The organism is Nostoc foliaceum FACHB-393, assembly GCF_014698505.1.
Taxonomy (GTDB): domain Bacteria; phylum Cyanobacteriota; class Cyanobacteriia; order Cyanobacteriales; family Nostocaceae; genus Nostoc; species Nostoc foliaceum_A.
Genome location: NZ_JACJTD010000004.1, coordinates 57672 through 113850, shown reverse-complemented (window position 1 = coordinate 113850; position 56179 = coordinate 57672). Strand labels below are relative to the sequence as shown.

Below are 56179 nucleotides of genomic sequence, written 5' to 3'. Positions count from 1 at the left end.
GCGGCTGGGTCAGAAAACCAAATATTAGCCCAGATGGACGTTATGTTGTTTTTGAAACCGCCAGCCGTGGTCAGTGGGATATTGAAGTCCTAGATCGGGGGCCAAATATTGAGTTAGATATTCCCAACGGTGCAACTGTAAGTTCACCTCCGTAGAAGAGAGGGAGCAGGGGAGCAGGGAGCAGGGAGATGAGGGAGAATAATTAATGCCCGCGCCCCATGCCTAATGTCCAATGCCCAATGCCCAATGCCCCATGCCCAACGCTCAATATATGAAACGTGTTTTTTTTATACCTGCATTTTTATGCTTAAGTTTATTGACTGGATGTTTTGGCTACCCTCGCCTTTTGAGTTATCCCTTTGATCCGGGGGGTCGGAGTCTCAATAGTTTAGCGTCGGAATTAGACCCGGAAATTTCTGGGAGATACATTGTTTTTATTACTGACCGACGGGGTAGCCAAGATGTTTATATGTTTGATACGGTGACTCGTAATTTGGTTGATTTGCCAGGTCTAAATTCCCTTGATGCGATCGCAACTCATCCTAGCGTTTCACAAGATGGTCGTTATGTTGTGTATGGTTCTAGCCGTCAGGGGCGATCGGCTATTTTTCTCTACGACCGGGAAACACGCCAATCACGAAATTTAACTAATAACCTACAAGCTGAAGTCCGCAACCCTACAATTAGCGCTGATGGTAGTAGGATTGCTTTTGAGTCGAGTAACAACGGGCAGTGGGATGTTTTAGTATATGACGGTTATGGGCGACCGTTGAATATACCTCAAGAACCCCGTTGAACTAGAGTTATCAGTTATGAATTAGGAGTTAGGAGTTGAAATTCCCAACTCATAACTCATCACACCTAACTTTTATCCGCTTCTACTTGTTGCACAGATTCAATGAGCGAGCGCACTTGTTGCGTCCCTTCTGAAGGTTCAAATGATAGGGGAAACTTACCCCGGAGGATCATCCGCAAACCGAGGGGTGCAAGACTGAGTAATCCTTTTAAATCTTTAAAGTAGTTACCGACAACTTGTAAACCAAATTGACGTTCATCAATCCAACCACCTTCTTTAACTAAATCCACCAATACTTTTCGGTGACGAATTGAGCGACTATCGCTGGCTTGTTTGTGGGTGAGAATTTCTTGTTTAATTTTGGTAATTTGTTCTAATGGTGCAACCTCCATTGGACAAACTGAATCGCAGTACAAACAACGGGTGCAACCCCATACGCCTTTAGTACCTTCGTTGTAGCTTTCTAAACGATTTTGGGTGTCGCTATCGCGGGAGTCTGCTACCATCCGGTAAGCTTTGGCAAGGGCATGAGGGCCAACAAAGTTTGGATCAACTTCACGGGCGTTGCATTCAGAGTAACAAGCACCACACATAATACAATTACCAGTTTGATCGAGGCGCGATCGCTCTTGTGGTGTTTGCAAAAACTCTCTTTCTGGTACTTGTCGTGCTGCTGTACTCACATAAGGAGCAACTGCCTCTAAATTATTCCAGAAACTGCTCATATCTACAACCAAATCTTTAATCACGGGCATATTGCCGAGAGGGGCGATCGTGATTTCGGGAATGGCATTTACTTTACTTTGGGATGATGGTATTTGTTGTAATCTGGCAAGCTCACTGCCCACATTTTCCTTACAAGCTAAAGCCGAACGTCCATTAATTCGCATAGCACAGCTACCACAAATGGTATTGCGGCAATTCTTGCGAAATGCCAAGGTTCCATCTTGCTCCCACTTAATGTGATTAAGGCAATCCAAGATTGTATTACCTGGTTCTGCCTCTACAAGGTAGGTTTGCACCACGGGGGAGGAATTTTGTTGCTGTCGAATGACCTTAAAAATAACTTCCATGACCACTAACCAAAATTTTAAAATTACTTCACCAGCCTCAACAATCATCAGTCAAGGCAGGTAGTTATGAAAAGTGAGCTATACTTTTTTGGACTTAATTCAAACCCTGGTGTTAATAGACTGACGATGAAAGAGCGACTGATTCTAGTTTAAGGATAACCATTAAAACTTTACTTGTAGCAGCGGTGTAGCCAAGATTTGTGTCAAATTCTGAGATAAAACGCCAAAAATGTAATGACAGCTTTGCGTTGAATTTAGCTGTTTGGGAATGTAAAGGAAAGGGAGTTTGCTTAGAAAGAGACTTAGGTTCATCTTTGACCTAGCGATCATATCGAAATTAAATGCATGTCAGGTTAGCAACACATCTTGATGTCAACTTGAATTTAGCACTCCTGGCTGGAAAATTCTGTCAAGCGGTAGCGAAGGTTGAATTTTTTGATTATATAGAAGTGTAAAAGCGCATGTTGAATATTATAGTAGTGGCAATCAAGCGCTAGACATATGTTAAGAGATTTATTCTTCCCATAGACAGACGTACAAAATCCTTTAACCGCTTTTAAGCTTACGGTAATAAACCGAGGAAAAATTCTCACCACTTTTAAATAAAAGTCTCGTGCATCAGGAATCCCCGATGCGCGAGACTTTTAGATTTTCGCCTTCTCTCAATCAAGAAAATCTTGGATTTAACTCATTGGTCAAAACTGCTCGTCTAAATTAGATAAATTTTTATAAAAGCCATATGGCAATACTCACACTGGCAATAAAGGGTGAGGAAAATCGTCACTGCTTTTTCCAACCTTTAAGTCCAGGAATTTAAATAAAAATTTACCAGCAATTTTAATTCAAAATTAAACAACTATTTTGCTATTATTAGTCCATGCTAGTATTTAATATAAAATTACGAAGTCACAAAACAGAATCAATAGCCGTATCAGCGCGGCTACTACTGCTTTGTTGATTCGTAATGTAGAGACAAGAAAATTCGTGTCTCTACTGGCAGGACAAAAGGGCATATGCCCGTAGGACTCTATTGAAATACTATGTTGTCCTAAGCTTGAGAGGACGAGTAGAGAAAACTCTACCTGCTTATTGGCTAGAAGGGCAAGCACTGAAAGTGGAAAACCTCCAATTTATTGGGTCTACGACTTATTTGGAGTAGAACCAACCCAATTTGTAAAGGTGGCTGAAAGTTACACCGCTACAGTAGCGCCAAAAGAGAAAATAATTTAATTTCTGATGGCGAATAATGGTTAAAAGTGCCGTGAAATCAGCAAAATTAATTTCTATGGCAACTATAACCTCTAATTGGTTGTAGACAACCATAATAGAAGTGCTTTTGGCTCCTATCGGTAGGAATTCACCCGTTACACTAGAGTCCTAAGTAGCTCTATGCAAATGCTAAAAAGCCAAATGCTGGCATAAGACTACATCATTTATCAGTTTGGAGAGAGTAAGGAAAATTTGAGCATAATGACTGAAACTGCAACAGCACCATTAACCGGAAAAGCACTACTTGCTAAAGTAAAAGAACTTTCCACCTTACCACGCCGAGAAAGAGCTAAACAGTGCGGCTATTACACTGTTACTAAGAATAACCAGGTTCGTGTCAATCTCACCGATTTTTATGACGCTTTGCTATCGGCTAGAGGAATTCCTCTAAGTCCAGAAGCACCTAAAGATGGTCGTGGTCGTGAACCGACATATCGGGTTAGTGTCCATCAAAATGGTCAGATTGTGATTGGTGCCACATATACCAAGGCAATGGGCTTAAAGCCTGGAGATGAGTTTGAAATTAGGTTGGGATACAAGCATATTCACTTGATTCAACTCGGTGAAAGTGATAAAAAACTAACTTCACAAGATATAGACTCCGACGAATCAGACGAAGATTTGGAAGAGGAAGAGTAAATTTGCTGATGGTAGGGATAAGTTTCAGGTGATGATAACTTGTCCTTACCGCGGCAGCAAACTGGCATCTCTATTCAGAAAATTTTGTCTCAGGCAAAAAATACGATTAGACCCCTTGCAAAAGTCACCAAATTTAGTAGAGTCTTGATTAATCAGCAAGAAATCTATAGTGCAAGAAATCTATCGTGTTTTTTTTGTTTGTTTTGATAACTTTCTTTGAGTCTCCTGTCAACGCCTTACTGGCGTTTATGGAAAATGCACCAGCACTAGTTGTAGTGATGGCGTTTTTTATTTTCTGGATAGTTTGCTGGTTGCCAGTCGCAACAGTATCAGCAATATTGCTCAATTGGCAACCCTCTAAACCTTTGCAGCCAGAGCAAAAGATGCCATTATTGGTGTCACTTTACCTATTAGCTCCCCTGATTATGTGGGGAGTTAGTTGGTTGACCAATAAATCTTTTTCGGATTACGGCTTTGTTGGGAATCTTTCAACTCTTGGTTATTTAGCACTAGGTTTTGGCTTGGGAGTGGTGAGCCTAGCTATTGTATTTAGTGGGCAATTTGGGTTAGGTTGGTGTTCTTTTGAAAAGACGAATTTCAAGTTAATACTACCCATCTTGCTACCGATTTTCTTAATAGCGTTATTAGTCGGTGGGATAGAAGAGTTAATTTTTCGCGGTTTCCTGTTCACTGAATTAGCGCAGGATTATCCAGTTTGGGTAGCAGCAGCAATTTCTAGCTTGATATTTGCTTTGCTACATTTAGTTTGGGAGCAACGCGAAACCGCACCTCAACTTCCTGGATTGTGGCTGATGGGAATGGTGCTGGTGTTAGCACGCTTTGCTGCAAGCAACAATTTGGGTTTAGCTTGGGGGTTACACGCGGGATGGGTATGGGCGATCGCAACGATAGACACAGCAGAACTAATTATTTACACAGGTAAGGTCTCTGACTGGTTCACAGGTAAGAACAAAAAACCCCTAGCTGGTTTGGCGGGAATTATTTGTGTACTGGGAACTGGAGTAATTATCTGGTTTTTCTCTAGCTATTTTTAATTTCGCGTTAAGGTGCAATGGATTGGGGCAATGTGTAGCCAGCATGATTGCTGCTCAGATATTCAACCAAAGAGCAGGAATGATATTAAAGTCATATATGGATGATATACCACCATTAAATAAGACTTTATACACCTAAGTGTATAAAAAACCTGCCAATTTGGCTGTATGAGTTTGGTTGTCTTTGCTAAAGTATTAAAAGTTAAATAGTTGTGGGCTATATTTACCGAGGTTTACTATACTTTTAAGAAAATTTAGCTAAGTCTGCTCATTTTGCTTTGCTAGCGGAACAATAAAAATTGCTGGTGTATTCACTACAACAGCAACAAGCAGAATGATCAGTTTTGGTTTATTTACCTTGTCTATTTTCATATGGACGAGGTATTTTTTATTTGAAGCCATCTCTAATATCATATCCGCTTAAATACTTAAAGTTTTGGGCTAATACGGAGAGATGCTATTAACAAGTGATTAGCCGGATATGATTGAAGAGGAGTGCTATATTGCGTGTCTAAGCTTTGATTCTTGAATCCAAAGATACTTTTTTTGACTCATACTTTTTTATTTATTGACTTGCATTTATGCCAATTACCCCTATGATTATGAGGGAAATTGACAAAAGTTTGATAAACGTAGCAGATTCACGAAACCAAATAATACCAATTATCGCAATTAGGACAGTTCCTAATCCAGCCCAAACAGAATAAGCTACACTTACTTCAAGTTTTTTGAGAGCAAGGGTTAAAAAAGTAAAACAAAGTCCATAAAATACAACTATTAATATGGAAGGGACTATTTTAGTAAATCCTTGCGATAACTTCATGCAAGTTGTGCCTGAAACTTCAAAGAGGATTGCTGCAATAAGGTAAATCCAACTTGTTGACATATCTGTTATCAGCGGTTTGTGAGGAATCTCTTATTATCTTATCTCTGTGAAATTAAAAAATACAATAGGTCGAACTATTATCATTATTGGCGTGAATCTACTAAACATTTGTAGGATACGCTACTGGTTACAAGCTTTAAGAGCAGTGATGCGAGTGATACTTGTACCGAAATTTTAAATAGAACTGCTATATTTCAAGTCTGTTTTTATCGAACTTACCGAACACCAATAGTTCAGTTTACCGTAAATTTCTAGTAAAGAGATTTCTGGATCGGCAATCATCATCAGTCAGGTGATAAAAACCGAATTTACCTCACTTTTATTTTTCAATACTATGAGAACAAAGAAAGGAATCAAATCCTCCAATCCTTGGACAGAAAAAATACTGGTTATTAGAGGTAGAGATATGGCATTAGTACGTATGAACCCCTGGCAAGAATTTAACGCGATACAACGTCAAATCAATCGCTTATTTGATGAAGATACTTTGCCATCTGCATTTTTGGAGAAATGCTTCTCTAGAGTTCCTGCTGCTGAGTTAAAAGAAACTGAAGATGCAATTCTTCTAAAACTAGAACTTCCGGGAATTGCAGCTAAAGACCTGGATTTGCAAGTTACAGAAAATGCTGTATACCTCAGTGTTGAGCGGAAGTCTGAAGCTAAATCTGAAGAGAAAGGTGTAATCAAGAGCGAATTCCACTACGGTAAATTCCAACGTGTAATTCCTTTACCTGCTCGCATTCAAAATACTAACGTCACGGCAGATTATAAAGATGGCATCTTGAACCTGACGCTACCCAAAGCTGAAGAAGAAAAGAATAAAGTTGTCAAAGTTAATCTAGCAACATCTGGCTAATTTCTGCTTTATATCTGGCAGCTATCTATTAAACTAAGTAAAAAGCGCTCTCCTTTTGGAGAACGCTTTTTAGCGTGAATTACTCAGCCTATACAGACTTATTACGAAAGTGCAAAATTTTAAATCTTTTAGAGTGTGTTATCGCCGTGAGTACGGCACCACCTCAGATTTTTGGTGCGCTAGGACAAATATTTTAACGCACCCTACAAAACTTGCTCTTTATTAAATCCACATTTCTTAGTTAAGCATTAAGCGCTTCTTCTTGATGGGTTTCGATGACACAATCAGAAGTGGGCTTGGCAACGCATGTAAGAACCCATCCTTCGTCCATTTGATCGTTGTCTAAGAAATTCTGATCTGATTGGTCAATTGTACCTGAAATCAGCTTTCCGGTGCAGGTCGAGCAAGAGCCAGCGTTACAGGAATAGGGCAAGTCTAGATCATATTCCTCGTTAGCGATCTCTAGAATGTACTCATCCTCAGGAACGTCAATTATTTGTTCACCGTCTGGGGTCTTTAATGTGACCTTATAAGTTGCCATGTAACAATCCCTAACTCATATAAACTCCATATTCGATACTACGGGTTTATGTGCTGCTAGTCTAGAGTTGATTGTGGTTAACTGTTTTAGATTCGCAAGTGGTTAGTGGGGCTAGTTTACATGTACCAAAAGCTCTAGACCAAAATCACAGAGAAAAAAATGTTGCGATCGCTTCAGCAAATCCCTGAAATGAACTATAATCTCTGGACACGATAGAGACATTCACACCTAACTTTCGCGCATTAGCAGTTGTATAAGGGCCAAAACATGCAACAATACAACGTTCATAATCGCTTTGCGAGTTGACCATTGTCAAAAAGCTTTCTACTTCCGCCGTGCTACTAAAGGCAATTACATCGATCATTCCTTGACGTATCAGATTTAATTCCATACCGTAGATACTTTTGTCTAAACCCTGTGTAGTATACGTAGGTACGCAAGTTACTTTTATACCCAATTCCCGCAAATCCGTAATCAAATTGGGTACAATATCAGGCTCAGGCAAACCAATAACTTCTGGAGCAGGTATCAGCACTTTTTGATCGTGAATTTGCGGAAGTTTTGCCAATTCAGCTACAATTCCGGCTGGGCTAGATTCTGTTGGGATTAAATCTACCTTTCCACAAAAAGACAATAAGCTTTCTGCGTCTTTGCCTAAAGCACATAAGTGGCATTTTTGGATCGCAGATATGGGAATATCTAAATCATTCATACGGTGAAAAAATGCGGTAATCCCATTTCTACTTGTGAAGAGAATCCAATCAAATTCGCCTATATAGTTTAGAGCAATATCTAACTTAGTGTAGTTTGATAAATAGCAGGTTTCGATAGTAGGCATGAAAATCGGTGAACCACCTTGTTTGATGATTTGTTCAGATAACCTATAAGCATAGTTTCTCGGTGCTGTTACTAAAATTCTTTTGCCATATAGAGGTAATTCTCTAGATGAAGTGAGCAGGTTTATTTCTGTTGATTGGGTGTGCATTTATTTATCTCCCCTTTCAATGCTATTTCACCTTAGAGTGAATGGGTGTTGCTAAATTTATAGCGGTTTTTTACCTAGAAATGCGCCTCATTGGGCTGCTACCACGAGTAATACTATTTCACTTTAATAATGATACAAATACGCTGGTAAGGGCATGGCAATGCCATGCCCCTACGATAAATCTATATGTATCAGGATTTTTGTGAATTGGTATAAGGAAGGCGGCAGTCCCCCGTGAGGCTCTTAGGCAATCTCTCAAAGCTCTGTCTAGACTTGTTTTTAGGTTAAGTTTACCTAATTAGCATTGCTGTAGCCCTACCGGGTATTGTGGTATATCCAAAGGAGAAGCGCTACAAATAGCACAAGCAATGTGGAGATTTTCGCAGAGTAAGCCAGAGAATTAATGATTACTCTGGGTTATGGCGTAAAAAAACAGTACAAGCCCTGTACGCTGGAAATTCTACCCTCTCTAGTGCCAAAGTTAAGCTAGTGCGCGTCTAAATTGCACATTTTTTCGTTAAAACTGTCATTTGTCATTGATTATTCACAAAGGACAACTGATAAATGACTAATGACAAGGGACGAATTTCACGAATAAATAAGCAATTAAAGAGCGTAACAGCCTAGCAATAATTGCAGTTTGCTCCAGAAGCTTAGTATGACAAAGGCATTCCCAAGCATAGCAAGGCGCTTGAAAAGTACAGGAATCAAGTTGTTGAAGATGGGAACCTTCCTAATAACCCGTTTTATTGCAAACTGGAAACGCTACTTCCTGGGCGACACTGTTGATGTCCGCCCCTCCCCCTCTTTCGAGGTTCGTCCCTCCTTAGCGGGTCCAGTCCTTAGCTTAGGTGGGGGTGGCCCCGATGTCGATGATGCAATCCAGTGGATGATTAACCAAGTTAGAGGAAGTACTAACTCTGGCACTAAAGTTAATGTTGTAGTTCTCCGCACGAATGGTAATCACGATTACAATCGGCTAATTTATGCCATGAAGGGCGTAAACTCTGTGGAAACTCTTCTGATTCGCAATAGACAAGAAGCAAACAAAGCTGAGATTTATGAAAAAGTCAGAAACGCTGATGTGATTTTCTTTGCTGGCGGCGACCAATGTCAATACATCCGCAACTGGAAAGATACCAAGCTTGAGGCTGCCGTTAAGTCAGTTTACCTTAAGGGAGGTGGTGTTGGTGGCACTAGTGCGGGTGCGATGATCCAAAGTGATTGTGTCTATGATGCTTGTGCTTCTTCCGAAAAAGGCATTGAAACTAGGGATGCACTCGAAGATCCCTACCGGGACATTACTTTTACTTACAACTTTTTCAATTGGAGTAATTTGAAGGGAACCATCGTAGATACACACTTCGACAGGCGAGAAAGAATGGGTCGAATTATGGCTTTCATTGCTCGTCAAATTAAGGACGGTGTATCTAGCAGTGTTTTGGGCATAGCCGTTAGTGAGAGTACATCAGTTCTTGTGGATAAAAACGGTTTGGTGAAAGTTATGGGTAGGGGTGCGGCGTACTTTGTACTTGGCAATCATATGCCGGAAGTATGTGAACCCCGAACGCCTTTGACCTTTTCTAATTACAAAATTTGGAAAGTTCGCAGTGGCGACACCTTTAACTTGAGAAACAGACCAACCTCTGGTTACTATCTCAGGAGTGTCAAAAGGGGACGGATTGATTCAAATCCCTATTGAATGGGGAGTGGGGAGTGGAAGAGGACAAGGTGGATGAACGGAGTTCTGAGAGGATGTTTGAAAAGTTTTCTTCTCGGTAACAAAACGTTCTAGATCCCCCTAAATCCCCCTTAAAAAGGGGGACTTTGATTCCGGTTTCCCCCTTTTTAAGGGGGGTTAGGGGGGATCAGTGCCTAAAATCACAACCAACCACTTTTAAACAACCTCTAAGGTGGATTTATCCAGTGCAAAGACTCGTTAACGAAGATAAAAGGTGGATAAACCGAGTTTTCTAACTCCTACCCATTGCCCAATTGCCCCTTACTTTCTACCAGGGAACCACGCCATTTTCATCAAAAAATCCTCCGCTAGAACCATCATCAGGTAGAGTGGCAAGTCTCACTGGTGCGATCGCTCCTTGCTCAACAGTGCGATATCCTTGGTATTGATTAATGTCTGTTGCTGTGAAACCAGGGTCAGCAGCATTGATTTTAATTGGGGTATCTTTAAGTTCAGCAGCCAACAGAACTGTGATCGCATTTACTGCTGTCTTTGATGAGTTATATGCAAGAAGCTTAAAATCAGCGAACTCATAATTTGGGTCAGAGTTTAGAGTCAGAGAACCTAAACCACTTGATAAATTAACTATTCGCCCTGCTTTGGATTTCTTCAAGAGTGGCAACATCGCTTTTGTAACTGCAAACACTCCAAATACATTGGTTTCATAAGTGTGTCGCAGTGTTTCAATATCAACTTGACTAGGTGGCAGGCGTAGTTTACCGCCGTAGCCATCGCCATCACTTATTATCCCAGCATTGTTCACAAGGATGTCAAGTTTTCCAAACTCTGTCTCGATTTTTTTAGCCGCAGAATCGATTGTTTTTTGGTCGGTGACATCAAGTTGAATTGTTCGGGCATCTATTTCATTTAAACGAAGTTTATTCGCCGCTTCTTCACCACGTTTTATATCTCTGGCACCAACAAGAACAGTAGCACCTCTAGAACCTAGTTGGCGTGCAATCTCATACCCAATACCTTTGTTTGCACCTGTAATCAGCGCAACTTTGCCTTTTAAATCTTCTGACATATTACTTGTCTATTTTGATAAACACTGACAACTGTTAGTATCTTCGAGCAATTCTACGTAAGACTTGGGATTTAAGCGCTAAGTCTTGTTAATTGAGATAGTAGCTGGATTTGCACCGTGCTGTACTAATGTATAAGTAGTATGTATCAATACAATATACAGAATTTAGTAATCCTACATAAGTACTGATTCGTTGTTGTGTTTCCACCAGTAGTCATTCACACCTCAGATAGCGGTTGAGAAAATATTTGCAATCTAAACTAGCAATTGACTCAAAAATTCTTGGAGAAAATAGATATGCAAACCAAACAGCTTGGCAATTCGGAGCTTCACATTACCCCAATCGGCTTTGGAGCCTGGGCGATCGGTGGAGGTGGATGGGCTTTTGGTTGGGGAGCGCAGGATGACCAGGAATCGATTGAAGCGATCGCTCGCGCTCTCGATCTCGGCGTTAATTGGATTGACACCGCAGCTATCTATGGTCTGGGGCATTCTGAGGAGGTTGTTGCTAAGGCGCTCAAAGGTCGATCTAGTCGTCCCCACATTTTCACTAAATGTTCAATGATTTGGGATGAAAAGGGCGAAATCGGTCGCAGCCTGAAGGCAGATTCAGTGCGGCGTGAGGTTGAAGCTAGTTTGCGCCGACTCAATATTGAAACCATTGATCTCTACCAAATCCACTGGCCTAACCCAGAATCAGAAATTGAAGAAGGCTGGACGACTCTCGTCAAACTCAAGGATGAGGGTAAGGTTCGCTATATCGGGGTTTCAAACTTCAATGTCGAACAGTTGAAACGTATCCAGGAAATTGCGCCAGTTACCTCATTGCAACCGCCTTATTCACTGGTTAAGCGTGATGTCGAAAACGAAATTCTGCCTTTTTGTCAGGAAAATAACATAGGTGTGATTGTGTATTCACCGATGCAATCTGGCTTGCTTACAGGAAAGATGACATCTGAGCGGGTTGCCAATTTACCAGATGATGATTGGCGTAAGAATAGCAGTGAATTTCAGGAGCCACGTTTATCTCGTAACTTGAAGTTAGTCGAGGTGTTGCAGCACATTGGTAAGCAACATGATCGCTCTCCCGGTGAGGTAGCGATCGCTTGGACTTTAAACAATCCGGCGGTGACGGCTGCGATCGTTGGCGCACGCAATCCCAAGCAGGTGGAAGGAATCATCGCTGCTGGAGAATTTCGCCTCAATCAGCAGGAACTAGATCAGATTGGAGCTTTCCTGCGTGAGAATCCATAAAAGAGGTCTTACGTAAACTTTCAATTGTAGCGATCGCATGTTTCGCCACAATATCAATTTCCTCTTGGGTATTAAACCGCCCAATCCCAAACCGCACTGAGGCATAAGCTAGCTGTTGGGGGTATCCCAGTGCTGTCAGAACATGGGAGGGTGCTGTACTTGCCGATGAGCAAGCAGAACCAGAAGAAACCGCCATTACTGGCTGCAATCCTAGCAAAAGTGCGGCTCCATCCACTCCCTCAACACTGATATTCAAGTTTCCCGCCAATCGCTCTTGAGGGTGTCCGTTGAGATGAATTCCTTCAATTTGGGAAAGCTGTGACCACAAGCTTTGCCTTAACTGGGTGAGGCGTTGGTTTTCTGTCGCTTGTTCTGCCAAAGCGATTTCTACAGCTTTCCCAAAGCCGACAATTTGCGGTGTATACAATGTCCCAGAACGCATTCCCCGTTCATGTCCTCCACCGTGCTGCTGGGGAGCTAGTTGCACTCTGCGATCGCGCCTGCGGACGTACAGCGCCCCAATTCCCTTTGGGCCATATACTTTGTGTGCAGTTAGCGACATCAGGTCAATTTTCATCGCTTGCACATCTAAGGGAATTTTACCAATAGCTTGGGCTGCATCGGTGTGGAAAATGATGTTGTAAGCATGGCATAGTTCCCCAATTTCTGCTAAAGGCTGTAAAACACCAATTTCGTTATTTGCAGCCATCACCGAAACCAAAATCGTCTCAGGACGGAAAGCTTTGTGTAACTCAGTTAAATCAATCAGTCCATCTTGTTTAACGGGGAGAATAGTAATTTCAAAACCCAGAGTTTTTAAATAATTACAAGGATCAAGAACTGCATTATGTTCAGTGACAACAGTGATAATATGCTGACCTTTTTTAAAATAAGCTTCAGCAACACCTTTAATCGCCAAATTATTAGCTTCTGTTGCACCACTGGTAAAAACAATTTCTTCAGGAGTAGCGTTAATTGCTGCTGCTAAAATCTCTCGCGTTTGCTTAACAGCAGCTTCTGCTTCCCAACCATAAACATGACCGATACTAGATGGATTACCAAACTTTTCTGTGAAGTAAGGGATCATTGCTGCTAATACCCGTTCATCTACGGGTGTGGTAGCGTGGCAATCAAGGTATATAGGACGAATAGACATAATTATTAACTCAAAACTTGGCCTAATTTTTTTAATATATTCAAAACTTTATATAATTTATTTTCGCGTCTATATAAAGTGAATCTATCAGATAAAGCATACATTAGTTTATCTTGTTTTATCAATTTCATAAATTGAAAATCTTCTCCATTTATTACCAAGGAATATGCAGGATGATCGGGTTGAATATTTGCCAACATATAAGTCAGTGCTTGAGGAATCGCCTTTGCTAAAGAAAAGCTAAACCTTTTAGATTCAATTATCAGTAACCATAGCTGATCTTGGATAACGAAGACATCAATTTTACTTTTTATAATTTCTCAGGACTTACGCAAAAACCCTCTACAACTCTTATTACTTGGCGCACTTGGCGTACTTGGCGGTTCGTTTTTTTATGATTTTGCGTAAGTCCTATTTCTTTAGTATCTTCGGCAACTACTTCATTTTTAATGATAAATTATTCACTAATTTCTCCACTTTCTTCAGTAGAAATATAAAAAGGAGGACGATAAAAACCAGCTAAATCTAGCAACGGAGATAATACTACCGATTTTACTGCTTCTTCTAAAAGAAGAGCATTTTTAAGCACATTGAGATAGTTGTTTATACTTGCATTCAGTCGCGTTATGTGGTTGCTAATTCCCGTAATTTACTTAAAACTGCCAGAGCATGACCTTTGGTTTTTACATTCGGCCAAGTATATGAAATAATTTTATCAGGTGAAATTAGAAAGGTTGAGCGAGCAACACCCATATATTCTTTGCCCATAAACTTCTTTAAGCGCCAAGCGCCGTAGGCTTCAGTCAAAATATGTTCTGGGTCACTCAAGAGGGTGATTGATAAGTTATGTTTGCTGATAAATTTGCAATGTGACTTACCCAAATCTGGACTCACGCCTAAGATTTTTGCTCCCAGTTCGCTGAAGTCTTGATACAACTCGGTGAAATCTTTCGCTTCGGTGGTACAACCGGGTGTGTCATCTTTGGGGTAGAAGTAGAGGACAATCCACTGACTGCTGAGGTCGTCGAGAGTAACTGAATTGCCATTTTGGTCAGGAGTGGAGAAATCTGGCGCTGGTTGTCCGACTTGGGGAATGTTGCTCATGATAGGGGTGTGAAAGATTGCAATCGTTTTAGAATTGTACATATATTGAGCGATGCCTGTGGCGGGCTACGCCTACGCACCCATTCATATTTGCTTACGATGCCTAAAGATATGCAACGCGAATTTACCAACCGCGATGAGTTGGTAGCCTACCTCCGCGAACAATTCCCAGATGCGGCGCAACGCGATGACCACATCAGCGAAACTCTGGGAGGACGCAAAGCGGCACAAAAAGCGCTGCAAAAAATCGATCCAGTACGCTACGCGCAAACACGTAATTTTTTCGCAGGTGCAGTCACGCGACTTTCGCCTTACATCCGCTATGGCGTTTTGAGTTTGCGAGAAATTCGAGATTATGTCCTTGAACGGGTACAGCAGCAAGACGATGCTACTAAACTAATTAACGAGCTAGGCTGGCGCGACTACTGGCAACGCTTGTATATCAAGTTAGGGGAAGGAATCTGGAAAGACCAGGAAGAGTACAAAACTGGTTACACCGTGGCTGAATATGCACCCGAATTGCCACAAGATATCAGACAAGGAACCACAAGTAGAGTTTGTATCGACAGTTTTAGCCGTGATTTGAGAGAAACTGGCTATCTACATAATCACGCACGAATGTGGCTAGCGGCTTATATTGTCCATTGGCGGCGTATTCGTTGGCAAGCAGGAGCCAAGTGGTTTCTCGAACACCTTTTAGATGGAGATCCTGCTAGCAATAATATGTCGTGGCAGTGGGTTGCCAGCACCTTTAGTCAGAAACCGTATTTTTTCAATCGTGAGAACTTAGAACGCTACACCAAAGGCATTTATTGCCAAAAATGTCCGCTTTACGGTCATTGTGATTTTGAAGGCAGCTATGAAGAATTAGAACAGCGACTTTTTCCCAAAGGGGAATTTAGCAGACAAGGCAACAGCCAAAGTTGGCAGCATGGAAAGAAAGGTAAAAAGTGATAAAAACATCAAACTCTGCTTTTGCGATCGCAACGCAACAAGTTAACCATTCTTCACTCCCGCCCATTCCTATTTTTTAGGCTATCTGAATGCAGAAGGTTAATCAACACAGACGATCTGCTTATCTGGGAATACCTAAAATAAACGATTTTGTAATTGCTTCTAAAGATTCTGATTGTTAGCGTAGGCTGAAAATACGGCATAACAATGCGATCGCACGCACTGAGAGCATTATTATTCTAAATATCATGCCGAATTAGGCAGTTACGCCGTTGGAGAATAAATATAGGTACTTTATTCTTCTCAACAACTTCTTGGGGTCACATGGCAGAGGACGCAGTTAGAGTTTTTATTTCCTACTCCCACAAAGACGAACACTTGCGAGATAGTCTTGCAACTCATTTGAGTAACCTGCAATGGCAAGGCATTATCTCTAGCTGGTACGATCGCCAACTTACAGCCGGAACAGAATGGGATGACAAGATTAAGACTGAGCTTGAGTCTGCTGATATTATCCTATTACTGATTAGCCCAGACTTTATTGCCTCCAAATACTGCCGTGACATTGAAATTCCGATGGCGTTACAACGGCATGAGTCAAAACAGGCGTATGTCGTTCCAGTCATTCTGCGCCCATTTGACTGGTTTGATGCACCTTTTGCCAAGCTACAAGCCTTTCCTAAAGATGCCAAAGCCGTAACAAGCTGGGAAAACCGGGATGAAGCCTTTGTGACTGTGACACAAGGCATCAGAACAGCAGCCAAGCAAATGCTGGACTACCGTAAGCAGCTAGCAGAGCAGAAACAGGTAATTCAAGCACAGTATCTGCAAAAGGTTGAAGAGGTTCTTTCTGACGGCGTAATTTCCATTGTGGAACGAGACACGTTAGACGAACTTCGAGAATCGCTGGGTTTAACGCCAGAAGAGGCAAAGGAAATCGAAACTCGTGCGTATGAGCCTTACAGCAGAGTTGTAGAAAACCTGAATAAATATAAGCAAACACTCAACAAGTTAATTGAGAAGGGTTATTATCCTTTCAGCGAAGAGATTGAGAAGGATCTGGAAAATCGTCAAAGAGATTTGGGGCTAAAGCCTGAAGATGTCGCTCGAATTTCAAAGCCAATTCTTGACCAAGCTGAGTTAGATTATCAAGGTAAAAGAAACCAGCTTGAAGTCGAGCAACTAAAGTCGCTAGAGCAGCGTCGGCAGCAAGAGGAGTATGAAGCTAAGTTACAGCGTTATAGAGAAGAATTTTCCAGAGCCGTTCAAGTAGAATATCCACTCAGTCAGCCTGTTGTAGAAGGGTTGAAAAACTTTCGGCAGCAATTGGGACTTAAGAATGGAGATTTTGCCCAAATTGAGCGGTCGATTCGTGAACCAGCAGAGGCAAGGTATCAGGAAAAACTGAAGGAGTACGAAGCCAAATTACAGCGTTATAGGCAGGAATTTTCTAGAGTCGTTGAAGTAGAATATCCACTCAGTCAGCCTGTTGTAGAGGGGTTGAGAAACTTTCAGCAGCAATTGGGACTTAAGAATGAAGATTTTGCCCAAATTGAGCGGTCGATTCGTGAACCAGCAGAGGCAAGGTATCAGGAAAAACTGAAGCAGCAAGCAGAAGCAGAGCGGCAACGACAAATAGAATTGGAGCAACGTAAGCAAGCAGAAGCAAAGCATAAAGCTCAAGAAAAAGCATCAAGTAGTCAAGCCTCCAGCCCTCAAAACAGCGCAGATACTAAATTGCAGCGTTTTCAGTTTGATGTCATTACTTTTGACAAACAAGGTAACGAAAACAGCCGCACTAGGAAGGCAGCAGAGTTTTTCTCTGAAAACTTGGGTAAAGGGGTGTTGCTAGAGATGGTTAAAATTCCATCGGGAGCCTTTCAGATGGGTTCACCGGAGGGTAAAGGAGACAATAATGAGAAGCCTCAACATACTGTTAGAGTGCTAGCTTTCTTGATTGGGAAATATCCTGTTACTCAAGCACAATGGCGGGCGGTTGCGGCTCTACCCCAAGTTAAGATCGCGCTCAATGCCCAACCTTCACGTTTCAAGGGAGATAGCCGCCCCGTGGAAAAAGTCTCTTGGGATGAAGCTGTGGAATTTTGTCAGCGCTTGTCTGTTGTGACGGGGCATTCATACCGCTTGCCCAGCGAAGCCGAATGGGAATATGCCTGTCGAGCCGGAACAACGACTGAATTCTATTTTGGAGAGACTTTGACACCAAAACTGGCTCCGTGTAAAGCTAATTTAGGTATGGCTTTACTCACTATGTTTGGTGGAGAAACGGCTTCTGTGGGCAGCTACTTGCCTAATGCTTTCGGTTTGTACGATATGCACGGCAATGTTTGGGAGTGGTGTGCCGATCACTGGCATGACAATTATGTAAGTGCGCCCACTGATGGCACAGCTTGGACAGTGAATGGAAATAGTGAAAAACGGATAGTTCGGGGCGGTTCCTGGATCGATAATCCGGCGTACTGTGGCGCTGCCACCCGCTTCTATGTCTCTCCCGCCGTCCGCGACGACAATGTCGGTTTTCGGGTTGTGTGTTAGGTTTTCCCAGGACTCTTGTAGCCCTTTACTCTCTTGCTCTTTTGCCCTCTACTCTTTATTTTTTACCCTTCTTTCGCGCGAAGCGCGTTCAAAAATTTTTTCTATATTTTCATTCGCCATCAATAAATATTGCGCGATTCCTCCCAAAGGTAACTAACTCCTACAATAGTTTTTTGGGACAGGCATCGGTAAACGGGGCGGTTCCTGGAACAATAATCCGGCGAACTGTCGCGCTGCCAACCGCAACTATAACTCTCCCGCCTACCGCAACAACAATATCGGTTTTCGGGTTGTGTGTTCGGTTTTTCCAGCACTCTTCTACTGTCAGAACTGGACAATGGGAATTGTTCGGGCGTACCCAGAAGAGTCCAGACCTGTTCCGGCGACAGAGATAACTTTGTCCGAAAATAAAACCAGGTCGGATAGCTTGGTAGGCGCAAGTCGAACAGTTGTCCGACCTATCTCGTTACAGATGAGATTTAAATCCTGGCGAATAGAATTCGCGGCTATACAAACAAAGTCCGCCTCCGCGGACTAAGATCGCATTATGAGTGCCCGTTTAGCCACTCGAAGGGAGCGTGAAGATTATGAACAAAACGCCTTTTGAGGAGTCACACAATTCTGATGACGAGCTTCTAGCTGAGTACCACTTTGATTATAAAAAGGCGAAGCCCAACCGCTTTGCTGCTCAAAGTAGAAGAAAGCAACTGCTAAAAGTTGTGGTTCTAGATGAAGATGTAGCTCAAGTTTTTAAAACACCAGAATCGGTCAATAAGGTGCTAAGGGCACTAATTGAGTCAATGCCACAAGTCACAGACGGCGACACAGCCTAACATTATTTTGACTTTTAAATTTACAAAATGTCCCGTTCTGGATACACACTCCCCGTCTTTGCCTGTGCTGCTGCTGTTGCAGCTTTACACTGGTTACGCGATCGCCAAACCCTAACTTTAGCATCTGTAGATTTGATTGAACCGGCTCAAATCGCCGAAATCCCCATTGAACAGGTAGCAGGATTATCTGAAAACACGGCTTTGGCAATCACTCGCAGCGATCCTGGTGATAATCTTGACCTGACTAAAGATACACCGATTTGGGCGCTGGTGGAGTGGGGAGGAGGAGCAGGGGGAGATGAGGGAGCAGGGGGAGCAGGGGGAGAGGGGGAGGTAATAACTATTAAAGGTGGGGAAGGAATTGGCAGACAGATGAATGCTGATGACAAGCCGGCTATTTATGCTTATGCTCAAAGGCTCTTAAAAGAAAACTTGCAACGAATGCTAGCGCCTGGGGAAAAAATCACAGTGACGATTATTCTACCCGAAGGGCGATCGCTTGCTGTTAGAACTTCAAATTCTGCTTTTGGTGTGGTTGAAGGACTTTCCCTTTTAGGCACAACCGGTATTTCTCAACCCTTAAGTACACCCGATCAGCTTGCAGTTTTTCGAGCGGAATTACAAGATAAAGCCAGTCGTTTTGAGAGTTTAGTATTCTGTATTGGTGAGAATGGCCTAGATTTGGCGCGTAAACTAGGGATTAATCCCGAACAATTGGTCAAAACTGCTAACTGGCTTGGCCCAATGTTAGTAGAAGCTGATGTGCTGGGCGTGAAAGAAATCTTATTATTTGGCTATCACGGTAAGCTGATGAAACTAGCCGGAGGGATTTTTCACACCCATCACTACTTGGCTGATGGACGGCGAGAAATTTTGTCAGCGCATTGTGCGATCGCAGGTTTAAAATCACCAGATATCCAAGCTGTGTTTAACAGTGCAACCGCCGAAGCAGCACTAACATACTTACGAGCGCTAGATGCTTCAAGTAGTACTGATTGGGTAAATCAAGTTTACAGTGCGATCGCCGCAACTATCGATGTTCGTTCCCAAGAATACATCCAAAGCCATAGCGAAAGGGGCACAGGAAGTACAGTCTGTGGCTCTATCCTCTTTGATCGCGATCGCAAAATTATCGTGAAGAGTAAAACTGCTGGTCTGTTGATGGGAAAATTATGTTAATTTATTATGAATAATCGTAAACAATTCAACTAAATAATTTTTTAAGTAACCACTCTAGGGTAAGTTTATCGTTTTAATACCATCTCCGACTCCGGGACTAAGCAAATGCACATAACCTCGCGTTTGTAAAGGCTCTCTATACCATTATCAGCCTACCCAGGCTGAATAATAGCATCACCATAGACCACAAAGCATCTACCCTTAACAGACATAACACTCCCGTCATGAACACAGCGGTGATACCAACAGAACAAGCGCCCCAAACATTGGAAAATTTTGGGCGGCTTGATCGCCAATTGATTGTAATTCTGGACTTCGGCTCTCAATATTCTGAGTTGATTGCCCGTCGCATCCGCGAGACTCAAGTATACTCTGAAGTTTTGTCTTATCGTACTACTTCTGAACATTTGCGCCAACTCAATCCTAAGGGAATCATTCTCTCTGGTGGGCCGAGTTCGGTTTATGGTGATAACGCTCCCCATTGTGACCCAGAAATCTGGAATTTGGGAATACCCGTCTTGGGTGTTTGCTATGGGATGCAGCTGATGGTGAACCAACTCGGTGGGGAAGTAGCAAAGGCTGACCGAGGTGAGTATGGCAAAGCATCATTATATATTGATGATCCCACAGATTTGCTCACTAACGTCGAAGATGGTACTACGATGTGGATGAGTCACGGAGACTCAGTTATCCAAATGCCATCAGGGTTTGAATTGCTGGCACATACAGAAAATACTCCCTGTGCTGCCATTGCCGACCACGAAAAGAAACTTTACGGCGTTCAATTCCATCCAGAGGTGGTGCATTCTATTGGTGGAATAGCATTAATCCGTAATTTTGTCTACCACATTTGCGATTGCGAACCTACTTGGACAACAGCGGCTTTTGTCGAAGAGGCAATTCGGGAAATTCGTGCCAGAGTTGGTGAGAAGCGAGTGCTGTTAGCGCTGTCTGGTGGGGTGGATTCTTCTACCCTGGCCTTCTTGCTGTATAAAGCCATTGGTGAGCAACTGACTTGCGTGTTTATCGATCAAGGCTTTATGCGAAAGTATGAGCCAGAGAGATTAGTAAAGCTTTTCCAAGAGCAGTTTCATATTCCTGTAGAGTATGTGAATGCCCGCGATCGCTTTTTAGCTAAAGTTGCTGATATCACAGATCCTGAAGAAAAACGCCGCCGCATCGGACACGAATTTATTGCTGTATTTGAAGAAACATCCAAACGCCTCGGTCACTTTGATTATCTAGCTCAAGGGACTCTTTATCCAGATGTCATCGAATCTGCTGATACCAACGTTGATCCCCAAACTGGTGAGCGGGTAGCGGTGAAAATTAAGAGTCATCATAATGTTGGCGGTTTGCCCAAAGACCTCAGATTTAAATTGGTAGAACCACTGCGGAAACTATTTAAAGATGAAGTCCGCAAAGTTGGTCGTTCCATTGGTTTACCAGAAGAAATTGTCCAACGGCAACCTTTTCCTGGGCCTGGTTTGGCAATTCGTATTTTGGGGGAAGTCACATCTGAGCGGTTAAACATTTTGCGCGATGCCGATTTGATTGTGCGACAAGAAATTAACCAACGCGGCATGTATCATGATTTCTGGCAAGCATTTGCTGTATTGCTGCCAATTCGTAGTGTTGGCGTTATGGGTGATCAACGTACCTACGCTTACCCCATTGTTTTGCGGATTGTTACCAGTGAAGATGGCATGACTGCTGATTGGGCGAGAGTGCCTTACGATGTCCTGGAAGTGATTTCCACTCGGATTGTGAATGAGGTGAAAGGTGTGAATCGGGTGGTTTATGACATTACCTCTAAGCCGCCTGGAACCATTGAATGGGAGTAATTAAGTTTTGAGTTGACTTAATTCAAAGCTCATCACTCTTTCCAATAATTTAGATTATTTGTAGTAATTTAGATTCACATATTTCAAAAGGGCAATGCCGACCTGACTCACTTTGAGCTTTGGCATTGTCTATTTTTTTGACTCTCGGTTTAGTAGGGGCACGGCAGTGCCGTGCCCCTACACCTAATATAATGTTGTACCGCATCTGAGTGGGAACCGCTATATAGCTGGCTTTGACACTTAGTTTGTGTACTTCAACTTCCTTGAAATCTACTGTAAATAGCTAGGGCGGATAAGACTTCGGTCTGACACTTAGGCAAGCTCAATGCAAAGATGCTCAGTCGAACGCTGCTCACCTTTATAAGAGTTTGATTTAATTTGATTATGCAATTTAGATGTTTTTTAGCTGAGGAGCAAAATCTCATATTTGCAAAACTTTCAGTAATTTTAATACTTTCGATTTTGAACAAAATGGAAACTAAAAATTCATCAAACTGCGATTTATTTAATAAAAAAGCAGGCAGCAACTAGCAAAATAATTTTGCAATTCTGACTATTTTTTAAAGTGAATTTTCCAAATGTAAAGTAATTTAAATATAACGTAATTTTATCCAGTCAATAATTATAAATACCAGCTAACAGTTAACAATAAATTGGATGGTGGGTGGAAAAATTGAATTATTGTCTAGAAAAGTAGGCGTGATCGCAGTAAAATTACCAATGGTGTGGTCATTGATAAAAAACCAGCAGCTCATTAGAAACAACTTTGATTTGATAAACATTAATGGAGATGTTATGGAACCTCCTCTCCCCCTTGCTGGCTTAAACATCCTCGTAGTTGATGATGATGACGATAGCCGCTTTTACATTACTACCGTATTGGAAGCTGATGGAGCCACCGTCATGGCAGTTGCATCGGCAGCGGTAGCATTGAAAGTACTACCTGAGTTGCAACCAGATGTCTTGATTTGTGATATTGCTATGCCTGGTGAAGATGGCTACACCCTCATCCGCAAGATCAGGGCGCTGAAGCCTGATATTTGGGAAAAACTTCCTGCGATCGCCTTAACTGCCTATGGTGATAGCGAGTATCGTAGCCGTGCCCTGGAAGCGGGTTTTCAGACTCATGTGCCTAAACCAGTTGATCCAGGGGAACTAGTTGCAATTGTGGCAAATTTGATTGCTTCTTATAAGAGTTAACACAAAGATGCAGTCATTTGTCGGTCATTAAAATGCGCTTATTTACATTTAAACTGGGTGTGATTTTAAATTACTGAGACTACTTTGCTCCAGTATCAAAGCTAATTTGCTCAGACTTATATGCTGGAGGCTCCACGTGAATTAAAATCCTCATTGGACGGAACCGTTCTTCTAATCGACTTTCTACTTCTTCGGTGATGTGATGGGCGGTTTCTACGTCTGGTGCATCTACTATTAAATGCATTTCAATAAACACTTGACGACCAAGAACACCGCGAGAAGCAATATCATGACAGTTAATTACACCTGGAACAGAAGTAGCGATCGCATGAATTGCTTCTGGTGCGATCGCCATTTGATCCACAAGCCAAGGCAAATTCTCTTTTAAAACTGACCAGCCACTCCAAAATACCAACAAAGCTACAGGAAAAGCTAACACTAAATCCATCCATTGATAACCTAGCCAAACTCCTATCAATCCGCCAATTACAGAGATTGTCACCCAAATATCGCTCATGGTATGTGTCGCGTCAGCTATGAGAATTGAGCTACCTACGCGCCTACCCACACTACGTTCGTAAAACGCCACAAAAATATTCACACCCAGCACAATTAGTAATAACCACAACTCTGGTGGCGATATTCTCACAGGTTCACCACCACCTTTGAGAATCCGCTCAATTGCTCCTTGAAGAATTTCAAAACAGGCTATTCCTAAAAACGAGGCTATTCCTAACGCTCCCACAGCTTCAAACTTGCTGTGTCCATAGGGATGCTCGCGATCGGGTTGTGGAGAAGAAAATTTACTTGCAATTAATCCTAAAACGTTGTTAGCACTATCTGTCACACTATGCAATGCATCAGCTAGCAAACTTAAAGAACCTGTCCAGTAGCCCACAAGTGCTTTCAATCCCATTACAAACAGATTGAGCAGTAGGGTAATAATTAAAACCTTTCGCACTTCGGCGCGGTTATCGTAAGTCATGGATAATTTATCACATCAAGTTCTATGACTTCTAATGTAGAACTCAAAATACAAATAAACACAAATAAACTGTATCAAAGTCTTACACAGTAATAATGAAATCTCTCTATAGCCTCTATTTTTATAGCAACTTGTTGAGATTATTTTTAACTAATAGCAGCTACAAAGTAGATAAGCATTAGTAATAGCTTTACAGATCAAAGCAGATATTTAGCATTAATTAGAGAAATATTTTAATTTGTTATTCATACATCCAGTCAGTCCATACTGATTTGTATTCAAACATATTATGATGACTATCAATGGTCTCTACTTACTACGGATACAGCGCTTCCGGCTATTATGCAATACAGTTTTTCTCCTTGCCCTCTCCTATCAAAGCTTTCAGATTTGGGGATGTACCTCATAGCTGCCGTAAGTGCTGTAACTAACGAGCTTAATGAGTTCTATTTACTAGAACACCAATTCAGTAATCCTGGAAGAACCTCTCCCCCAAACCCTCTCCGACGCAAAGAGGGGAGTTTGGCTCTCCCTTCCCTAGCAGGGAAGGGGGCTGGGGGGTTAGTTTTTTACTGAATTCGTATTGGACTTTTAAGGAGCAGGAGAGTTGCCAAGTAGTTGAAATCTTGTTGACCTTTATGCTTAAAATTGCACAAGAGGTTTATTTAGCATCTACTAAAAGCTAAAGTCAACCCTTTGCAGGACTCTGATAAGCAATGCTCACTGAAATTTTGCCTTTCCGCTTTGAGTTAAACACGATCGCGATCGCAGGAGCGAGTTTGTGGTCATTGGCGCTATATCTAGGTTTTTCCCCAGTCAATGAATGGGTAATCGAGCAACTCAACCGCTGGTTTAACTTTGCGGAGCGATCGCTTTACACCAGCCAGACAGAATTTGAAAAGACTCGTAAAGCCAGAGAATCCCAAAACGCTTTCTATGCATCATTATTCAGCATCTTGCCTTTTTTGGTAGTTGGTGCTTTATGTAACTGGGGTCTGGAAATTAGTTTAGGTGAGAGCTGGGGAATTAGTACAGGTATATTAGCTTGTATGGGTGCTGGCATTTATGAACTTGGGCGCAGGGATGGAGAATCTTCGGATTAATGAAGATCAGGGGGATGAGGGAGAAATTTATGACTTCTTTATCCTCTCTCTATTAAGCAACACTATGTAGGCGCAATAATACGTCCCTAATCCGAAAGATTAGATTTTTTTATTAGAATTATGGAGCATAGAAATTTATTAAAAATAAAATTATGAAAAAACTTTTAGTGAGCTTGGCATTAGTGTCAGCAAGTATTTGTACAGTACTATCTGTATCTGCTTTGTCAAATGCTTTGTCAGATCGTTGCTCAATTCAGAATCAACTTAGCACCCTTCCGCCCGAAATATTCCAAAAAATCTTTCCTGAAGAAACTAATCGGTTAACTATATTTCAAAAACGTCCGCTGACATCAGCTTCGGAAAAGGAGATTAGGCAAGCGGCTGTAAACTATACCCTTGCGAACTCTTGCCAATTTAAGATACTCAGTGGCACACCGGAAGCAATCTTTGCCCGTTCAATCAAAGCTGCTGAAATTCCTTCTACTGGTTTTGGTGAGTTTGAGTTTATGGGTAAAGAACCACCATTGATGTTAGTAGTAGTCAAAGGAAACTTTGACATTAGCGGCTTTCAAAGTTCAAATCCTCGTCGTTCAACAAAGTACACGGCTTATATTTTTGACCTACAGGCTGGTACACCAATTTTTTCAGCGACTGGATTGGCAGGAAAATACTTCCGTAATGCCCTTAATGACTCAACTTTGCCAGATGATTTAGAATCTGTTGATCTTTAATTGTTACTAAATTTCCTCACCAACAATCTGTGCTATTTTCTGGGCTGCACCGCTTTCGCCACGAATCTTGCGGAGTTTAGCGCGGATATCAGCCAATTTTTCTGGATGGGTTAAAAAGTCTACAACCATTTCCCCAATTTCTTGCGGTTGAAGTTTTCCCATAAGTTCTGGCACTATCTCTTCCTGTGCCCAGATATTTGGCCATGCTAATAAACCTTTGTGTCTCACAAATCTCAGGAATAACCAATTAATCACGTTGGCAAAGGATGTACCTACCCCTGGCAGATTTGCCAACAACCCAGGTAAACCATCCCAAGCACGCATGGCATCAAGTTGCTGTGTTGGCAGTAAAACAATCATTGGCATCCCTAAAGCACCGAGTTCGGCAGTGTTTGCCCCTACTGTAGTCAAGCAGATACAGCATTGGGATAATAAGTGATATGCAGGGTTTTCTTGCCACAGTTCCACAGTTAAGCCTGTTGTTGTTTTGAGCAATGCCTTGCTTGTAGCGTCCTTTGGGAAAATTAAGGAAGCACCGCCAAAGCCAAAGGTTTCAGCAATAGGGTTCTTTTGGGGATCGGCAAAACTAGCTAAAGTTTGTAAATCCAAAGTTGGGGCTACAGGAATCACAAATTTGGTTTGGGGCCTTTTTGCATGCACATATTCGGCAATGCCTAGACTTAATGGTACTCCTTGGGCTAATTTTGCCGCTTTTGATCCAGGCAGTAAACCAATCAATTCAGTTTTGAGTGATGGAGTGATAGGCAAAGGGGAATTTGAATCTAGGCTCTCCCCTGCTTCCCCTGCTGCTTCTACCATCAAATCACCAACAACAGTGAATTTGTGAGCATATTTCTGGGGGACACCAGCAGCAACTTCGGGTTTCATAACGCCAAAGCGATCAATCCAGTTATACCACCTAGCTGACCATTCGGCGTAAACTACTGTGCGATATCCGAGCTTTTTACCTATAACTACAGGGAAAATTTGATCGCCACCGAGGAAAACAACTACGCCCCGACTTCTCCAATCCCAATTCTCAAAGGTTTTACCCCAGAGCAAAAATTGCCAAAAATGCTCTGCTCCCTGAACTCTATCTACTTCTGGGTAAGAAAGAGCGATCGCACCTTCTTTACCACTAGCATTTGAGCAAGGTGATAATACCACAGAAATCCTTACTACAGAAGGGTCAGTCCCTAGTTCTTGCCGCAACGCTTTCACTACTGGACGCACCCAAGTTGTTACTTCACCTGGGCCATTTGAAAGGATGAGAATATCTACTTGAGTCATTAGTTAATCGTACATTCGGCAATTTGAAATAATTAAATAGCCATTTAGCTATTTAACTACTAAAAATAAATATTACAAAAACTTTACATAATAGTGAGCCATTACTTTTATGCAAAGTCAACAATTACAAAGAAATATTTCGTTTTTTATATCGATTTGTGTCATATAGGCGATAAAATGCCTACTGGGCAAGCGTTTTCTGATAAAAAACAGATATTGCCTAAAAGATCACAAGTTACCTGTGGCTGATGATGCCGCTAGGAACTTCCAGAGAGAACACGCATCAAAGGAGCCGAAGAAGCATGTTCACACACGTCAAGTCCACCATTAGACACATTGCGCCTGATAACTTACGCGGACGTAGTTTAATCAAGGTGGTCTATGTCGTGCTTGAGTCCCAGTACCAGAGTGCATTGTCGCAAGCGGTTCGCACGATTAACGCGAACAATCCCAACTTGGCGATTGAAATCAGCGGGTACTTGATTGAGGAACTCCGCGACCCAGAGAACTACGAAGAGTTCAAACGAGAAATTGAGAATGCGAATATCTTCATCGCTTCCCTTATTTTCATCGAAGACTTAGCACAGAAAGTAGTAGCAGCAGTAGAACCACACCGCGATCATCTGGACGTTTCTGTTGTATTTCCCTCCATGCCAGAAGTAATGCGCCTGAATAAAATGGGCAGCTTTTCCTTGGCACAGTTGGGTCAGTCAAAGAGTGTAATCGCCCAATTCATGCGGAAACGCAAAGAAAAATCCGGTGCGGGATTCCAAGATGGGATGCTGAAGCTTTTGCGAACGCTGCCGCAAGTGCTGAAGTTCCTACCAATGGATAAAGCACAAGACGCGCGAAATTTCATGCTCAGTTTTCAGTATTGGCTAGGTGGTTCACCAGAAAACCTGGAAAACTTCTTGCTGATGCTAGCTGATAAATATGTATTTAAAGGTTTAGAAAAACAAAATTTTGCACCTTCTACATACGAACAGCCGGTGGTTTATCCCGATTTAGGGATTTGGCATCCTTTGGCTCCCAGTATGTTTGAAGATGTCAGAGAGTACCTTAATTGGTACACAGCTCGTAAGGATATTTCTAGTGATCTTAAAGATCCCCTAGCTCCTTGTGTCGGGTTAGTATTGCAACGCACTCACCTTGTTACAGGCGATGATGCCCATTATGTAGCAATGGTGCAGGAGTTAGAAGCACTAGGCGCACGGGTACTACCTGTGTTTGCTGGTGGTTTGGATTTCTCCAAGCCTGTGGATGCTTACTTCTATGAACCAACTACCAATACACAATTGGTAGATGCAGTGATATCGCTGACTGGTTTTGCTTTAGTAGGTGGCCCAGCTAGACAAGATCATCCCAAGGCAATTGAATCACTCAAACGCTTAAACCGTCCTTATATGGTGGCGTTACCCTTAGTATTCCAAACCACAGAAGAGTGGATGGATAGCGATTTAGGGTTACATCCAATTCAAGTCGCTTTGCAAATTGCGATTCCTGAATTGGATGGGGCAATTGAGCCGATTATCTTATCGGGTAGAGATGGAACTACAGGAAAAGCGATCGCACTGCGCGATCGGGTTGAAGCGGTAGCCGAACGCGCCTTAAAATGGGCAAATCTGCGCCGCAAGCCGAAGCTGGATAAAAAAGTCGCCATCACCGTTTTCAGCTTCCCGCCAGATAAAGGCAACGTCGGAACCGCCGCTTACTTGGATGTATTCGGCTCCATCTACGAGGTGATGAAAGCTCTGAAAAATAACGGCTACGACTTGCCGGAATTGCCAGAATCCGCCGAAGCGTTGATGCAGGAAGTCATCCATGATGCCCAAGCGCAGTACAACAGCCCAGAACTGAACATTGCTTACAAAATGTCTGTTCCTGAGTATGAGGCGCTGACACCCTACTCTCAACGCCTTGAGGAAAACTGGGGCCCACCTCCCGGACATCTTAACAGCGACGGGCAAAACCTGTTGATTTATGGTAAGCAATTTGGTAACGTCTTCATCGGTGTACAACCTACATTTGGTTACGAAGGCGACCCGATGCGGTTGTTATTCTCCCGTTCAGCTAGTCCTCACCACGGTTTTGCTGCCTACTACACTTATTTAGAGCAAGTTTGGAAAGCTGATGCTGTACTGCACTTTGGTACACACGGTTCCTTGGAATTCATGCCAGGTAAACAGATGGGAATGTCTGGTGATTGTTATCCAGATAACTTGATTGGCTCAATTCCTAACTTGTATTACTACGCAGCCAATAATCCGAGTGAGGCGACAATAGCCAAACGCCGGAGTTACGCCGAAACAATTTCTTACTTGACACCGCCGGCAGAAAATGCTGGTTTGTATAAAGGTTTGAAGGAACTCAGCGAATTAATTGCTTCCTACCAAACCTTAAAAGATAGTGGACGCGGTGTTTCCATTGTTAACAGCATCATGGATAAATGCCGGATCGTGAATCTGGATAAGGATATTCACCTGCCAGAAACCGATGCCAGAGACATGAGTACCGACGATCGCGATAATATTGTTGGCAACGTCTACCGCAAGTTGATGGAAATCGAGTCGCGGTTGTTGCCTTGTGGGTTGCACGTCATTGGTAAACCGCCAAGTGCAGAAGAAGCGATCGCAACTCTCGTCAACATTGCTAGTCTAGAACGTCAAGAAGAAGGACTTCAAGGCTTACCGGGAATTATCGCCAACAGCATTGGGCGTAACATTGATGATATTTACCAAAATAATGACAGAGGCATTTTAGAAGATGTCCAGTTATTGCAAGATATCACTTTGGCAACCCGTGCAGCAGTTACCGCCCTTGTCCAAGAGCAAATCGACGCCGAAGGACGAGTTTCTTTGGTTTCCCGGTTGAATTTCTTCAACATGGGTAAAAAAGAACCTTGGGTAGAAGCATTGCATAAACTCGGCTATCCCAAAGTGGATGGCGCAGCCCTAAAACCATTATTTGAGTATTTGGAATTCTGCCTGCAACAAGTTTGTGCCGACAACGAACTGGGAGCATTACTCAAAGGCTTAGAAGGTGAGTACGTTCTACCTGGCCCAGGTGGCGATCCCATCCGCAACCCGGATGTATTGCCCACGGGTAAGAATATCCATGCACTCGATCCGCAATCTATCCCAACAACAGCAGCAGTACAATCAGCCAAAATCGTTGTAGACAGGCTTTTAGCACGTAATAAGGCAGAAAACGAAGGAAAATGGCCAGAAACTATCGCCTGCGTCCTTTGGGGAACCGATAACATCAAAACTTACGGTGAATCCCTAGCGCAAATTATGTGGATGGTAGGCGTGCGCCCAGTTCCAGATGCCTTGGGACGGGTGAACAAGTTGGAATTGATATCTCTAGAAGAGTTGGGACGCCCCAGAATAGATGTAGTAATCAACTGTTCTGGAGTATTCCGCGACTTGTTCATCAACCAAATGAACCTGCTAGACCAAGGGGTGAAGATGGCCGCTGAGGCGGATGAACCCTTAGAAATGAACTTTGTTCGCAAACACGCTTTGCAACAAGCCGAAGATATGGGGATTAATCTGCGTCAAGCAGCGACGCGCGTTTTCTCCAACGCTTCTGGTTCCTACTCGTCAAATATCAACTTGGCGGTAGAAAACAGCACTTGGGATAGCGAAGCCGAGTTGCAGGAAATGTATCTCAACCGGAAATCTTTCTCCTTCAATTCCGATAACCCCGGAATCATGGACGAATCCCGGCAGATTTTTGAAAGTACATTGAAAACTGCTGATGCAACTTTCCAAAATTTAGATTCTTCCGAGATTAGCTTAACGGACGTTTCTCATTACTTCGATTCAGATCCCACTAAGCTAGTGGCAAGTCTGCGGGGTGATGGTAAAAAACCAGCATCTTACATTGCAGATACAACCACAGCTAACGCCCAAGTGCGGACATTATCAGAAACCGTGCGCTTGGATGCGCGTACCAAATTATTAAATCCCAAATGGTACGAGGGGATGCTGTCTCACGGTTACGAAGGTGTGCGCGAACTCTCCAAGCGGTTGGTAAATACAACAGGTTGGAGTGCGACAGCCGGCGCTGTGGATAACTGGATTTATGAGGATACTAACGAAACCTTCATCAAAGATGAAGAAATGCAGAAACGGTTGTTAAACCTTAATCCCCATTCTTTCCGCAAGATTGTATCAACTTTGTTGGAAGTGAATGGACGCGGTTATTGGGAGACTAGCGAGGATAATTTAGATCGTCTACGCGAGTTGTACCAAGAAGTTGAAGACCGAATTGAAGGGATAGACTAGGTTTATACATAACCAATAAGACAGAAGGCACGGTAATACCGTGCCTTTCACATCTATATAATTTTTCACGAGATGCTGAAAAAAAATAGATTAGCGAAAGCTATTCGCAAACTGTTGACTTGGTTTTGAAGATACCGCTTATTATGAAAGACGAACTTAAAAAGAAAGTCCAGGCCTGGTTAGAAGAGCAAGGTTATCCTCTTGAAATGAAAGTAGCTAAAGCTTTTGCTGAATCAGATTTTGAAGTTAGGCAATCCTCTTTCTACATCGATCCTGAAAGCAATGAAGTTAGGGAAATTGATATTGTTGTTTGCAACTCTACTTATGTTATAGATGTCTTTGATGTGTACTTTGTGATTGAGTGCAAATCGGTATCAAGACCTTGGGTTTTATTCACATCTGAAAATACCTTCGCAAATTACAATAAATACTTTGCATACTGCCTATACTCTGAAGTTGGAAAGAAACTATTTATTAATAAAACTCTAGAAATTCTAGCGCGAGGAGATGTGCTTACTTGGTTTAATAAGAAAGGCCGTAATGGTTATTCTATGACTGAAGCATTCACATCCAGCATTGACAATACATACAAAGCTGCTATGAGTGCTTTAAAAGCCGCAGTTGCTTTAAAGATTTTGGCAGATGAAAATAAACGTCTAACATTTATTTTTCCAGTAATCGTAGTGGATGGCTCTCTGTTCGAGAGTTACTTGGATGTTGATGGTAAATTAGTTGTTGATGCAATTAAGAAAGGCTTTCTACATTTTCCTCGGCAAACTAAAGAAGTGACGGGAACAACTATTTACGTTGTTACTCTGGATTATGTGCCTGAGTTTATTGTGGAAGCTAAGAGAATAACAACAGAGTTAAAAGAACTACTTACAGATGTTACTTGGAATAATTATTCTTCATATGAGTAGTATACTGCTGTAGTCTAAGCTTTGAGTGCAATGGACAGTTTATTCAAGCTTAATCTGTGTATTCTTAAAGCTGTTTGAAAATGTGGAAAGTTATAGCTTCATTAAAAATTGAATGCCTACATAAAGCTATCGCTAACTCTTCCACAACAAGCGATCGCAACATACAAAAAAGACTCAAACTATGAGTGTATCCAACACTAACACTGTTAACGCTGGTAAAGACGGCAACCGCGCATCATTTGTCAAGAAAAATGATGCACCTCCACGAATAGCAGTAGCCATTTGAATAGCATCTGGGGTTCTTAAGTTATAATTTGCCCTTAATTGTGCTGCATTTTCAGCAATTTCAGGGAAAACTTCTATAGTAGTCAAACCTTGGGAATTAAATAGAATTTCACGATATTGTTGAGCTAATGCTGTGTTTCCTTGTCGCAAGGGATAGACTAACACTTCCGTGATAGTCAAAACTGATGTTACAACCCTAAAATCACCACGAAACATCGCTTCAAAAAAAGCATCTATAACATCTAAATAATTAGGATTTTCTTCAATAAAGTAAATTAGTGGAGCAGTATCCAAACCTACAATTTGCCCCTGTAGTTGGACTAGCCATTCCATGAATCACGTTCCTGATTAATGTATTCTTGAGCATCAATGCCATTCCAGATTTCTTTACCTAATCCACGTAATTCGAGGATGCTATGCTTTTGCTTAGGTATCATCGTCACCTGTTGACGAATTAAGCTTGACAATTCTTCAATTAAGCGTACTTGCTCTTCAGGAGTTAGGCTTTGAGCTTGCAATAGTACTTCTTGATAATTAGACATAAAATATTCACTGCCACTTCTCTGGACTTTAAGTCAAATATACACAGAAGACTGCGTTTCTTTATTTTATAAATAAACCTAGACAGGCTCGATATCTGCTTGTTTATCAGAATAACCATTGCGATCGCACTCACTCTTCCACAACAGCGATCGCCTTATTTTTGAGGTTTTCTGCAAGGCGATCGCTCCTCATAAACTATCGAAGCATAAAATTAAAGCATGACTATTCATAAAACACATATGCTAAAAACGCTTTGGGCTACTGTTCGGGAAGGAAAAATCGAATTGCTGGAATCAGAGGAATTACCAGAAGGGACAAGAGTGTTAGTGACGCTGCTTCCTGATGATGAAACTGAATTTTGGCTTCAAACCAGTCAAACATCACTCTCGTCAGTTTGGGATAACGCTGAGGATGATGTTTATGCCCAACTACTCTAAAAATGACATCATTTTGGTTCAGTATCCCTTTTCAGATTTGTCCAGTTCAAAGGTTAGACCTGCTGTTGTTGTAAGTGCGCCACACGTTTCTCAAGACATTTTAATCACGCCCTTGACGAGCAAAACTGGAGCATTGCTAGAAGGTGAGTTTGTCTTGTCTGAATGGGCAGCAGCAGGGCTAAACGTGGCTACAGCAGTCAAGAGAGGTTTATACACAGTTCATAAAAGCTTAGTTGTCAAAGTGATTGGTAAGTTAGCTGATGCTGATGCAGAACTTTTAGAGCAATCTTTGCGGTATTGGTTGGGGTTGTGATAGGAGTCAGCAATAGTATTGGCAACTTCACAAAATTGATAATTGATATCATGTTCGGTTGAAGACTTATCATTAGGACTGATGCGGGGACGTAAAGAGATTTTAATAATAAGTAATTACCCGAACTTGATATGAATGCCTAAACAAGGCGATCGCATATTCTTCCACAATAGGCGATCACTTGATTTTGAGGTTTTCTGAAAGGCGTAGGCGTAGCCCGTCGTAGACATCGCTCTTTATAATTATCAATTATCTTCACCAATGGCTTCCGTCCTCTACATTGATGCATTAGGTAGCTGGCAACTACAATAAATTTACTCTGAGGCTAATGATTTAGGGCTGATCTCAAACTGTAAATGGGAACGGTAGAAACAAACATCAAACTCCATAAAGAAGTTAACTTGCCCCAAAATCAGAGGTACGTTTGTAGCCTGTGTCCATGCAAATACAAGTTGTACAGCTTCAAATTGCCCAACTACTGCTTCAAGAACCACGACACGCGCCTCGTATTGAGCTAAATTACCTGTCAAACTCAATACAGTTGTCTGCTGTTCCCACACATACCCAAGCTCAACTCCTACTGAGTAAGGAAGCACATTCACGCTTGCTCCAGTATCCAACAGACCGGATGCGATCGCAGAACTTTGCTGGTAGATCAAAGTAAGGGGTAGATAGGGGCGGAAACTGGCTTCGCCCAATGCAACATCAATCGGGATAAAGGAATACCGTTGTGCGTTACGCATGGTCTTGAGTTTTAGCAGCTTGTAGCACTTTTAACATAGTATCTGCTGCTTCAACTGCATCATAAGGCGACCACACAGGATAGGACTGATCGGGCTTAATCAGCTCGGTTTCCTGTTGGGCTAACTCTGAGATTAAAACCTGCATAATATAAAACTTATCTGCTCGACTAAGTTCTCGCAAAGTGGAGATTAATTCTGCTGAAACCATGCAAAGCACTCTAGTAAATCAAGTCTGCTTCTTGATCATAGTTTATTCGTTGGGTTTAACTGCGTTTACCCCAAGCTACAACTAGAATAATCACGTCTGCAACTTACAGATGAGACAATTCAAGCAGCTAATAATGCGATCGCCTAAAATGGCATCATACAATCAGCGATCGCAACGGCAAAAAGACTCAAACTATCAGTTGATCCAACATTAACAAAGTATATGCAACGTTCAATTTGAGCGATCGCATTTGCTTGTTTGGCGATCGCATTTGCTTGTTTGGCGACAGCATTTGCTTGTTTGGCGATCGCATTTGCTTGTTGAGCGATCGCATTTGCTTGTTGAGCGATCGCATTTGCTTGTTGAGCGATCGCATTTGCTTGTTGGGCGACAGCATTTGCTTGTTGAGCGATCGCATTTGCTTGTTTGGCGACAACATTTGCTTGTTCGGCGATCGCATTTGCTTGTTGAGCGATCGCATTTGCTAATTGCGTTTATCCCCAAACAAGAGACAGATACAAATTAATAAGTAAAAACACATAGTAAATTTTGAATCCTAGGTCTAAATTAAATCCATAAAATTACTCTTATCACGCAGAAGAAAACGCCAGTATCTTGAAATAGAAGTATTCCAGGAATATCTCCCATGTCTTTAAAAACTCGCGGTTCTGCTGCTGTAGACAAAGCTCAACGCCGTCTCGCCCTGCTTAAATCCATCAATGGAAATCTAGATTTAGGTCATGGACTAAGCATTGAGGCTTACACCCACCTTATCGATAATACCCGTGCCACGCTAGAAGCTCATAATACGCTTTTGTCTAATCTTGAGGAATCCCGTAAGACGATAACTCAGATGGAGCAAACACTCTCGGAACTGTCTGAAAGGATGCTTACTGGAGTTGCGACTGTCTACGGTAGAAACAGCATGGAGTATTCAAAGGCAGGCGGCTCTACCCGAAAGCGGAGTACTAGTCAAAAATCTATTTCACAAGTTCCTTCAGTTGTTGCGGTTCCCACAACTCAACCCACCCAAACTGCAACTAACGGCAAAGGCCGCTTAAGCAATGTCTAAGTTTATTTTACTTAATAGGGCAACTATTATTCGTTAAGTTAATGTGGTAGCACAGCTAGTTGTGCTACCTTACTCCAAAATCCACGCAGCCTGAAAAAAGTCGCGTTCGCAAAACATCGCATAACGATAGGTTGAATGCACAACAGAATTGGTAGCGGCATAATTATCAACCAAATTTTCTAATTGTTGCGTTAGTGGTTGAAAATCTGCGCTGCTATAAGTACGAATCCAGTCTGCATATAGATGATTAGGAATGCCGTTAGCAGCTAACTTTTCTCCCAAAAAGGCATACAAACGCATACAGGGAGACATCGCCGCAGCAGTTAAACCCACATCTCCACCCCAAGCAGTTGCTAACAAAAAGTCAGTATAGCGGCGGGTGGCAGATGCGGGTTCCACGGAATGCAAATTGACTCCCCACTGGGAAGCATAGCCACTATGTAACCGTAGTTCTTCTAAAACTCCACTAACTAGGTTATGAAATGTGGTGAAACCTAACCAGTCTGGTGCTTTAGCTGCGGCAATACTGTACGCACGGGCAAAAGCTTCTAAAAAAAAAGCATCTTGCCCTACGTAGTAAGCAAATTTAGCTTGCTCAAGAGTACCATCGCCAATGCCTTGAACGAAAGGATGCTCTAGGCAAGCTTGGGCTAAGTCTTGATTTGCAGCCCATAATTCTTGAGATAAAGTCATTTGTTATTTGTCATTTGTCATTTGTTATTATCCCTCTGTTGTTTCAATCACTCTTAAAAAGGGAAGAACTGGAGCAATACTGAGCCTAGACTTCCTAAAAAGTCAACAAAACTGGGGCTGCCAGCGCTTACCTTCTCATTTACGGGCGTTTGCAGTTCTTTAATAAAAGCTTGGGCTGTTTGTGTTCCAAGGCTGTTGTTTTGGGATGTAAACAATTTTTCAGCAACTTGGGCATCTTGGAATGCACCTTGTCTATCTAATACTTGGTAACGAGCAACACCACGAGCTAAATAAGCACCCGCATATTCTGGTTTAATAGCGATCGCTTGATTAAAATAATTAATTGCTTGCTGTTGGTTGCCTTTTTGTGCTTCTGCTACACCCAAAGTATAAAATTCTTCTGGTGAAGCAATTTGTGATGGTATACCAACTGCACCTTGGAAGTTAGTCCCATTCAAGTAAGCACCAGTCAGTTCTGCATTTGCTAAATAGGCATTTCTCAAATCAGCACCCGCCAAATTTGCCCCACTAAATTTAGCTTGGCTCAGGTTAACACCAAATAAACTAGCACCACTCAAGTTTGCACCCCGCAAATCTGCGCCGCTCAAGTTTGCCCGGCTGAGGTTAGCACCTGTGAGATTAGCACCGCTCAAATTGGCTCCAGATAAGTCAGCCATCACTAAACCTGCACTAGTCAAATCACAGTTTTGACATTGTTTGGTAGCCAATAACTGTCTAACGTGTTCAGAATTTGCTGCTTGTACGCTTGTTGTCAAACTAATCGTGGTTAAAAAGGCAGCTATGGCTAAAATTTGGTTCTTCATATTCGTGTAATATTTATTACTCAATATTCAACGTTAACTGAGATGGATTTATACCTCAGCCTATGATATGAGCAATCTAAACAGTTTGCCCTCTGTAGTTGCCTATATCACTTGTAAATTTGAGTAAACACTCATTGGTTGTGCAAGTTTACTATCTTCTAATTTTTTGTTCCTCAGGAGTCATGCTTTAGCCTTGCTGTAGTACTTTTTGATAATTAGACATATAGCAGTTACCGCACAGATCAAGTACAAAAAAAATCATTAACCACAGATGAACATATATTCTCCTAGGGGTGCACAGCTGTGCTTTAAGTCAAATATACACAGATGCATTTTTTGATTTTACAAAGAAGCGATGTCTAACGACAAGCCGCTATGCGTCTACGTTTGATGCTTTGACTCAGGAACACATCTCTCTTTTTGCTCCTGTATACCCTGATTTTAAATAAATATGAGACTATAGAAGCATTAAGACAGCCATAAAAACGTGAGTCAGCAAGACAAACTCTTAGAAAAGATCCTCTCTGGGACTTCTGATACAGACATCCCTTTCGCCCAACTGTGGCAACTCTTATATACACTAGGCTTTGATGAACGGATTCGTGGCGATCATCGTATTTTTATCAAAGCCGATGTTGAGGAAATATTGAATCTGCAACATAAGAAGGGAAAAGCCAAAAGCTATCAAATTAAACAAATTCGTGCAGTAATTCTCAAGTATAAGCTAGGAAGTAAAAATGATGTTTCGCTATGAAATTATTCTCTACTGGAGTGAATTAGATCAAGCCTTTATTGCTGAAGTACCAGAATTACCCGGCTGCGCTGCTGACGGTGATACTTATCAAGAAGCTCTGCATAATGTAGAATTAGTTATGCAGGAATGGATAGAAACTGCTAAGGATTTAGGGCGTTCAATTCCTCAGCCTAGACCGCGTTTGATGTACATTTAATTGATACACAAGCTCAGTCAAACTGATTTTTAAGCATCATCAGAAATATTTGACACCATTTGAGATTCGGACGAGAAAAGTTTTCGCTAAAAGACCTAGAAAATTCTATTGGCTGCCATCATTGTATGTAATACCAATTCTGTATGAAGACGCACATAAAAAGACCCCCTGTAGTCCCCCCAAGGCATCGGCTACGGTGTACACACATCTTTGTATAAAATCAAAATCGTTGAAGATCCCCCTAAATCTCCCTTTTTAAGGGGGACTTTGAAGGGCTTTTGCCCCCCAATTTATCGGGGGGTTGGGAGGATCAAAAGCTTGTGGGGCAATGTTAAAAGACTTGTGTGTACACCATAGCCGGGGGGTAAATATATCCAGCTTCACCAAGAAACGGTATAAGTTATAACCCAATACAGTTCAGATAAGACCAAAAAAATTGTAGAGACGGCGATTTATCGGGTCTCGAAAACCCAAAATTCTATACCAGTAGCGCTTAACTGAACCGTATTGAGTTATAACCAATGTGCTTTAGGTTTACTGATTTGCAGATGACAGAGAAAGTCTAATTAAAAAGGTTAGTTACTGGCAACCTTACAAATCACCATAATATGTGATTTGTATTTGTCAATACTATAGTGGACAAGTTGCAGTCCAGAACGTTCTAGTTCTTGCAAAAGTTTAGGGATTTCATACTTATGATGTCGCCAAATAGTAATTTCTTCACCTTCAAAGATTTCAATCTTTTTATCTATCCCCATCCGACTGAAGTTTATAGTGTAATTATGAAGAAGTTTCATATTAGCAACTATACTATCTGTTTTTAAATCATACTTTCTTACCAATTCACAATCTTCAGACTTAATCCCAATCTTGCTTTTAACCCATCCATATATTTCTTCTACGTGATACTTGCAGCCACCTCTGACGTTTCCATCCCATTTAGAGTTAGAACCAGTTTCATTGGTGAATACCAAAAAGTCATTTTTTCCCATGCTATCTCTAAAGTTTTTTAGTACCTCATCTCTATTTTGATGATTACCGATGGTAACACCTAAGTGGAAAAAGATTTTTGCTGCGTCGTCAATTTCAATACCAGTTTCATTTTGGAATAATTCTTTGGGTACACAACTATTTTCTATATCAATTGTGGAACTGATGAACTCGATAAGAGGAAACCACTTTGTAAAATTATTTCTAGATAAATGAAGCAATTCTTCGCTAATATCTAAAGCAAGATATTTATTAACCTTTCCCAATTTATTAAGTTTTTGAATAAAATTTTTAACTGGATATGAATTTCCTGCACCAACGTCTACAATATTTATTTTTTTACCACTTTGAATATTGTCATTCAAGTATTTAAAGTTGTCCTTTAAAAGATCAATTTCTACATTCGATCTTCGATACCATGTAGGAATAATGTATCTTAGATAAAAATCGTCCCAGATTTTTGCACCTCTACCTTTATAAGAATACTTTAGAGGGATTTCTCGCCTGACTTCTAATGCATGAATTATCCCTAAAACTTCTTCTTCAGAAAAAATAGAGTAGAACTCAGAACTTGGCTTTGCTGTGCAATTGATAGCAGTTGACATATCCGAGGGAAGTTGGGAATTGCTATGAAAATTTTGAGCCATTATTCTTGTTCTTTGGTTTTCTTCAATATTTAAATGGATTAGCCGCAATGCTTGCCAAAGAGGTATTTTCCCATACTGTTGTCCCAGAATTCGGAGTTTTCACCAAGGCGGCGGGAAGCCCACTTGCTTTTTGGGGTGTTCGGGATAGCCGCCCCGCCGCCGTTAACTGATGACGGTTGACGGTTAACAGTCACAGTTAACGTGAAATTCCATCCCCTTTTAGGTGTGGGATGAGCTTAACAGAGATATAGAGCACTCTCAACTGGCCAATTGGTTTTTTACAATCAAAGTGCGAGATAATTTTCCAAAGATACAGGGGTAAATTCCAGTGGTTCAGCAACCAGAACTCCAGGAAACTTCGTCGATACAGTCAATCCAGCGCGTGCTTAAGAGTTTAAGCACTTACCGATGGACTTCGCTGGGAGCATTAGTCAGCCTGTTGTTGTTGACGATCGCAAACGCAGTTACCCCACAACTATTTCGGTGGGGAATTGATCAGGGCATCATCAAACAAAACTTACAAATTGTGCTATATAGCGCCGCCTGGATGGTACTCGCCGCGATCGCTCGTGGTGTATTTAACTTTGGACAAAGCTATTTAGCAGAAGCAGTGTCTCAAGGTGTAGCCTATGACTTGCGAAACAAAATTTTCAGCAAAATTCAAAATCTCAGTTTCAGTTATCATGACCAAGCGCAGACTTCCCAACTGTTAACCCGTGTCACTAGCGATATTGAGCAGATCCGTACCTTTGTGGGCACTAGCTTAATTCAGGTTATTGGTTCACTTGTAACATTGGTGAGTATTTCGGTAATTTTGCTGGTGATGAACTGGGAACTAGCACTGATTACGCTAACATCAGTGCCTATCGCTGCATGGTTGATGGCACAATTTGTCACTCGGAATAACAAACTTTTTCGGCAAGTACAAGAGCAACTAAGCGACCTCAATGCTGTATTGCAAGAGAACTTACTAGGAATACGGGTGGTGAAAGCGTTTGTACGGGAATCAACCGAAAGGTCGCGTTACACGACCCTAAATGATGGTCTAGTCAGGGCAAACATGAAGACCATTAGCGCCATCCATAATACCTTCCCGTTTATCTTTTTGGTGAGTAACTTGGTAACACTGGCAGTTTTCGGCTACGGGGGAGCGCAAGTGATTGGAAATCGGTTCTCCATTGGCGAACTGGTGGCGTTTAACTCCTACCTAGCCTTGATTCTCCAACCAATTTTGTTGATTGGATTTGCTGCACCTGCGATCGCTCAATCAGCTGCTTCCGCCGAACGTGTCTACGAAGTTGTAGATGCGGAGGTAGAAATTCGTGATTGCCCTGGTGCTGTCCTATTTGAAACCTGTGTTGGTAGAATCACCTTTGAAAATGTTTCCTTTCGCTATCCAGGAGCCAGCACCGAAACTCTCAAAGAAGTTTCCTTTGAAACAAAGCCCAAAGAGCTAATCGCCGTTTTAGGGATGACTGGTTCCGGGAAAAGCACAATTATGAACTTGCTTGCCCGCTTTTACGATGTCACAGGGGGAGCAGTTCGCATTGACGGACGAGATGTCAAAGGTTTCACCCTCAAAAGCCTCAGATCGCGGATTGGTATTGTATTTCAGGAAACCACCCTCTTCTCTGGCACAATCCGCGAAAATATTGCCTACGCCAAACCCGATGCAACTCTAGATGAGGTGATTCAGGTTGCAAAAACTGCCCAAATGCACGATTTTATTATCGGTTTACCCAATGGCTACGAGACGATTGTAGGTGAACGGGGCGTGGGCTTATCTGGTGGGCAAAAACAAAGAATTGCGATCGCTCGTACCTTACTGACCGATTACAGTATTCTAATTTTGGACGATAGTACCTCGGCTGTAGATGCCCAAACAGCTGCCCAGATTCAAGCCGAACTAGATGGCTTAATGCGCCAAAAAGCTTGTACAACTTTTGTAGTAGCTCAACGCATTAGCACTGTAAAGAATGCCGATCGCATTTTTCTCATGGATAAAGGACGATTGGTGGCACAAGGCACCCACGAGGAATTGATGCAAACCAGCCCGCTCTACGGTGTGATTTTGGAATCTCAAGTAAAGCCGAAGGAGAAAAAATGAGAAGCACAGTTCCCATTGTTGCATCTGAGCAGGCGAGTCAGCAAATTTCCACCCTGCGACGCTTTTTGCAATATCTGCTACTCTATCGCAAAGAAATTCCCATCGCCCTGACATTAGTATTTATTGGTGCTGTCACCCAGGCAATTGGGCCGTTTTTCCTCGGTTGGTCGATTGATCGTCTGATTGCACAAGGAAATTTGCAAGGACTGCTACTGTTATTAGGGCTACTAGCACTAAACTACGGACTTGGCGTTTTAGCAATCCGGGGTCAAATTATTCGAGTCGGCTGGATTATGCAGCGATTGCTGGCTCAACTGAGACAAGACATTTTCATTAAAATCCAAAGTTTGCCCCTCAGCTTTTTTGATCGCAGTGAAGCGGGCGATTTAATGAGCCGCCTGCTGAATGATGTCAATACTGTAAATCAGGCATTTGGTCTGACGATCGCGCAAATGCTGGGCAACACTTTCAGTTTGATCGGCATCATCATTGCGATGCTCTCAATCAACCTGCAACTCGGTTTGTTGAGCAATCTGGTTGTACCACTGATGATTTTTACCACAAGCTTGTTTGCACGTTGGGCAAGAGCCAGATTTCGTGTCACCCGACAAACCATTGGGGAGCTTTCCGCCAAGTTGGAAGAAGATATTGGCAGCGTCCGAGAAGCACAGGCATTTAATCGTGTACAGATGAATATTGAAGAATTTGACACTCTCAACGCTGCTAATCGTGATGCCAACGTCGAGGCTGTGGCAATTACTTCTGCCTTTTTACCCTCCATCGATTTTCTCAACACACTCGCAACAGCAGGCGTGCTGGCCTATGGTGGCTATCTTGCGGTCACCGGAGCTGCAACAGTGGGTGTGGTGACATCCTTTTTACTTTACGTACAGCAGTTCTTCCGGCCGATTCAAATTCTCAGCCAGTTTTACACCCAAGCTCAATCTGCCTTTGCCGGATTAGAGCGAATCTTTCTATTGCTAGATGAACCGTCACAACTCCAAGACGCACCCGATGCGACAGAAATGCCGCCCATTCAGGGGGAGGTGACATTTGAGAATGTTAAGTTTGGCTACAACCCAGATCAATTGGTTCTCAAAGGAGTGAATTTGCACGCCTATCCAGGGCAGATGGTTGCATTAGTAGGGCCGACCGGTTCGGGAAAAAGTACAATTATTAACTTGATTTTGCGCTTCTATGATGTATCTGGCGGTGCAGTGAAAATTGATGATATTGATGTGCGTAGCGTTACTCAAGCAAGTCTGCGGCGACAAATTGGCATCGTCCTGCAAGACAATATTCTGTTCACTGGCACCGTCGCCGAAAACATAGCCTTTGGCGCTGCCCATGCTACCCAAGCTGATATCGAAGAGGCTGCACAGTTGGCAAATGTGCATGAGTTCATTACCTCACTTCCACAGGGTTATACAACTCAATTGGGTGAACGAGGAGCGCCCTTGAGCCAGGGACAGCGACAACTAATCAGTATTGCCCGTGCGGTGTTGATTAACCCCCGAATTCTGATTCTCGATGAAGCCACCAGCAGCATTGACACGCGTACAGAAGCGCTAGTACAAACTGCGATCGCTCGCTTGCTGCAAGGTCGTACCAGCTTCGTGATTGCCCACCGTCTCAGTACAGTTACTCAGGCAGATCAGGTATTAGTAATTCAGCAGGGAGAAATTGTCGAGCAGGGTACTCACGCCGAACTGATCAATCAGCAAGGTGTCTATGCGAACCTCTATGCCCTGCAACTGGGTGCACCAGACACAATGGTTCTTCAAAATGATAAGTAGAATATATATAGCTCTAATTTATCAATTGCCAGCAAAGAAATGAAGCTACCTGACCTCGATTCACAAACCGTCGATCGCATCATTGAAATGGCATGGGAAGATAGAACATCTTTTGATGCCATTGAGGCTCAGTTTGGGTTGCTGGAAAAACAGGTAATTGCCTTAATGAGGCGCGAAATGAAAGAATCTAGTTTCCAGATGTGGCGAGAGCGAGTTACCAAACGCAGTACAAAGCATTTATCTAAGCGCGAATTTATTGCAGGTCGCTTTAAATCGCAGAATCAAAAAACGTGATTGATGTGTTCAATCAAAATATGGTTCAGAACCATCAGAAGCTAAAATGCTCTAGAAGGAATAAGCCTGCGATCGCGCTTTGCATTGCCGCAGGCATCGCTTATACCAATTGAGTGAAAACTACCACATTCAGCAACATCATGACGAAAGTTACACTCTACATTGCAGCTAGTTTGGATGGCTACATTGCTCGCAGCGATGGAGGAATTGATTGGCTATCAATCTTTGACATAGAAGGGGAAGACTACGGTTACACTGCTTTCTACGAATCGATTGATGCTATCGTCTTGGGCAGCAATACTTATGAAGTAGGGCTTGGTTTTGATGAATGGCCTTATCCGGGAAAGAAATCCTTCGTTTTCACCCAACGCCATTTCCAATCTGACCGCGAGGACGTTGTGTTTGTTTCTGACACAGTGAAGCAGGTCTTAGCAAATATAGAGGCTCAAGGTTTTGCAAACATCTGGCTCGTTGGTGGCGGAGCATTAATCAATTCGTTTCTTCAGCACAGCTTGATTGACGAATATATTATTTCAACTATTCCAATTATCTTAGGTAGCGGTATACAACTTTTCCCACCGTCTAGCCCTGAACAAAAGTTAGACCTGATTAACTCAAAACAATATTCCAGTGGCTTACTCCAAGCACACTATAGGCGAAAATAGAAGGGTTAAAAAATTCATAATTCATAATAACGCGACTGCCATCATTGAGCCAGGGGAATCATATCATGTTCAGTTGAACACTTATCATTATGATTGACTCCAGAAAATTTTAATGATAGATGATTAACCGGACTTGATATCAAACCCTTTTTAATTACGAATTACGAATTACGAATTACGAATTACGAATTAGCTAAAGAAGCTTCTGAACAGCGTTGCTGAAGTCTTCATAAGGAGAAACACCCACGATAGTTTCTTCTAAATTACCATCTTTGAAAATTAAAACCGCTGGAATACTGCGAAGACCAAATTTTTTGAAAATTGGCTTGTTGCTGTCAACATCTACCTTAACGACTTTGGCGCGGCCTTTGTATTCCTCGGCAAGTTGATCCATTAACGGACTGACCAAGCGGCAAGGTCCACACCAAGTAGCAGTAAAATCGACAACAACGACTTTCTCTTCACTTTCAGTTAAAACAGTATCAAATTCACTTTCTTGAACGTAAGCAACTATTTGAGTCTCTGTAGACATTATTTTAATCCCTTGGTGTCAAACCAAAATTTCAGCAAAAAGCTAACTATACAAACTATACTCCCTTCTGGCTGTCCGATTCACCAAGGCGGCGGGAAGCCCACTTGCTTTTTGGGGTGGCCGGGATAGCCGCCTCGTCGCCGTTAACTGTTGACTGATGACTGTTAACCGTCAACCTTTATCAGTCATCAGTATGCACGTGTTATGCCAGTTACGCAAGGTGCGTTAAGCACCCTACCAAGCTACCTAATCAAAAAATCTCATACCTTCAAGGCCTGGAAACTTCAATAATCATTCTCTCGCTCAAATAGTTCTAATAACCCAATTGTGCCTACAAAAAAAGTATAAGTAGCATATTTTATTGGCATCTTTTTTCTTGAAGGTGCATAAAAAGCTGCTATAATGCCTTCGATAAAATGGCTCGCCATAGCAAAACGCTCAATCCAAAAAATGGGATTCAGGCTGCTTGGTAAATCAGTATTATTTATTACTGCATAAATATTCCACGATTCCAATCCAATTGCACTTGTTATAAGCACTGTAGATATAATTTTTACAAAGGTAAAAATGTCTTTTTTTATTGACTTTAAGTTCATACTATCCACAAAAAATTGTTTAAAATATCTACAAGGCTCGTGAAGTAACAGACAAGTTAATGTGTGAGGACTTACGCAAAAACTCAAACTTTTATTTCACCGTGTTCTCTATGTCTCAGTGGTAGCCTGCGGAAAGCCCTGCGGGTGACGTTCGATAGCGCAGCGTAAAGCCTTCTCTACGAGAGGCTGCGCCAACGGCATGGCTTCTCTACGAGACGCTACCGCGAACGCTTAGAGCGACGCAGGAGCATCTGATTCCCTAAAGCTACACTAACAGCGATCGCTCATGGGGAAAATCCCCTTATCTACGAGACGCTTTGCGAAGGCGCTAGCCTCTCCCTTTGAGTACTTTACCGCTTTGAGTCTAAGTTTTTGCGGTAATCATGCTTAAACCCTATGTATATTATCTAAAAATTACCCTAAATGAAGATTAAATCATCAGATATTTAAAAAATGCTAAAAGTGTGAAATACTACATAGGTAGTAAATTTAATTGCATTCCATAGATTGATAATAAATATAAAGCTATGATTGCTCAACATTACAATTCAAATCATGTTGAAAACAACTTGCTTAAACAAATCAAAATTAAAGAAAATCAGCTAAAAATTGCACAAGAATCTAACATGCTCCATGTAGCGGAAGCATTACAGAAAGAATTATTAAAGTTACAGTCTCAATTATCAGAGCCGCAAGACGTTGAAATCCAAGCGTTGATGAGTTTGCTAGACGATTAAGATTGTAAATTTGTGTTGCAAAGTTTATTGAAAGCACAAAAACTCTGTTGATAGGAACCAGAGTATAGTGGTTCTGATGCCTGAGAGTGTAGCTTAGGTGCTATAGCTCAAGAATTAGCGATCTAAGGTGTCATAAAAGTATGGTGATTCTTACTTAGAGTAAGATGTTAGGGTTTCTGTTGGGTATATGGTCTTTTTTTCTGCGGTACTGAATCAATCTTAAGAACAGGTTTAATTGGGCGCACTTGCCTTTGCCTAAGAATTTGAATTTCTCTCTCAATCGAACTTTTGCCTTGCCTAAAAAAGTCTTGAGAATTATATGGAATTAAGTCACGGGATAAATGTTGAGCTTGTGCTGGAGTCAAACTAGGAAGGGGTTGTTCAGCATTGACAGCAGTCTGTACAGCCAGGAAAAAAGCTGTTGAAACCACCAAGGGTTTTATTTTGATACAACCGCTGAATATCAGGTTTAACATGATTGATACATCTATTCCTCAATTTATCTGTTACTTTTTCGTAGAAGCTAACTAAAGAGTTGCTTCAGCTTAAATTTCTTACCCTTCAGGTGGGTTTAGTTTGTGTAGCCCCATAATTCTATTCTCAGGGCTTCAACTCTCTGGTAAACTAGCAAACGCCTGCTCAACTAACTCCTTTGCCTTAGCATCCAAATGCAGCCAATCCACTTCACCCACTTCATCAATTAAACTAGTATCAATAACAGCAACTTCCCTCTCTGGGGTGTATTCAAGAAAACACACTTGATAACACAATTCCCATAAATCGATACTAGCTTCTTGCTGTTGACGCTGCAAACGTAGATGATATCCTGGATGGGGCATTGGCAAACGAGCAAGAGTTTCTCTGATTTTATCTGCTTCTTGGGGTGTTGCAGTTTCCATTCCTTGCAACAACTCAGTCACCAATGCTTTGATTTCATCAGTGGTGCTAGGCGGCCAAATCAGAACATCGTGGTAAGTTCCCGTCCAGGAAGATTCATCAAGGGACTTGCGGATATTGTCGATAACGCGAATGAAAGCAGGTTGCATGAGGATTTCAGCCTGCTGCCATGCAACTGAGTTTGTTATTTTAGGTGGCATTGGTAGTAAACAGGGGCACTAAAAGAAAAATAAACAGTCTGCGTTTATTAAAAAGCTGCGTTTTTAATCTAAATCTTTTCTCAAGATAGCGGATTTCATTGAAGAAAATTTGGAGATATTTATTACCAGCTGGAAAATTAGGTAATAACTCTGGGGAGTGAACATGATAGGCAAGCTACTAGACCATCGTTACCAAGTAATTCGAGTCCTCGCAATGGGAGGATTTGGTCAAACCTACATTGCCCAAGATACTAGGCGGCCCGGTAATCCCATTTGCGTTGTCAAGCACCTTAAACCCGGAACTGACCCCAGAGTTTTTGATACTGCTAAACGCCTGTTCAACAGCGAAGCCGAAACTTTAGAAAAATTGGGCAACCATGACCAAGTACCTAGGCTGCTAGCGTACTTTGACGAAAACCAAGAATTTTATTTAGTACAAGAATATATTGAAGGACATACCCTAGCTGAGGAACTTATACCTGGTAAGCGCTGGAGTGAAAGGCAAGTAATTCAACTGTTACAGCAAGTTCTGGAAATTCTCGAATTTGTCCACCGCCAAGGCGTGATTCACCGCGACATCAAACCGGATAATATCATCCGTCGCGCCTCAGATAATAAGTTAGTTTTAGTAGACTTTGGGGCAGTAAAGCAGTTACGTACACAACTGGTAACAGTGGGCGCACAACCCTCTGCCACAGTAGTTATTGGCACTCCTGGCTACATGCCTACAGAACAAGGGCAAGGTAAACCCCGCCCCAACAGTGATATCTATTCCCTCGGCATCATTGCCATTCAAGCATTAACAGGATTATCGCCAACAGAATTGCAAGAAGACCCGGACACGGGCGAAATCATCTGGCAGCAATCAGTAACCGTGAACTATCGACTGGCAGCAGTGTTGTCCAAGATGGTACGTTATCACTTCAAAGACCGCTACCAAAATGCCACGGAAGCACTGCAAGCATGTAAAGACGCGATTAATCCTGTACCTGCACTTTCCACGCCTCAAGAATCTGCCAAATCCCGACCTCAAGTATCTGGGCTGCAAACTGTTGCAGTTGCACCAGCAAATCCTGTCCCCGCTAAACCTGCGCGTAAAGACTCTAGTAAATCCGACCCATGGCCGATATTAATTGGCATCTTATTGGCGGGTGGTGCAGCTGCCTTGGTAGCAAATATATATCCAAATGTGAAAAATTTAGCCTTTAATCTTACAGGTAACGATCGCACCTTAGCAAATAAATGCTCGGCTGTTGTCGTCGGAAATTCTAATATTCGTTCTGAACCTAGTTCGATAAATTCTGATAATATTGTGCGAACAGTTGGTGATAATACCAGTTTCGAGGTGACTGGTAAACGGACAAAACGGGGTTGGATAGAAGTTAAACTTAACTCTGGGCGTTTGGCTTGGGCGCACTCGGATGTGATAACCAATAATGGAGAATGGGCTTCTTGCCTGCGCGAAAAAGGTATTGCAATTAAGACAGTAAATGATAGTACCCTGATTGCTACTCGACCAACTCCCAAGGCAAAACCAAAATCTAGGGATGTAGTAACTCCATTACCAGAAAAGCCAAATGGTTCAACTTCCGACGCTGGGAAAACAGAACGATCGCAGCCTAGTGATAACAGTGCCAATGTTATAGAACAAGCAAGACAGAAGTATGAATCAGGAGATATAGTTGGAGCGATCGCACTTTTAAGATCGATTCCGGCAAATGCTGCTTCTGGTATTCAAGAGACAGGTAAAATGATTGCCCAGTGGCAGGAAGATTGGGCTAAGGCAGAGGCGTTATCTAATGAGATCAATAAAGCAATAGATGATGGTAAATGGGATAAAGTTTTAGATTATAGAAACCATCCAGAAAAATTGCCTAATACTAAATACTGGCGAAACAAAATAGAACCATTATTTAAACAAGCAGCCGAAAATCTGGCAAAACAGGCACTACCTAAACCAGAAAATCAAGGTAATCAAAAGGCTACCCAAGAAGAACTTCCTAATACTAACCAACCTGCTACTACAGAGAGTCCTAATGCTACAGAAACTCCAGAAAGTGGCTTTTAAACACTGTTTACCTCGTTACCAGCCAGAGGCTGGTAATGCCTACAATGAGGGCTGCCGCCTCTTAAATTCACAGCAGCAGCCCAACAAAAAATTTCCAGGTTCTACCTGGAAACAAGATTTTAAATAGGTTTTTATCTGTGGTTTGATTTTCCCTATTAGTGCATTTCGTCGTACTCGTGGGCTTCAACTCGTCTTGCTTCCATCCGCGAAGCAGGCAAAAACTCAGCACGACGGACTGGAACCAAGGGCGGCGTATTTCCTTGGTAGGGGTGAATTACTTGTACAGTACGCGCTGGACGCTGCCGTGGTGAGAATAAAGCCAATACACCAGCGACTACAACACCACCACCAATAGTAAGAGTTGCGCCTCCCACAGCCCAAAGCATGGGTGAAGACCACCAAGAAGGATTTTGCGGCTGGAGTGCTGCTGATTTTTGTTGGTTATACTGCTGGGCTTGTTGCCATTGCTGCTGAGTATTGAAATTTTGAACTTGGCCTTGGAGTTGTTGATTTTGCAACTTCAGCTGTTCATTGTCGTTTTTTAAACGCTCCAACTGCATCTGCGTGTTCAGCTTCTCCATTTCCAGACGCTGGTCAGTATTGGGAGCAACTGCCGGCTGATTAGGATTGGGATACATTGGTTGCCCATAAGGGCCATAGGGATACATTTGTGGCTGCATTCCCGGCGCTACTACAGTCCCTGGCATTTGCGGAGCAACAGCAAAGTTAGGCTGTAAAGGGGTATTTGTTCCTTTGAGCAATACGAGAGCCGCCAGCCCAGCTACGGCAACCCCGCCGATAAACGCCATACTCTCACTCATCGCCTGTGCTCCTCAATTGCGACGTAACTATAATCATTTGTGACTGACTCACTCTCACACTCACACTCATAAATTATGCCTACTTGATTTCACATAATACTCAAACTATAAGCGACTATATCAGCTAGTTTTTTTACATCTTGATATCTGATGTTAATATTCAAGACTATAAAGGTCAAATTGTCTACCAAGCAAGGATAGAAAAACTACACTGTTATACTTTTTTAATCTACTTTACCCCTCTAATCAAGAGGAGTATTTGTGCTGGTGTTGTTGGTCTTGATGGCAGCCTTGAGACTTTGGCAAAATTCAGCGATCGCATTTAGTCCCTGCTCTGGGGTACCTTCTGCTAACCGTTTCACAAAAGCACTGCCCACGATCGCAGCGTCTGCGCCCCATTCCTTTACCTGACGCGCTTGTGCCGCTTCGGAGATGCCAAAGCCTACACCGATGGGTTTCTCAGTAACACCACGAATTTGTTTGAGTAAATCGGACACGCGGTTTTCCAGTTTCGATCGCACCCCTGTAACCCCTGTGACGCTGACTAAATAAATAAATCCTTGAGAAGAATGAGCGATCGCTTCTATTCGTTTAGCATCGCTGGTGGGAGCTACCAATAAGATTACATCAATTCCCATCTCCTTAGCTGGTTCGAGCAAGCCTGCTGCTTCTTCCAAGGGCAAATCTGGTACTACCAATCCCGCCACCCCCGCCGCAGCTATTTCCTGGAGAAATTTGTCAATTCCCCGATGCAAAATTGGGTTGTAATAAGCAAATAGAATAATTGGCGATCGCAATTTGGGAGTAATCCCTTGCAACATTTCCAGCACCTGCTCTAATTTCGTACCTCTTTGCAAGGCGCGGGTAGCAGCAGCTTGAATTACTGGCCCATCAGCCAGAGGATCAGAATAAGGTATGCCCAGTTCTATAATGTCGGCTCCACTACGATCTAGAACCTGTAAGGCTTTTGCTGTTGTTTCTAAATCTGGATCGCCAGCAGTGATAAACGGAATCAGAGCGCACTCACGATTGTGCCCAAGGGTTTCAAAGCAATCAGAAATCGCAGTCATTAGTCATTAGTCATTAGTCATTGGTCATTGGTCATTAGTCGTTGGTCATTTGTAACAAACACAGGACAAACGACAACTGACCAATGATAACTTTACACCTGAGATTGCTCTTCTTGTTCTATTTGGGCTTGAATTCGTGCTAGTTCTTCGGGAGTAAGCTCATCTAACCGCTTTTGCAGAAAGTCTTGCTCATACTGTTCCCGCTGTTGGTGGTAGGTCATTTTTTGTCCCACCGCGCGGAAAAAGTAGGTGGCTAACCAGCCAACTAACCCACTGATTAGTAAGACTTGGCTCCATATACCAGCTTGCTGATTATCCAAACCGACTAGCTGCAATCCTACATATGCCAAGCCGCCAGCAATAAAAACGCCTAAGCCAATTCCAATAGCATCAATCCGTCGCATGAGAGTTATGACCTACCAATCTAGTTAAACTTCAATTTGCCGCCGTTGCGGTCGAAAATTTAGAAACGGCGATAGAACCAATAAACCCGGAAAGAAGAAGAACACCAAAAAGTACATAAAGGTACGCTCGATGGAGGTAGCTACATACCAACGCTGCTTCAGGTACAGTAAGACAGCAATCGGGATTACCAGAAGGTAAGCTCCAGCCAAAATCAGATACAGCAGGGCGACAATCATAAACTTTCAAGTCTTAAGCATCTGTTTTCCATCATAGGCTGAAGAGCCAGACTCAGGAAAGTATAGGCATGACGCTTTTAACATAACTTTCTCGTCTATATCCAGATTGACTGGTAAAAGGTGGTATTATGCTATAATCATGAACTCACTAGCAACTCGTGCTCTAGTCACACAAGATCGAAAGCTCATTCAGATTGATTACGAGGAAACAAGGAAAACTTGCAACTCTGGAAAACAATTCCACAATCTGGAAAAAATATTTTCAATCTAGTTGGACAAAAGACACAATTGATGGTGGAATAGATGAGGAGGTATTTGCTGCCTCCAAAAAATAACTAGTTATACTAGTTGCAAAAGACCTACGGGGGTGTGGCGGAATGGTAGACGCTACGGACTTAGATAACTGAGCCTTGAAGGAGAAATCCCTCAAGTGGAAGCTCTCAAACTCAGGGAAACCTAAATCTGGTGACAGACATGGCAATCCTGAGCCAAGCCCAAAAATTTTAGATTTGTGATTTTAGATTTGTGATTAGTCTTCAATCCAAAATCCAAAATTGAGGGAAGGTGCAGAGACCCGACGGGAGCTACCCTAACGTTAAGACGAGGGTAAAGGGAGAGTCCAATTCTCAAAACCTGATTTTGCTAAAGCCATCAGGTAGCAGTGAAAACTGCGGGAGAATGAAAATCCGTTGACCGTAATAGGTCGTGTGGGTTCAAGTCCCTCCACCCCCATTAAAAATTGAAAATGCCAAAAGGCTTTTATAGAACTTATGGGCGGGTTGTATTTAATGGTAAATCAACTCGCCCATATAGTTTTGTATTGGCTCTGATTGTTAAAACTATAGCGGTTCCCATTCAGATGCGGTACAACATTATATCGCAAGGTGTAGGGGCACCCCTATGGCTGTACCTCACGTAAACGAGAACCGCTATAAGTAATTTCACTAGACTCTTTGATGAAGTAGTAAACAACTTGTGATTAATACTTTATTTATAGTCCTAGTTAATCAAATTTGTGTAAAAAGATTACTGAAACTCTGAAGAATAGATTGATACTACTGTTCACCAAGGTTAAGCTGGTAATAATATGAACAGGAAGCCTTTTTATCCTGATAACTAGAATGAACGCTAATAGTTTATCAATTAGTCAGGAAGATCCCGATTGTGTTACGTCTAACTCTAGACAATTAAATGTGCAAATTGCACAAGATGAGGTTTACAGCTTCTTCGTGGAAATTGCCAAAAAATTGCCACCAGAGGATGTTTTACGGGAATTCAAAGGTTTATTTATAGACGGTCTTGATTCACAAGCTTCTTATTCGATACCTGGAATATACAGCATTTTTTTAGATGATAACGAACAGGAATTCTGTAATACTCTTAAACGGTGTATCTACATAATAATTAATACTTGGAAAACCAATAGAAAAGACAAATATATCCAAGAGTTAGTTAATTTATTTACTAGTGAAAACCTGAAAGCAAAAACCAATAATTTTCCAGCGATAAATATTTGTAAAAGCTGGCTAGAGAATTTCATAAATAGCAAAGACTACCAACAACTAAAATTATTTGCTGCTAAATATGAGGAATCAATTAAAGGTCATTGGGCTAATCGCTACACTTCTTATCTATTAGTTGATCAATCTGTTGACCAGAATAATTCAAAAGAGCAACAAGAGGCTGCCAGAAAGCTCTCTCAACAGATAAAAGACAAATTTAAGTTTGAACTGGCAATGTATATTGCTCGTTCTCAATCTGCTATCTCAAGTACAACACGCTACACAAATCCCAGTATTTTGGGAGATCATGCTCTGCGTTTAATAAAAGCAATTGTCTTGAAAAGAGGGATGTTTAGCCATGAGAATATTGCCCATATATTTATAAAGCAAACTCAAAATCAAACACTTGAAGAATTTAAAATAAATATCGAAAAATATCTATTTTTTTCTGTAGAAAAACAAGAATCAGTAGAGAGTTGGAGACAGAAGTTTGCCGATACATTATCCTTATGGAAAACAGATTATAATCAAGAAATTATTACTAAAGAATTGTTCTTGAGAACTTGTAATCGAGTAATTGATTGCTTGACAATAGAAAATGGAAAGGAACCTTCGTCATTATTTATCTTATTGCTTAATCAAGGTCATTCTCTAACATTAGTCATTATACTACTAAAAATTATTTTGATCTCTAAAAACTCTCGGAAGCATTTAGAAATTAAGATTGCTCATTTGATTCGTTTTTACGAAAAGTATCCAGAAGAGGAATGCAAGGGGATAATAAATTTTATCGAAATTTTTAATATTACATTTGCAATTTATGCAGAAAACGTAGAATATAACTTGATTAAGATGGAAGAAGAGCAAAACAGTAATCCGCAGTTGAATCTTGATGGTTATCGTGTTTTTTCACAGATGAAGGTAGATAGACACAAATTAGTGTCGCCTGATTCATGATTTAGCAAGACGTTCATCTAACCAAGCGAAAGCAGCACCCGCAGTTTCAGCTACAATACTAATGAGGCGATATAGAGCGATCGCACTAAATACTAGGGCAGATGGAAAGTGGTGTCGCAAAAGTTCATATGCAGTCGCTTCAAAGACACCTAACCCACCAGGAGCACCCGGAATAACAAACCCCAACAACCAAGCGCAGCTAAAAGCCCCGAATAACAAAGGAATTTGATTCACATTCAACGAACCCAGGGCGAACATAGTTAATATAAACCCAGTTCCACGCAGTCCCATAAAGCCCAATTCTCCTAATAAAGGTCGTACAGGGTAGCTTTTAAGACTGAAAGGAACAGTTGGTTGAGTGTTGGTAAAAGACTTTTTTGCTTTCAATTTGTACAAAAAGCGAATAACTGGGTTTAAAAACCAGGGATGAATCGCACAAAGAATTACAGCTAAACTCAGCAATTGTAATATTTGCTGAACAAGGGTAGTGTTCACTGCCGCAAATTGGCTACTGCATAGGACAATGATGATTAAAGCAGCCGCTAGCATGAGTAGCGGTTCTAGCAAAACGCTTAAGGTGGCTGCACCAGCAGAAACATTGGCATTTTTGGCGGCTACAATTCGCCCGTAGTGATGCCAAATATTACCTGGCAAATACTTTGCTATGTTTGTTTTTAGGTAAACCTGGATGAATTGGAAAGATGATACAGGTTGATTTAACTCTTGCAGAATCCAAGTCCAAATCCAGCCTGCCCAAGTATGTGCTAGTAAAGTGATGCCTGTAGCGATCGCTATAATTGCCCATCCTACCCCATCAATGCGGATAGCAGTCACTTCAATCCAATTATCCTTCAGAGCTTTCGCTAAAAAAAACAGCGTTCCGCCCAAAATTATCCAGCGTAAAAATTGCTTCATGAATTTAGTAATTTAACGGTTAGAGCAACAAGGGCTGAATGCCTCAAATATTACAGTCCATCAGCTACCTATCCAAAGCTTTGGAAGTATCAAACAGGTTGATGTAGTTCTTTTTCGGAAAAGCATATTATTTTATTTTATATCTCTCTAGAGTTAGATAAAAATATTATTTATGTACTAATTAAAATGTAGCCTGCGCTAGAGGTAAAGGGCATTTTATTATTCATATGCTTAATAGAGGTTATCGAAACTGAGCGAACCAAAACAAGCACAATAACTTGCTGACCAATCCAATGATTCAGCAAAAGCTTAATTTATTAATATTTTGGATTTTGGTAAGGAGGACTACGTGAACGCTGTGAGAGTATTCTTGAAAAAAATAAGATTGCGCCAGATATTAACTATCTTTTTAG

58 protein-coding genes and 1 pseudogene (2 of these 59 only partly in view) are annotated in these 56179 nt (G+C 41.9%); 31 read left to right on the top strand and 28 right to left on the bottom strand.

Annotated features, from left to right (window positions below):
- A protein-coding gene (locus H6G92_RS05805) for a TolB family protein (protein ID WP_190891694.1) crosses the window boundary here: on the top strand, positions 1-155 show its final stretch. The gene continues 406 nt to the left of window position 1, outside the view; the window shows 155 of its 561 coding nt (coding positions 407-561); its start codon lies beyond the left edge, outside the window; its stop codon occupies positions 153-155.
- A gap of 116 nt (positions 156-271) precedes the next feature.
- Positions 272-796: a TolB family protein gene (locus H6G92_RS05800; RefSeq protein WP_190891992.1), complete on the top strand. Its 525-nt coding sequence runs from the start codon at positions 272-274 to the stop codon at positions 794-796.
- Positions 797-861: 65 nt separating this feature from the next.
- Here H6G92_RS05800 and H6G92_RS05795 read toward each other — a convergent pair whose 3' ends face one another.
- A complete protein-coding gene (locus tag H6G92_RS05795; protein WP_190891990.1) occupies positions 862-1869 on the bottom strand; it encodes a succinate dehydrogenase/fumarate reductase iron-sulfur subunit in 1008 nt (335 codons plus the stop codon).
- Positions 1870-3015: 1146 nt separating this feature from the next.
- Positions 3016-3192, bottom strand: a complete 177-nt coding sequence (locus H6G92_RS05790) for a hypothetical protein (protein ID WP_190891692.1) — start codon at positions 3190-3192, stop codon at positions 3016-3018.
- A gap of 147 nt (positions 3193-3339) precedes the next feature.
- Between H6G92_RS05790 and H6G92_RS05785 the strand changes: the two genes are divergently transcribed.
- Both H6G92_RS05785 and H6G92_RS05780 read left to right on the top strand, forming a co-directional pair.
- Positions 3340-3777, top strand: coding sequence for an AbrB family transcriptional regulator (locus H6G92_RS05785; RefSeq protein WP_190891689.1), 438 nt, complete (start codon positions 3340-3342; stop codon positions 3775-3777).
- Positions 3778-3962: 185 nt separating this feature from the next.
- Positions 3963-4832: a CPBP family intramembrane glutamic endopeptidase gene (locus tag H6G92_RS05780; protein WP_190891687.1), complete on the top strand. Its 870-nt coding sequence runs from the start codon at positions 3963-3965 to the stop codon at positions 4830-4832.
- A 565-nt stretch (positions 4833-5397) separates the two neighbouring features.
- On the opposite strand, the gene H6G92_RS05775 is transcribed toward H6G92_RS05780, so the two are convergent.
- Positions 5398-5718 carry a DMT family transporter gene (locus H6G92_RS05775; protein ID WP_190891685.1) on the bottom strand — a complete coding sequence of 107 codons (321 nt, stop codon included), beginning with the start codon at positions 5716-5718 and terminating at the stop codon, positions 5398-5400.
- Between the two features lie 406 nt (positions 5719-6124).
- Here H6G92_RS05775 and H6G92_RS05770 point away from each other — a divergent pair, with 406 nt between their 5' ends.
- A complete protein-coding gene (locus tag H6G92_RS05770; RefSeq protein ID WP_190891682.1) occupies positions 6125-6574 on the top strand; it encodes an Hsp20/alpha crystallin family protein in 450 nt (149 codons plus the stop codon).
- Between the two features lie 241 nt (positions 6575-6815).
- Here H6G92_RS05770 and H6G92_RS05765 read toward each other — a convergent pair whose 3' ends face one another.
- Positions 6816-7115, bottom strand: coding sequence for a ferredoxin (locus H6G92_RS05765; protein ID WP_190891680.1), 300 nt, complete (start codon positions 7113-7115; stop codon positions 6816-6818).
- A gap of 145 nt (positions 7116-7260) precedes the next feature.
- A complete protein-coding gene (locus tag H6G92_RS05760; RefSeq protein WP_190891678.1) occupies positions 7261-8100 on the bottom strand; it encodes a uroporphyrinogen-III synthase in 840 nt (279 codons plus the stop codon).
- Between the two features lie 658 nt (positions 8101-8758).
- Between H6G92_RS05760 and H6G92_RS05755 the strand changes: the two genes are divergently transcribed.
- Positions 8759-9802 carry a cyanophycinase gene (locus H6G92_RS05755; RefSeq protein ID WP_190891677.1) on the top strand — a complete coding sequence of 348 codons (1044 nt, stop codon included), beginning with the start codon at positions 8759-8761 and terminating at the stop codon, positions 9800-9802.
- Positions 9803-10109: 307 nt separating this feature from the next.
- Here the strand turns inward: H6G92_RS05755 and H6G92_RS05750 are convergent, their stop codons facing one another.
- The gene (locus H6G92_RS05750) at positions 10110-10868 is read right to left on the bottom strand and encodes an SDR family oxidoreductase (RefSeq protein ID WP_190891676.1); all 759 of its coding nucleotides are present in this window, start codon (positions 10866-10868) and stop codon (positions 10110-10112) included.
- Between the two features lie 297 nt (positions 10869-11165).
- Between H6G92_RS05750 and H6G92_RS05745 the strand changes: the two genes are divergently transcribed.
- Positions 11166-12122: an aldo/keto reductase gene (locus H6G92_RS05745; protein WP_190891675.1), complete on the top strand. Its 957-nt coding sequence runs from the start codon at positions 11166-11168 to the stop codon at positions 12120-12122.
- On the opposite strand, the gene H6G92_RS05740 is transcribed toward H6G92_RS05745, so the two are convergent.
- From H6G92_RS05740 to bcp, 3 genes and pseudogenes are all read right to left on the bottom strand, one after another.
- Positions 12070-13278 carry a cysteine desulfurase family protein gene (locus tag H6G92_RS05740; protein ID WP_190891674.1) on the bottom strand — a complete coding sequence of 403 codons (1209 nt, stop codon included), beginning with the start codon at positions 13276-13278 and terminating at the stop codon, positions 12070-12072. The two genes, H6G92_RS05745 and H6G92_RS05740, sit on opposite strands and share 53 nt — an antisense overlap.
- Before the next feature lie 5 nt (positions 13279-13283).
- Positions 13284-13882, bottom strand: a pseudogene (locus H6G92_RS40780) (hypothetical protein); the annotation flags it as partial.
- Between the two features lie 20 nt (positions 13883-13902).
- Positions 13903-14382: a thioredoxin-dependent thiol peroxidase gene (gene bcp, locus H6G92_RS05735; RefSeq protein WP_190891673.1), complete on the bottom strand. Its 480-nt coding sequence runs from the start codon at positions 14380-14382 to the stop codon at positions 13903-13905.
- Positions 14383-14481: 99 nt separating this feature from the next.
- Here bcp and H6G92_RS05730 point away from each other — a divergent pair, with 99 nt between their 5' ends.
- From H6G92_RS05730 to H6G92_RS05705, 6 genes are all read left to right on the top strand, one after another.
- Positions 14482-15336 carry an FAD-binding domain-containing protein gene (locus H6G92_RS05730; protein WP_190891987.1) on the top strand — a complete coding sequence of 285 codons (855 nt, stop codon included), beginning with the start codon at positions 14482-14484 and terminating at the stop codon, positions 15334-15336.
- Between the two features lie 324 nt (positions 15337-15660).
- A complete protein-coding gene (locus tag H6G92_RS05725) occupies positions 15661-17889 on the top strand; it encodes an SUMF1/EgtB/PvdO family nonheme iron enzyme (protein ID WP_190891671.1) in 2229 nt (742 codons plus the stop codon).
- 587 nt (positions 17890-18476) lie between these two features.
- Complete coding sequence (locus tag H6G92_RS05720) at positions 18477-18722, top strand: hypothetical protein (protein WP_190891662.1); 246 nt, start codon at positions 18477-18479, stop codon at positions 18720-18722.
- A 27-nt stretch (positions 18723-18749) separates the two neighbouring features.
- Positions 18750-19901 (top strand): cobalt-precorrin-5B (C(1))-methyltransferase CbiD, encoded by a 1152-nt coding sequence (gene cbiD, locus H6G92_RS05715; protein ID WP_190891660.1) that lies wholly within the window; start codon positions 18750-18752, stop codon positions 19899-19901.
- Positions 19902-20125: 224 nt separating this feature from the next.
- Positions 20126-21745 carry a glutamine-hydrolyzing GMP synthase gene (gene guaA / locus H6G92_RS05710; protein WP_190891658.1) on the top strand — a complete coding sequence of 540 codons (1620 nt, stop codon included), beginning with the start codon at positions 20126-20128 and terminating at the stop codon, positions 21743-21745.
- Between the two features lie 795 nt (positions 21746-22540).
- Entirely contained in the window at positions 22541-22945 is a 405-nt protein-coding gene (locus H6G92_RS05705) for a response regulator (RefSeq protein ID WP_190891656.1), read from the top strand.
- Between the two features lie 79 nt (positions 22946-23024).
- Here the strand turns inward: H6G92_RS05705 and H6G92_RS05700 are convergent, their stop codons facing one another.
- Positions 23025-23930, bottom strand: coding sequence for a cation diffusion facilitator family transporter (locus H6G92_RS05700; RefSeq protein WP_190891654.1), 906 nt, complete (start codon positions 23928-23930; stop codon positions 23025-23027).
- A gap of 716 nt (positions 23931-24646) precedes the next feature.
- Here H6G92_RS05700 and H6G92_RS05695 point away from each other — a divergent pair.
- Positions 24647-25033: a hypothetical protein gene (locus H6G92_RS05695; RefSeq protein ID WP_190891652.1), complete on the top strand. Its 387-nt coding sequence runs from the start codon at positions 24647-24649 to the stop codon at positions 25031-25033.
- 152 nt (positions 25034-25185) lie between these two features.
- Complete coding sequence (locus H6G92_RS05690) at positions 25186-25764, top strand: hypothetical protein (protein WP_190891649.1); 579 nt, start codon at positions 25186-25188, stop codon at positions 25762-25764.
- A 6-nt stretch (positions 25765-25770) separates the two neighbouring features.
- Here H6G92_RS05690 and H6G92_RS05685 read toward each other — a convergent pair whose 3' ends face one another.
- Complete coding sequence (locus H6G92_RS05685) at positions 25771-27054, bottom strand: lipid-A-disaccharide synthase (RefSeq protein WP_190891647.1); 1284 nt, start codon at positions 27052-27054, stop codon at positions 25771-25773.
- 302 nt (positions 27055-27356) lie between these two features.
- Here H6G92_RS05685 and H6G92_RS05680 point away from each other — a divergent pair, with 302 nt between their 5' ends.
- Positions 27357-31343 (top strand): magnesium chelatase subunit H, encoded by a 3987-nt coding sequence (locus tag H6G92_RS05680; protein WP_190891644.1) that lies wholly within the window; start codon positions 27357-27359, stop codon positions 31341-31343.
- Between the two features lie 143 nt (positions 31344-31486).
- Positions 31487-32263, top strand: a complete 777-nt coding sequence (locus H6G92_RS05675) for a hypothetical protein (RefSeq protein WP_190891642.1) — start codon at positions 31487-31489, stop codon at positions 32261-32263.
- 174 nt (positions 32264-32437) lie between these two features.
- Here the strand turns inward: H6G92_RS05675 and H6G92_RS05670 are convergent, their stop codons facing one another.
- A complete protein-coding gene (locus tag H6G92_RS05670) occupies positions 32438-32881 on the bottom strand; it encodes a type II toxin-antitoxin system VapC family toxin (RefSeq protein ID WP_190891640.1) in 444 nt (147 codons plus the stop codon).
- The gene (locus H6G92_RS05665) at positions 32869-33090 is read right to left on the bottom strand and encodes a hypothetical protein (protein WP_190891631.1); all 222 of its coding nucleotides are present in this window, start codon (positions 33088-33090) and stop codon (positions 32869-32871) included. The genes H6G92_RS05670 and H6G92_RS05665 overlap by 13 nt, the downstream gene beginning before the upstream one ends.
- Positions 33091-33309: 219 nt before the next feature.
- Between H6G92_RS05665 and H6G92_RS05660 the strand changes: the two genes are divergently transcribed.
- Complete coding sequence (locus tag H6G92_RS05660; protein WP_242059052.1) at positions 33310-33528, top strand: hypothetical protein; 219 nt, start codon at positions 33310-33312, stop codon at positions 33526-33528.
- Positions 33512-33841: a type II toxin-antitoxin system PemK/MazF family toxin gene (locus H6G92_RS05655; protein ID WP_190891626.1), complete on the top strand. Its 330-nt coding sequence runs from the start codon at positions 33512-33514 to the stop codon at positions 33839-33841. Before H6G92_RS05660 ends, H6G92_RS05655 begins: the two co-directional genes overlap by 17 nt.
- Before the next feature lie 314 nt (positions 33842-34155).
- Here H6G92_RS05655 and H6G92_RS05650 read toward each other — a convergent pair whose 3' ends face one another.
- The 3 genes from H6G92_RS05650 to H6G92_RS05640 form a co-directional block, all read right to left on the bottom strand.
- A complete protein-coding gene (locus H6G92_RS05650) occupies positions 34156-34584 on the bottom strand; it encodes an aspartyl protease family protein (protein WP_190891624.1) in 429 nt (142 codons plus the stop codon).
- Positions 34577-34792, bottom strand: coding sequence for a hypothetical protein (locus tag H6G92_RS05645; RefSeq protein WP_190891621.1), 216 nt, complete (start codon positions 34790-34792; stop codon positions 34577-34579). Before H6G92_RS05645 ends, H6G92_RS05650 begins: the two co-directional genes overlap by 8 nt.
- A gap of 187 nt (positions 34793-34979) precedes the next feature.
- Positions 34980-35273: a hypothetical protein gene (locus tag H6G92_RS05640; RefSeq protein WP_190891619.1), complete on the bottom strand. Its 294-nt coding sequence runs from the start codon at positions 35271-35273 to the stop codon at positions 34980-34982.
- 165 nt (positions 35274-35438) lie between these two features.
- On the opposite strand from H6G92_RS05640, the gene H6G92_RS05635 reads away from it, so the two are divergent.
- On the top strand, positions 35439-35864 hold the full coding sequence (locus H6G92_RS05635) for a hypothetical protein (protein ID WP_190891617.1): 426 nt from the start codon (positions 35439-35441) through the stop codon (positions 35862-35864).
- A 69-nt stretch (positions 35865-35933) separates the two neighbouring features.
- Here H6G92_RS05635 and H6G92_RS05630 read toward each other — a convergent pair whose 3' ends face one another.
- Positions 35934-36557, bottom strand: a complete 624-nt coding sequence (locus H6G92_RS05630; RefSeq protein WP_190891615.1) for a TenA family protein — start codon at positions 36555-36557, stop codon at positions 35934-35936.
- A gap of 53 nt (positions 36558-36610) precedes the next feature.
- Positions 36611-37381: a pentapeptide repeat-containing protein gene (locus H6G92_RS05625; RefSeq protein WP_190891613.1), complete on the bottom strand. Its 771-nt coding sequence runs from the start codon at positions 37379-37381 to the stop codon at positions 36611-36613.
- Positions 37382-37868: 487 nt separating this feature from the next.
- Here H6G92_RS05625 and H6G92_RS05620 point away from each other — a divergent pair, with 487 nt between their 5' ends.
- A complete protein-coding gene (locus tag H6G92_RS05620; protein WP_190891610.1) occupies positions 37869-38135 on the top strand; it encodes a type II toxin-antitoxin system HicA family toxin in 267 nt (88 codons plus the stop codon).
- A complete protein-coding gene (locus H6G92_RS05615) occupies positions 38119-38331 on the top strand; it encodes a type II toxin-antitoxin system HicB family antitoxin (protein ID WP_190891608.1) in 213 nt (70 codons plus the stop codon). Before H6G92_RS05620 ends, H6G92_RS05615 begins: the two co-directional genes overlap by 17 nt.
- A gap of 575 nt (positions 38332-38906) precedes the next feature.
- On the opposite strand, the gene H6G92_RS05610 is transcribed toward H6G92_RS05615, so the two are convergent.
- Positions 38907-39968, bottom strand: coding sequence for an L-histidine N(alpha)-methyltransferase (locus H6G92_RS05610; RefSeq protein WP_190891606.1), 1062 nt, complete (start codon positions 39966-39968; stop codon positions 38907-38909).
- Between the two features lie 47 nt (positions 39969-40015).
- On the opposite strand from H6G92_RS05610, the gene H6G92_RS40190 reads away from it, so the two are divergent.
- The 5 genes from H6G92_RS40190 to H6G92_RS05590 all read left to right on the top strand — a co-directional run bounded on the left by H6G92_RS40190 (position 40016) and on the right by H6G92_RS05590 (position 44830).
- Positions 40016-40138, top strand: a complete 123-nt coding sequence (locus H6G92_RS40190) for a hypothetical protein (protein WP_277926723.1) — start codon at positions 40016-40018, stop codon at positions 40136-40138.
- A gap of 158 nt (positions 40139-40296) precedes the next feature.
- A complete protein-coding gene (locus H6G92_RS05605; RefSeq protein ID WP_190891604.1) occupies positions 40297-42075 on the top strand; it encodes an ABC transporter ATP-binding protein in 1779 nt (592 codons plus the stop codon).
- Positions 42072-43871, top strand: coding sequence for an ABC transporter ATP-binding protein (locus tag H6G92_RS05600; protein ID WP_190891602.1), 1800 nt, complete (start codon positions 42072-42074; stop codon positions 43869-43871). The genes H6G92_RS05605 and H6G92_RS05600 overlap by 4 nt, the downstream gene beginning before the upstream one ends.
- Positions 43872-43910: 39 nt before the next feature.
- Positions 43911-44165, top strand: a complete 255-nt coding sequence (locus H6G92_RS05595; protein ID WP_190891600.1) for a TIGR03643 family protein — start codon at positions 43911-43913, stop codon at positions 44163-44165.
- Between the two features lie 140 nt (positions 44166-44305).
- Positions 44306-44830: a dihydrofolate reductase family protein gene (locus tag H6G92_RS05590; RefSeq protein ID WP_190891598.1), complete on the top strand. Its 525-nt coding sequence runs from the start codon at positions 44306-44308 to the stop codon at positions 44828-44830.
- Between the two features lie 193 nt (positions 44831-45023).
- On the opposite strand, the gene trxA is transcribed toward H6G92_RS05590, so the two are convergent.
- Positions 45024-45362, bottom strand: coding sequence for a thioredoxin (gene trxA / locus H6G92_RS05585; RefSeq protein WP_190891596.1), 339 nt, complete (start codon positions 45360-45362; stop codon positions 45024-45026).
- A gap of 284 nt (positions 45363-45646) precedes the next feature.
- Positions 45647-45958 carry a hypothetical protein gene (locus tag H6G92_RS05580; protein ID WP_190891985.1) on the bottom strand — a complete coding sequence of 104 codons (312 nt, stop codon included), beginning with the start codon at positions 45956-45958 and terminating at the stop codon, positions 45647-45649.
- A gap of 527 nt (positions 45959-46485) precedes the next feature.
- Between H6G92_RS05580 and H6G92_RS05575 the strand changes: the two genes are divergently transcribed.
- The gene (locus tag H6G92_RS05575; protein ID WP_190891594.1) at positions 46486-46695 is read left to right on the top strand and encodes a hypothetical protein; all 210 of its coding nucleotides are present in this window, start codon (positions 46486-46488) and stop codon (positions 46693-46695) included.
- 167 nt (positions 46696-46862) lie between these two features.
- Here H6G92_RS05575 and H6G92_RS05570 read toward each other — a convergent pair whose 3' ends face one another.
- Together H6G92_RS05570 and H6G92_RS05565 are read right to left on the bottom strand one after the other, a co-directional pair.
- Positions 46863-47171, bottom strand: coding sequence for a hypothetical protein (locus tag H6G92_RS05570; RefSeq protein ID WP_190891592.1), 309 nt, complete (start codon positions 47169-47171; stop codon positions 46863-46865).
- Positions 47172-47303: 132 nt separating this feature from the next.
- Positions 47304-47792, bottom strand: a complete 489-nt coding sequence (locus H6G92_RS05565; protein WP_190891590.1) for a hypothetical protein — start codon at positions 47790-47792, stop codon at positions 47304-47306.
- A gap of 163 nt (positions 47793-47955) precedes the next feature.
- Here H6G92_RS05565 and H6G92_RS05560 point away from each other — a divergent pair, with 163 nt between their 5' ends.
- Positions 47956-49860, top strand: a complete 1905-nt coding sequence (locus H6G92_RS05560) for a serine/threonine protein kinase (RefSeq protein WP_190891588.1) — start codon at positions 47956-47958, stop codon at positions 49858-49860.
- Between the two features lie 155 nt (positions 49861-50015).
- Here the strand turns inward: H6G92_RS05560 and H6G92_RS05555 are convergent, their stop codons facing one another.
- The 4 genes from H6G92_RS05555 to ndhL form a co-directional block, all read right to left on the bottom strand.
- The gene (locus tag H6G92_RS05555) at positions 50016-50681 is read right to left on the bottom strand and encodes a heterocyst differentiation related protein (protein WP_190891586.1); all 666 of its coding nucleotides are present in this window, start codon (positions 50679-50681) and stop codon (positions 50016-50018) included.
- Positions 50682-50923: 242 nt separating this feature from the next.
- On the bottom strand, positions 50924-51751 hold the full coding sequence (gene trpA / locus H6G92_RS05550) for a tryptophan synthase subunit alpha (protein ID WP_190891584.1): 828 nt from the start codon (positions 51749-51751) through the stop codon (positions 50924-50926).
- Positions 51752-51843: 92 nt separating this feature from the next.
- Positions 51844-52155: a DUF3007 family protein gene (locus tag H6G92_RS05545; RefSeq protein WP_190891582.1), complete on the bottom strand. Its 312-nt coding sequence runs from the start codon at positions 52153-52155 to the stop codon at positions 51844-51846.
- 24 nt (positions 52156-52179) lie between these two features.
- The gene (gene ndhL, locus H6G92_RS05540; protein ID WP_190727800.1) at positions 52180-52392 is read right to left on the bottom strand and encodes an NAD(P)H-quinone oxidoreductase subunit L; all 213 of its coding nucleotides are present in this window, start codon (positions 52390-52392) and stop codon (positions 52180-52182) included.
- Positions 52393-53513: 1121 nt separating this feature from the next.
- Between ndhL and H6G92_RS05535 the strand changes: the two genes are divergently transcribed.
- Positions 53514-54851: a hypothetical protein gene (locus tag H6G92_RS05535; RefSeq protein ID WP_190891579.1), complete on the top strand. Its 1338-nt coding sequence runs from the start codon at positions 53514-53516 to the stop codon at positions 54849-54851.
- Here H6G92_RS05535 and H6G92_RS05530 read toward each other — a convergent pair.
- Positions 54846-55766 carry a lysylphosphatidylglycerol synthase domain-containing protein gene (locus tag H6G92_RS05530; protein ID WP_190891576.1) on the bottom strand — a complete coding sequence of 307 codons (921 nt, stop codon included), beginning with the start codon at positions 55764-55766 and terminating at the stop codon, positions 54846-54848. The two genes, H6G92_RS05535 and H6G92_RS05530, sit on opposite strands and share 6 nt — an antisense overlap.
- 349 nt (positions 55767-56115) lie before the next feature.
- On the opposite strand from H6G92_RS05530, the gene H6G92_RS05525 reads away from it, so the two are divergent.
- Positions 56116-56179 carry the 5' portion of a DUF6658 family protein gene (locus tag H6G92_RS05525; protein ID WP_190891574.1) on the top strand. 506 nt of this gene lie beyond the right edge of the window, so the window shows 64 of its 570 coding nt (coding positions 1-64); it begins with the start codon at positions 56116-56118; its stop codon lies off the right edge, out of view.

What these genes read in the sequence shown, in the direction of transcription:
- H6G92_RS05725 (WP_190891671.1), top strand. Translation starts at nt 15,661, where the DNA reads ATGGCAGAGGACGCAGTTAGAGTTTTTATTTCCTACTCCCACAAAGAC.
- H6G92_RS05565 (WP_190891590.1), bottom strand. Translation starts at nt 47,792, where the DNA reads ATGCCACCTAAAATAACAAACTCAGTTGCATGGCAGCAGGCTGAAATC.
- H6G92_RS05705 (WP_190891656.1), top strand. Translation starts at nt 22,541, where the DNA reads ATGGAACCTCCTCTCCCCCTTGCTGGCTTAAACATCCTCGTAGTTGAT.
- H6G92_RS05700 (WP_190891654.1), bottom strand. Translation starts at nt 23,930, where the DNA reads ATGACTTACGATAACCGCGCCGAAGTGCGAAAGGTTTTAATTATTACC.
- H6G92_RS05545 (WP_190891582.1), bottom strand. Translation starts at nt 52,155, where the DNA reads ATGCGACGGATTGATGCTATTGGAATTGGCTTAGGCGTTTTTATTGCT.
- H6G92_RS05720 (WP_190891662.1), top strand. Translation starts at nt 18,477, where the DNA reads ATGAACAAAACGCCTTTTGAGGAGTCACACAATTCTGATGACGAGCTT.
- H6G92_RS05685 (WP_190891647.1), bottom strand. Translation starts at nt 27,054, where the DNA reads ATGACTCAAGTAGATATTCTCATCCTTTCAAATGGCCCAGGTGAAGTA.
- H6G92_RS05610 (WP_190891606.1), bottom strand. Translation starts at nt 39,968, where the DNA reads ATGGCTCAAAATTTTCATAGCAATTCCCAACTTCCCTCGGATATGTCA.
- H6G92_RS05790 (WP_190891692.1), bottom strand. Translation starts at nt 3,192, where the DNA reads ATGGTTGTCTACAACCAATTAGAGGTTATAGTTGCCATAGAAATTAAT.
- H6G92_RS05575 (WP_190891594.1), top strand. Translation starts at nt 46,486, where the DNA reads ATGATTGCTCAACATTACAATTCAAATCATGTTGAAAACAACTTGCTT.
- trxA (WP_190891596.1), bottom strand. Translation starts at nt 45,362, where the DNA reads ATGTCTACAGAGACTCAAATAGTTGCTTACGTTCAAGAAAGTGAATTT.
- H6G92_RS05770 (WP_190891682.1), top strand. Translation starts at nt 6,125, where the DNA reads ATGGCATTAGTACGTATGAACCCCTGGCAAGAATTTAACGCGATACAA.
- cbiD (WP_190891660.1), top strand. Translation starts at nt 18,750, where the DNA reads ATGTCCCGTTCTGGATACACACTCCCCGTCTTTGCCTGTGCTGCTGCT.
- H6G92_RS05560 (WP_190891588.1), top strand. Translation starts at nt 47,956, where the DNA reads ATGATAGGCAAGCTACTAGACCATCGTTACCAAGTAATTCGAGTCCTC.
- H6G92_RS05765 (WP_190891680.1), bottom strand. Translation starts at nt 7,115, where the DNA reads ATGGCAACTTATAAGGTCACATTAAAGACCCCAGACGGTGAACAAATA.
- H6G92_RS05680 (WP_190891644.1), top strand. Translation starts at nt 27,357, where the DNA reads ATGTTCACACACGTCAAGTCCACCATTAGACACATTGCGCCTGATAAC.
- H6G92_RS05590 (WP_190891598.1), top strand. Translation starts at nt 44,306, where the DNA reads ATGACGAAAGTTACACTCTACATTGCAGCTAGTTTGGATGGCTACATT.
- H6G92_RS05665 (WP_190891631.1), bottom strand. Translation starts at nt 33,090, where the DNA reads ATGTCTAATTATCAAGAAGTACTATTGCAAGCTCAAAGCCTAACTCCT.
- H6G92_RS05595 (WP_190891600.1), top strand. Translation starts at nt 43,911, where the DNA reads ATGAAGCTACCTGACCTCGATTCACAAACCGTCGATCGCATCATTGAA.
- H6G92_RS05555 (WP_190891586.1), bottom strand. Translation starts at nt 50,681, where the DNA reads ATGAGTGAGAGTATGGCGTTTATCGGCGGGGTTGCCGTAGCTGGGCTG.
- H6G92_RS05670 (WP_190891640.1), bottom strand. Translation starts at nt 32,881, where the DNA reads ATGGAATGGCTAGTCCAACTACAGGGGCAAATTGTAGGTTTGGATACT.
- H6G92_RS05690 (WP_190891649.1), top strand. Translation starts at nt 25,186, where the DNA reads ATGAAAAAACTTTTAGTGAGCTTGGCATTAGTGTCAGCAAGTATTTGT.
- H6G92_RS05655 (WP_190891626.1), top strand. Translation starts at nt 33,512, where the DNA reads ATGCCCAACTACTCTAAAAATGACATCATTTTGGTTCAGTATCCCTTT.
- H6G92_RS05630 (WP_190891615.1), bottom strand. Translation starts at nt 36,557, where the DNA reads ATGACTTTATCTCAAGAATTATGGGCTGCAAATCAAGACTTAGCCCAA.
- H6G92_RS05785 (WP_190891689.1), top strand. Translation starts at nt 3,340, where the DNA reads ATGACTGAAACTGCAACAGCACCATTAACCGGAAAAGCACTACTTGCT.
- H6G92_RS05795 (WP_190891990.1), bottom strand. Translation starts at nt 1,869, where the DNA reads ATGGAAGTTATTTTTAAGGTCATTCGACAGCAACAAAATTCCTCCCCC.
- H6G92_RS05535 (WP_190891579.1), top strand. Translation starts at nt 53,514, where the DNA reads ATGAACGCTAATAGTTTATCAATTAGTCAGGAAGATCCCGATTGTGTT.
- H6G92_RS40190 (WP_277926723.1), top strand. Translation starts at nt 40,016, where the DNA reads ATGCTTGCCAAAGAGGTATTTTCCCATACTGTTGTCCCAGAATTCGGA.
- H6G92_RS05530 (WP_190891576.1), bottom strand. Translation starts at nt 55,766, where the DNA reads ATGAAGCAATTTTTACGCTGGATAATTTTGGGCGGAACGCTGTTTTTT.
- H6G92_RS05640 (WP_190891619.1), bottom strand. Translation starts at nt 35,273, where the DNA reads ATGCGATCGCTCAACAAGCAAATGCGATCGCCGAACAAGCAAATGTTG.
- H6G92_RS05740 (WP_190891674.1), bottom strand. Translation starts at nt 13,278, where the DNA reads ATGTCTATTCGTCCTATATACCTTGATTGCCACGCTACCACACCCGTA.
- H6G92_RS05750 (WP_190891676.1), bottom strand. Translation starts at nt 10,868, where the DNA reads ATGTCAGAAGATTTAAAAGGCAAAGTTGCGCTGATTACAGGTGCAAAC.
- H6G92_RS05745 (WP_190891675.1), top strand. Translation starts at nt 11,166, where the DNA reads ATGCAAACCAAACAGCTTGGCAATTCGGAGCTTCACATTACCCCAATC.
- H6G92_RS05580 (WP_190891985.1), bottom strand. Translation starts at nt 45,958, where the DNA reads ATGAACTTAAAGTCAATAAAAAAAGACATTTTTACCTTTGTAAAAATT.
- trpA (WP_190891584.1), bottom strand. Translation starts at nt 51,751, where the DNA reads ATGACTGCGATTTCTGATTGCTTTGAAACCCTTGGGCACAATCGTGAG.
- H6G92_RS05675 (WP_190891642.1), top strand. Translation starts at nt 31,487, where the DNA reads ATGAAAGACGAACTTAAAAAGAAAGTCCAGGCCTGGTTAGAAGAGCAA.
- H6G92_RS05635 (WP_190891617.1), top strand. Translation starts at nt 35,439, where the DNA reads ATGTCTTTAAAAACTCGCGGTTCTGCTGCTGTAGACAAAGCTCAACGC.
- H6G92_RS05695 (WP_190891652.1), top strand. Translation starts at nt 24,647, where the DNA reads ATGCTCACTGAAATTTTGCCTTTCCGCTTTGAGTTAAACACGATCGCG.
- H6G92_RS05760 (WP_190891678.1), bottom strand. Translation starts at nt 8,100, where the DNA reads ATGCACACCCAATCAACAGAAATAAACCTGCTCACTTCATCTAGAGAA.
- H6G92_RS05755 (WP_190891677.1), top strand. Translation starts at nt 8,759, where the DNA reads ATGACAAAGGCATTCCCAAGCATAGCAAGGCGCTTGAAAAGTACAGGA.
- H6G92_RS05570 (WP_190891592.1), bottom strand. Translation starts at nt 47,171, where the DNA reads ATGTTAAACCTGATATTCAGCGGTTGTATCAAAATAAAACCCTTGGTG.
- H6G92_RS05660 (WP_242059052.1), top strand. Translation starts at nt 33,310, where the DNA reads ATGACTATTCATAAAACACATATGCTAAAAACGCTTTGGGCTACTGTT.
- bcp (WP_190891673.1), bottom strand. Translation starts at nt 14,382, where the DNA reads ATGAGCAACATTCCCCAAGTCGGACAACCAGCGCCAGATTTCTCCACT.
- H6G92_RS05645 (WP_190891621.1), bottom strand. Translation starts at nt 34,792, where the DNA reads ATGGTTTCAGCAGAATTAATCTCCACTTTGCGAGAACTTAGTCGAGCA.
- H6G92_RS05650 (WP_190891624.1), bottom strand. Translation starts at nt 34,584, where the DNA reads ATGCGTAACGCACAACGGTATTCCTTTATCCCGATTGATGTTGCATTG.
- H6G92_RS05775 (WP_190891685.1), bottom strand. Translation starts at nt 5,718, where the DNA reads ATGTCAACAAGTTGGATTTACCTTATTGCAGCAATCCTCTTTGAAGTT.
- guaA (WP_190891658.1), top strand. Translation starts at nt 20,126, where the DNA reads ATGAACACAGCGGTGATACCAACAGAACAAGCGCCCCAAACATTGGAA.
- ndhL (WP_190727800.1), bottom strand. Translation starts at nt 52,392, where the DNA reads ATGATTGTCGCCCTGCTGTATCTGATTTTGGCTGGAGCTTACCTTCTG.
- H6G92_RS05615 (WP_190891608.1), top strand. Translation starts at nt 38,119, where the DNA reads ATGATGTTTCGCTATGAAATTATTCTCTACTGGAGTGAATTAGATCAA.
- H6G92_RS05730 (WP_190891987.1), top strand. Translation starts at nt 14,482, where the DNA reads ATGCCTAAAGATATGCAACGCGAATTTACCAACCGCGATGAGTTGGTA.
- H6G92_RS05800 (WP_190891992.1), top strand. Translation starts at nt 272, where the DNA reads ATGAAACGTGTTTTTTTTATACCTGCATTTTTATGCTTAAGTTTATTG.
- H6G92_RS05600 (WP_190891602.1), top strand. Translation starts at nt 42,072, where the DNA reads ATGAGAAGCACAGTTCCCATTGTTGCATCTGAGCAGGCGAGTCAGCAA.
- H6G92_RS05625 (WP_190891613.1), bottom strand. Translation starts at nt 37,381, where the DNA reads ATGAAGAACCAAATTTTAGCCATAGCTGCCTTTTTAACCACGATTAGT.